The sequence below is a fragment of the Cytobacillus firmus genome, from assembly GCF_023715565.1.
Taxonomy (GTDB): domain Bacteria; phylum Bacillota; class Bacilli; order Bacillales; family Cytobacillaceae; genus Cytobacillus; species Cytobacillus firmus_C.
Genome location: NZ_JAMBOJ010000004.1, coordinates 1 through 56,349, shown reverse-complemented (window position 1 = coordinate 56,349; position 56,349 = coordinate 1). Strand labels below are relative to the sequence as shown.

Sequence of the window (56,349 nt, the reverse complement as noted above, 5' to 3'; positions counted from 1 at the left end):
GTACAACAAACTTGCAAAAACAGACTAAAATAAAAAGGGAGCCCTAAAATTGTTGCAGGCTCCCATTACAATTTTATTTTTCAACTTGGAATTCAACAGCCACTGCTTCAAGCTTGCCAATTTCGTTTCTAACTTCCTGGATGATGTTGTTTGCAGCTGAAGCTGAATGATCTTTTGCCTTAACCGTAATTTGAACCTTCTTGCCGTCAGCACGGACAAGCACATCTTCATAATCCATCGCTCTGATTAATGTTTCAAGCATCGCTTCTTTTTGAGCTATTTCATTTAATTCATCAATTTGATCTTTTGCCTTCATTCTTTCTTCGGCAGAAAGGTCAGTTTGACCAAGGACTTCCTGCAGATCTTCCTTCATGCGGCTGCGCTCGTCATCAAGCTGTAGACGAAGATTTTCAAACATTTCATCACTGGAAGTGTTTGTAATAATTGCTTTGCCGTCTTCACTCTCAACTGAGTCCATTTCACCCTGTGCCTTTTCTTCCATTCCAGCAAGGTCACTGCCTTTTTGCTCCGGTGATGTTACATAATAAACCGATAATACAACCACCAAACTCAGCATTGTTAATAGCCAGACCGTTTGTTTCTTTAAAAGCATCTATTATTCCCCCTTGGTTTTTTTAGGCATTACGGATACTCTATGGCTTGGGACATCCAGAGCTCTGGTTACTGCCTCAATAATCCACTTTTTCACTTGTATATTTTCAGCCCCTTTTGCTACAACCAGCACGCCCCTTATTTCAGGTTTCTTGGTTTCTATGACAATGGGGACCTCTTTTTCTCCATTTCGGACAATCACAAGCTGTTCCTCCTGTGACTGATCCTCAACCTTCCTTTTGCCGCCTTCCCGATCTGTTTCATCGGTTTTCTGTGTTTGGGTTGTTTTGTTTTTTTCAAGGACTTTCTTTTCTGTGGCATCGACATTCACCACAACAGTGGCATCTTCCACCCCTACGATTGCATCAAGCGCCTCTTTTATTTGGGCTTCATATGCCTTTTCATAATTGGCAATGGTGTCATTTCCCCCGGATTTCTGCTGGCCGAAGACTGGCACTTCTTCATCCTGCTTCACTTCTTCCCCATTTGTAGATACGGGCAAATCACCGGTGGAACCGTCTTCTTGAAACAGCATATTGCTGATCAGCATGATCGCTGCTCCAAACAGGAGAACAAGCAGCAAATAGTGGAATTTTCCGGGCTTCTTATCAGATTGTCCATCCTTGGAAATTATCTTCTTTACCCATGTGAAAGGACCTTTTTCATTATCCATCCCTATCCATATTCCCCCCTTCTACCAGAACTTCGATTGAGTTTGCGTCTACATTCCATTTTTGAGCGAGAAGAGAAGCAATTCTTTCTGCATCTTCATGTTCGGGTCCGCTGGATGGAAGAGGTTTCCCGGCATTGATTTCCACTGTTTTAACCACTTCTACAGCTTCAGCTTCTGCATCTTCTGCTTTGAGTTGGATCATGACCTTTTGCAGGTTATCCGGGAAGGCTTGATCACTGCTTTCATCTACTAAAATATCAATATTAGCAATTTCCAGACCGTACTGTTCCATCAACTCCTCTTCTGCGTCCTGTTTCATGTGGACAGCCATTTGTTCTAAAATATATGCATCACTTGAGGCTTGTATTTCTTTTTTCTTCATTTCTATTAAATTTTCCATATTTTTTTCTCCTGATGCCTCAAAAACCGGCACGGAAACAAGAGCTTCTTCAAAATCACTTGATATAATTCTCAAAATCGGTGTTAGAATAATCGCTATTAATAGCAGCCCTGTCACCATTTTTGTATATTTCTGAAGCTTAGAGCTGGGAAGGAGCATATCTATGACAGTGGCAAGCAGAACAAATAATATGATGTTGGTTACCCATTCTTTTATGAAATCCACTTCATTCCCTCCCTACCTGACCATCATGGTCAAATTGCCAGCCGCTATAATAACAGTAATGCTAAGAAAAAACATCAGGGAGACAATGGCCAGAGCTGCAAAAACATAGATGATGCTCTTGCTGATTATATCCAGGCAGGATATGATCGGCCCTCCTCCCAGCGGCTGCAAAATCGCTGCCGCAAATTTATATATAAACGCAATCATTAAAATTTTGATTGCAGGAAAAGCTGCAATGATAAGGAGAATGGCTACTCCTGCTATCCCGACAGTATTCTTCAAAAGCACCGATGCACTGATTACGGTATCTGTGGCATCTGTAAACATCCTCCCAATAACCGGAATAAAATTACCTGTAATAAATTTTGCTGTACGAATGGTAATTCCATCGGTTACCGCGGCAGATGCCCCCTGAACCGAAATAACTCCCAGAAAGACCGTCAGGAACATTCCAAGAAGTCCAATACTCCAGTTCCGGAGCAGATTGGCAAGCTGAGTTACCTTATAGTGTTCTGACAATGTGCTGACAATGCTTAACAGGGCTGATAAAAAAAGAAGCGGAAGAATGACATACTGGATAAATAACCCGCTGACATTCATCAAAAATAGGATAACCGGGTGAAAAAACGCTGCAGATACCACCCCCCCGGAAGAAGCAATCAGCGCAAGCAGCAGCGGTATGAGAGCCATTATGAATGACACCATGGTTGAAATGGTTTCTTCCGTGTATGTGATCGCTACATGGAAGCTATTTAGCGCAATTATAATTAACACCATGAAGACGATTGAATAGGCTGCTTTACTGACAGTGCTTTTTTCAAATGAATTCTGCAGTGACTGCAGGAACATGCTGAATACTGTCAGCAATATCAGAGTCCCCAGCAATTTCCCGTTCACTATAAACTCATGGAATACAAACTTCATCGCCCCGCCAGCCCACTCTTTTAATGAAAATTCCTTATCTCCCTTTATGAATTCATAGAGACTTCCCTTTTGGCTCTCGGGCAAAAAACCTCCATACTCTGTTGTGATTTCTTCCCAAAATCCCTTTAAATCATTAAGATCTAGCTTATCCACCTGGGATTCAATTAGATCCTGCGCAGAAATCGTTTCTTCTGCTTCGCCGGTCTTAGGTGAGGCTTGTACAATTGGTGCCAGGAAAAAGAATAGAAGTAAACTAAACCCTAAAATTTTCTGTATCCTTTGCTTCATTTTTTCACCTCTTTTAAAGGACCCTCTCCAGCAATATGAGCTTGTCCAGTCCTGCTGCCTATGGTTTTAGCAGGCAGCCGGCTAGCTAGGAATCATGCGAATAATGGTTTCAATTAATACAGTGAGGATTGGAATGGCCATGGCAAGAATAAGTATTTTCCCGCCCATTTCTATTTTTGCTGCAATGGCTCCCTGACCTGCATCTTTTGTAATTTGTGCAGCAAATTCAGCAATATAGGCTATTCCGATTATCTTTAAAATGGTTTCTACATAGACGATATTCACCTTTGCATTGATAGCTATCTTTTCAATCATATGGATAATGGCATATATTTGGTCGACCAGAAAGAGAAAGATGGCACAGCCGACAAATACAATCAGCAAAAAGGCAAAATTCGGCTTTTGCTCCTTAACAATCAGCGCCAGGAATGTGGCTACAAGCGAAAATCCGACTATCTGGAGAATTTCAATGGCTGAGCCCCCCTTTTATCCCTGAAACAAGAAGACTGATTTAATTTTTTGAAAAAGGTTATCTACAATGGAAGCAACCATAAATAAAATATAAATAAATCCGAATAGCGTTACCCATTGGGCGTATTCTTTTTTGCCCACCTGATCCAGAATAGTATGCAAAAAGGCTACAACAATTCCCACACCCGCAATCTTAAATATGATATCTACCTCTAGGCCCATCTTTTCTCCCCCTAAGCTCTGATCAGCGTCCGGCAAATCAAGCCGGCGTTTCCTACAATAGTAAAATGATTAAGAGCAATCCGGATAAAAATCCAAGACTTTTGACCATTCTCTCGTATTTCACTTGTCTGTCATGCGCATCAGCTTCTTCACGTTCCAGGTGGGTGAGGGTCAGCATGATCTGCTTTTGCTGAGAAAGACGGTCATGTCTTCCAAGTGTTTCACCAAATTGCTTCATGATTTCGAATTCCCCTTGTTTAAGTGCGGTCATTTTCCATATTTCCTTCAAGCTTTCTTCCCAGGCATCCTTTACTGTCGTCTCGGAATCGGTCAGTTTTTTTGCAAAGGATTCAAAGAACCAGGATAAAGGCTTGGAAAGCTGGTCAGAGAGACGTCTGGCCGCTTCATGAAGAGGTGTATGACCATACATAATTTCAGCCTCTAAGGACTGCAGTGCCGATTTAAGCTGACGAAGCTGGCGCGGCCGTTCAGTCAGATGCCTTGAAGCTTCAAACCCTGCCCATGTTGTTGCAACGATGATCAAAACTGCTCCAATAAGCTTCATCATTTACATCACGCTCGCTTGATGCTGGTATCCTGCACCATCTGTGTTTCGTATGCAGTCAATGCTGCCTGGCCCATCTTTTCTGCTCAATTCAATAAACCGCTGAAAGACATCCATTTCAAGTATGGCCTGTAAAGTTGGGCGCCTCTTGATTTCCTCCAGGGAATTTCCATGTGTAGTCATAATCAGCTTTATTCCGGCATTTACTGCCTCCATTATGGCGTCTGCATCTTCATGCCTGCCAATTTCATCGACAACGAGAACCTCGGGGCTCATGGAACGAATCATCATCATCATGCCCTCAGCTTTGGGACAGGCATCAAGGACATCAATCCTGTTTCCAAAAGTCATTTGGGGGATCCCATTCACACATCCTGCTATTTCGGAGCGTTCATCCACAATCCCAACCTTACTCGCAGGAAGGTCACTGGCTGGATCACCAGAAGAAATGATTCTTGCTATATCGCGCAGTAAAGTGGTTTTACCAGTCTGAGGCGGCCCAATAATCATCGTATGCAGCCACCCACCCCTGTAAATCCTGGGAATAAGCGTTTCGGCAATTCCAACTTTCTCTCTGGCAATTCTAATGTTAAAAGAGGCTATATCCCTGATTGCCTTAACCTTGCCCTGCTCAAGAATAACCTTTCCTGCAAGCCCAACCCGATGGCCGCCCTCAATCGTGATATAACCTCTTTTCAGCTCTTCCTCGAGTGTGTAAATCGAAAAATGGCTTATTTTATTCAGTAAATGCACGGCATCCTCTGAATCAACTATATAAGGGAGAAAGTGCGGCACTCCCCTTGCTGTCAGCTCAATTGGCCTCGAAATACGGACCCTGATTTCCTCCAGATCCTTTAAGATTTTCGGAGGGATTCTCTGTAATTGTTCAGCAATTTTTTTCGGCAAAAAGGCTATAATCGTTTCCAAGTCTGCTCCTCCATTTCTCAATCTGATTTCGGACTAGCTTCTCATTATTTAAAATGTATGCCTGCTGCAAAACAATATGACTTAGATTTGAAAGCTTCACATTTAATTAGTACAAGCTTTTGCCTGAGTAAAAAGATATCTTTCTTCAAAAAATAATTCAAAAGGAACATTAGAGAAAGGCTGGTTCATTTATGAAAGCAAAATGCATTTACATCATGGTTATTTTTTACCTGATTTTTCTTGGTTTCTTACCTGAAGAAGGAATAGCTCATCAGAGAGATACAAACGGACCGAAAAATGTCATTCTGATGATTGGCGATGGAATGGGAATTGGCCAGATTGAGATTGCAAGAAAACTGGAATATGGGAAGGACGGTCGGCTGTTCCTGGAATCACTGCCTCACATCGCATTGGTGCATACCGAATCTGCCAATAATTTTGTGACAGACTCTGCTGCCGGTGGTACGGCACTTGCAACTGGAAAAAAAACGAATAATGGAATGATTGGAGTTACGCCTGATGGGAAGGAAACAGACAGTATCCTGGATCTATTTAAGAAAAACGGTAAAAAGACAGGGGTTATATCCACCAATACAATTACAGATGCAACACCCGCAGCCTTTACATCAAGCGTTTCAAACAGATGGTCCGGACAGGAGGAAATTGCACGCCAGCAGCTGAAATCCAGGGTTGATGTGCTACTGGGAGGCGGCAGAGCATACTTCACACCGGAAAAGCAAAGCGGGAGGGATTTAATAAAAGAGGCAAAGCAAAAAGGATATGCCTATGCAGAGAATCGGGAAGCATTGCTGAGTGCCAAAGGCTCAAAACTGCTCGGTTTGTTCAATGACGGATATATGAGTTTTAAACTGGATCGGCCTTTACTGAACAGCAATGAACCCAGCTTAAAAGAAATGACTGCAAAAGCGATCGATGTACTTGAAAAAGGAGAACAGGGATTTTTCCTCATGGCGGAGGGCGCAAGAATTGACCATGCTTCACATGCTGGTGATTTTACAGGCATCTGGAAAGAAACGATAGAGTTTGATGAAGCTGTCAAATATGCAGTTGAATGGGCAAAAAAGGACAAAGAAACACTGGTGCTGATTGTTGCTGATCATGAAACCATGGGGATATCTGCATCTGAACCGCTGGATATACAGCGTTTAAAGGAAATCAAGGCATCTCCGCAGTATATGGCCAGCCAATTGGAAAAAGATAGGAATAGAGGCATTTATCGTTCAGAAAGTGTAAAGAGTGTTTTAAAAAAGTATGCAAATATTGATTTAACGGAGCAGGAAATAGATTCATTTAATCGGAAGCTGCAGAACACAGACAGCCAGGTTTATTCTCAATACGTAGCAGCATGGGAAATAGGGAGCCTGATTGCTGAGAAATATCATGGCGGTATTTTAACGGATACTGTAAGATCTCTAAGCTCAACCGGCGGTCACACAGGCAATATGATTCCTTTATTTGCTTATGGTAATGGGAGCGAAACTTTTAAGGGAGTGCTGGAGAATACGGATATCCCGAAAATAATTGCCGAACTGATGGATTACAGCTGGCATTAATGTTATACGCATTTTCTCTCTTTCTCCCGCGTAATTCTAGAAAGATACATTAATGAAAGCGGGGAATGATAGTTATGTATTATTACCAGCCATTTGTCCGCAATACCATACAGAGTGGAAACCTCGTCAGATCCAAGCCAAATACTTTAAGGGTTTCAGGTGAAGGAAAGTTAGCTGTACAGCCAGATCAGGCTAATATAAAGCTGGGAGTGATAACAGAAGACCAGGAACTTCAGAAAGCACAGGAGCAGAATGCTGCTGCCATTTCAAATGTCAAAAAGGCTCTTAATGCCATTGGAATAACAGATAAACAGATTCAAACATCTGACTTCTCCATTTTTCCACAGTATGATTTTGTGGATGGCAAGCAAATTTTCCGCGGTTACAAGGTTGAGCATATATTGGACATAACAGTCAATGAAATTGAAAATACAGGACTTGTAGTGGATACAGCAGTAGACAGCGGCGCAAATACTGTTAGAGGAATTACGTTTGAAACAGAAAACAGTCAGGAATTGTATCAGAAGGCACTAGGCTTGGCTGTATTGGATGCTATAAGAAAGGCAGAAACCATCGCGTCATCACTAAGAGTCCAACTAATCAGTACCCCAGTATCCGTTTCTGAAGGAACTTTAGGTCTGGTGCAGCCTGTTTCTTTTGAGTCCTCCACTTTTGTTAAAAGTGCCGTCAGCACACCTATCCAGCCGGGAACAATAGAAATCGAAAGCCACATCACGGCAGAGTTCATATACTACAGCTAGGAAATCTTCAGCTTATAATCGAAGTAAAGAAGCAAATACTATTAAGGTGATATTGAGCAATTTTATAGAAAAGAGGTAATTTGATGAATGAAAATTTAGAAGAATTTTTAAAAAATCAGAAAAAAGGAGACAGGTCCTATCTGGACGGAACCCGCGATAACAGCACTGCTCCCACATCTAATCCTGATTATAATAATCGCAATGACACTGACATATCCCCCGGCGCTGAAGGCAGAAAGTATAAAGGATAAAAAAAATCCCGATTTCTCGGGATTTTTTTAAAACTATGCACGCGATACGTATGAACCATCGGTTGTATTGATGATAAGTTTATCCCCTTCGTTAACAAAGAAAGGAACTTGCACTATCAGGCCGGTTTCAACTGTTGCGGGTTTTGTTCCGCCGGATGCAGTATCCCCTTTAATACCTGGTTCTGTTTCCGTTACTGTAAGCTCAACAGAGTTAGGAAGCTCGATTCCAAGAGACTCTCCCTGATAAAGCATAATAGCAACTTCCATGTTTTCTTTTAAAAACTTTAATTCATACTCAATTGATGATGCAGGCAGCTCGATTTGCTCATAAGACTCATTGTCCATGAAAACATGCTGATCTCCATTTGCATATAGGTACTGCATTTTACGGTTATCGATTTGTGCCTTCCCTACTTTTTCACCTGCACGGAAGGTTTTTTCCTGAATAGCGCCTGTGCGAAGGTTGCGCAATTTGGAACGTACAAAAGCCGCTCCTTTTCCCGGTTTAACGTGCTGGAAATCCAACACGCGCCAAATACCGTTATCAACTTCAATCGTCAAACCCGTACGAAAATCGTTTACTGAAATCATGAGTGTGTCCTCCTATTGTGTACATTTAAAGAATAATTAATTCTTTAGTAGAATGAGTAAGTGTTTCATTATGATCGTTTGTAATGACTGTATCATCCTCAATACGGACACCGCCAAGTCCCGGTATGTAAATGCCCGGCTCCACCGTTACAATCATTCCAGGTTCAAGGATAACATCAGACTTAAAGGACAATGCAGGCCCTTCATGGACTTCCAGGCCAATGCCGTGTCCGGTAGAATGGCCAAAATATTCGCCATAGCCTTTACCGGCAATATAATCACGAGTTAAGGCATCTGCTTCTTTGCCGCTCATGCCAGGTTTGATGCCTTCCATTCCCCGCTCCTGAGCTTCCTGCACAATTGTATAGATTTCTTTCAGCTTATCTCCAGGTTCCCCAACAGCAACTGTGCGGGTAATATCGGAAACATACCCTTTATAATAAGCACCGAAGTCAAGAGTGACAAAATCGCCTTTTTCAATTATTTTATCACTTGCGACTCCATGCGGAAGAGCAGAACGGTACCCGGATGCTACGATAATGTCAAACGATGATGAATCTGCACCCGCTTTTCTCATAAAGAATTCTAATTCATTCGAAACTTCCAGCTCAGTAATACCTGGCCGAATGATATCAAGAATATGTTTAAACGCAGCATCTGCAATGTCTGCGGCCACCTTTATTATCTTAATCTCTGAATCGCCCTTTATCAAGCGTAACTTTTCAATAGTGTCAGAAACAGGGACCAGTTCGGCGTTAACAGCTTCATCATAGGCTTTATAGGAGGCAAAAGTAACATGATTCTCCTCAAAACCAAGCCTTTTGATCCCGAGATGTTCTGCCTGTTTGGCGACTTCTTCCGGAATTGCACCAGTATGCTTCACAACTTCATATCCACTGCATTGTTTAGCAGCCTGTTCCGTGTAGCGGAAATCGGTTATAAAGAGTGCTTTATCCGCACTGATGAGCACTACGCCAGATGAACCGGTAAACCCTGTCATATAACGGCGATTATAGGTGCTGGTAATCAGCATTCCATCTATCCCGGACTGATTAAACTTCTCACGCAATTTTTGTATTTTCTCCATTTTATTCTCTCCCCTTGTCAAAATCCATTAAGGCATAAAACGCCAGTTCATACCCTTTAAAACCAAGTCCGACTATTTGGCCCATTGCAGCGGGGGCAATAACAGAAATATGCCTGAACTCTTCCCTGGCATGAACATTTGAAATATGTACTTCGATCACAGGAACCTGAATTCCTGCAACAGCATCCCTTATTGCGTAACTATAATGGGTGAATGCTCCGGGATTGAAAATTATACCTTGTGTGCCATCCTCATTGGCAAGGTGAAGCCTGTCAATGAGCTCACCTTCATGATTTGACTGAAAACAGATTACTTCGGTCTTATATGAAGCGCTCAATGCCTTCATATTTTGCTCCAACTGACCCAGTGTTTCTTTTCCATAAACACCTGGTTCCCTTTTGCCGAGCAGGTTTAAATTCGGCCCATTTAACAGGAGTATTTTCCCCATATTCAACCCCCTATCCTAACAATTGCTTACAGGCTTCTCCTTCTATTTAACATCCTGATGAAAGTACTGAAAAAGAATGCCCACTAATGAACATTCTATCATAAAGCAAAATTTCATACAGTTCTGATGTATAGCGCTTTTCACATTATTTTCATTCTCAATGCTCGAATATTTATCATTTCTGCTTTGATGAGTATATTCTCCATTAGGTCAAATCCGGATCTGTGCGGGCCTTTTTTTCATCTTCAGTTTTTCCTCTGAGTTCTTGAGCTTCATATGAAATGGAATACCCTACGAATACGCCAAATAAAATATAGAAACAAAGTGATGTAACAATTGTATTTCTCTCAAGGTCCCAAAACGGGCTGATTCCAGGGAAGATTGGATTGAGAACAAAAAACACCAGTAAAAAAAGGGCAACTCCATAGCCAGCCCCCACGAAAATACTTTGAAATTTTCGCAGCACCGCATAATAGATCAGGGCAGCAATAATAGATACTCCCCCTATCAGGAAAATTGAAATCAGTGTTCCAAGCCATCCCTCTTTCCAGGCTCCAATCGTCCAGGGCTCTAGAATGACATTAGGGCGAATTTCCGTAAAATTAAACACATAAGCAAGATAGGCCAGTCCGCTCCAAAGAATGCCCCCAACCAGTCCGGTAATGACCACCATTGCCATAAAAGACATTGGTTTTTCCCTTTGATCCTGTTCCAAGCGCTCTTTTTCTTCTGCCACTTTGCGCCACCTCCTTTTCCTATTATGTCCACACACAATTATTCCATTGCATCCTATTTTAAATAAAAGCGTCCGGATTAATTTCTGCAGCAAAAACTGTTCAGATTTTTTATATATTTTCGTGTTATATAGAGGTTTTATAAGATTTTAAGTCGAATAAAATAATTAAGGATGAAGCTCTTTAATTTTGTGCTTTTCCGGTTATGCGAGTTCCGGGACTGGGGTGCACAGCATAAATTTAAGTATAAGCAATTTTATGATTATCTGGAAAACACTACCATAACTTATTGAAAGTTAATGATCTACTGTTTAAATTGTAAAGAAATAGGAAAATAAAAAAATAAAGACAGCTTTCATAATTATTTCAATAAACTTTTGCTTATAGAGTTTAAAAGCTTATAAAATTGCTCATCATGCTTTTAGGGAGGTGGCTTTCTTGAAAAAACCATTTACATTTTATATTGTCTCCGGTCTTATAATTCTGGCTGTTATCGGAGTTGCCGTCAGTCTGATCTCAAACCCTGCCGGTTTTTTGCAGAGAATAGCTGTCATTGTCATCATTGGAGCTGTTGTATACTTTCTTTTTCAGCGCTTTAACAGATCTAATCCCTCAAAGCGAGAGCAGCGAGCTTTTATAAAGGCAGCCAAAAAATCAAAAAGACGCTTTAATAATAAAGAATCTGGCACTGCTAATGGAAGAAAAGGATCTGTCGGTTCCATTACTTCTATAAAAAAGTCCAAGAAAAAGTCTTATCCACATTTGACAGTAATAGAAGGCAAAAAAGGTAAAAAGAAAAATCGAGCCTCCCTTTAATCCGGGCTCGATTTTTTTGTTGAGTTTTCTAATTAGTAACTCCATGATGAAAAAAACTTTTCAGCACATTGCCTGCCATGCTCCAGAAGATCTTTTTTCTTCTGCTCGGTTATATTAAATTCCGCAGTCAGTACACCGTCGGTCGGAATGAAAATTATATTTTGTGCATGTTTTCTCGAGATGTATCTTGCATCATGCGCATCCTTCATCGTTTCAAAAAGCGCCGCATACATTTGTATGGCGTTATCGATTTGGTTCGGGGGCCGTTCGCTTAAGTTATGACTTAACTTTATCCCGAGCACAGGCCTGGTTTTTTTTACGTTTTCCTTATCAAAAAGCCACATTGGGAAATTACTTAGTACTCCGCCATCCACGATGACACTTGTACTGCTGTAGCTATTCAGCTTGACCGGCTCAAAAAAATAGGGGAGGCTGCAGCTCATCCTGATTGCTTTTGCTACCGGAAATGAATTTGGATCAATGCCATAATCCACAAGATCATCCGGCAGTACAACCAGTCTTCCATTTGTCAGATCTGACGCTATGACTCTGAGCGATTGAGGAGGCAGATCTGAAAATGTTCTGATCCCCCTGTCGCCTAATTTCTCAGTCATCCAGCTTTCCAGCTCAGATCCTTTATATAATCCCAGATGCCAATATAGATTAAGCCATTTTCCGACTGCAAAGGGGATAAATGTTTTTCTTTCATCAAGAAGCTTTTTGACTTCAAATTCATCGACGAGCCGATATATTTCCTCACTTGTATAATTAGCAGCTATTAACGCAGCCACAATTGACCCTGCACTAGTACCAGCAACCCGTTTGAAGCGAAATCCCCTTTTATGAACTGCCTCATATGCGCCGATTAGGGCAAATCCTTTGATGCCTCCCCCTGAAAAAACACCATCTATATACATGTAAGCCACTCCTGTCGATGTACTTGCTCATAGAAGAACCTTTACTTATACATCTTTAATCAGGAGCTTTTTAAATTAGTACGTCGGACAAGCAAAATTTCTGAATTAAGTAAAATATTGCACTTCCGCCTCTGGAAAATAGGAATGAATATACTCCCTGATTGTATGTTCCAGTTCCTTTGCTTCATCTGTAGGGTAAACATACTTGCCTATACCATATCTTCCCCATTTATATTTCCTCTTCTCTTCATCCATTTCAAGCTTTGTTTTTGGGTAGCGTTTTTCAATTACTTTTTTTGCCGGTTTCGTAAATCTATGCTGGATTAATTCAAAAGTTAAGCCATTCAGATTGATTCCATCGAGTGAACTGCTTAACCTTTGAAACAATTCATGATAGCCTTCACGCCAATCATCGTGCATATAAATGGGTGCTACTATAAAACCAAGCGGATAGCCCGCATTAGCTACTTTTCGGGCAGCTTCAAGCCGGTCATCAAAAGAGGAAGTACCCGGCTCAAAGTTTTTTATTACATAGCGGGAATTGACACTAAATCGGAACCGGGTTTTGCCATTATGTTTCGCATCCAGCAAATGATCGACATGATGGTACTTGGTGACAAACCGCAGCTGACCGTATTCAGTATGTCCGATAAATTCAATCGTTTTCTTCAGTGAATTGGTCAGGTGGTCAATCCCTACTATATCGGAAGTACAAGCGGCCTCAAAGCGTGTCAGCTCTGGGCTGCGCTCTTCCATATATTTAGAGGCCTGATCAAAGATTTCATCAAGGTTTACATACGTCCTGATATACGGCTTGCTGCCAAGGGTGGTTTGTAAATAGCAATAATGACAATGACCCATGCAGCCGGTAGCAAGGGGGATGGCGTATTCTGCAGAAGGCTTGGATGTATCGAATTTCAGAGTCCGTCTGATCCCTACCACTAAAGTGGATTTCGCATTGCGGTATTTCTGCAATTCATTATCGCCAGGAATATTCCTCACCTGATTATGTGAAGTTGTTTCCCTGATCTCTATATTCATTTTCTCGAATTTTTCCTTTAGTTCTCTTCCTAATGGATACTCAAGAGCTTGAGGCTCTATATAAACTAACTGCGGGATAAACGGCTTCATTTGATTAACCTCTCCTTGTCAATTTGTCCTGCCATTATATAATCTCGACTGAACCCTATGACTGTAGTATGAGCCAAATAATCAAACAGCAAAAAAAGAAGATGGAACAATTATTTCCATCTTCTCTCACTCAGTTAATTTATTTTTATAAACCGCATTTCAGCTGGGCATTGCAGTTTGTGCAAGTATTGCAGCCGCCGATTTCTTTGATTTTTCCTTTGCGGCATACCGGGCATGTATTGCCTACTTCTGAACCGATTGTTACATCAGTGGAACGCAGGTCACTGATTGTATCAACCAACACAACATGCTGCTTTGACTTTTCTTTTTTGACTGTGTCATTACCATCAAAGCTGTTCTCTTCAGCTTTCAGCGTCAATACTTGAGAATCGCGTGATCCGTCCACATATACTGTTCCGCCCTTTGCACCGCCGCGGTATAAGCGTTCATACACCTTCTCAACCTGCTCAACACTATAACCTTTCGGTGCGTTGACAGTTTTACTGATCGAGCTGTCGATCCAGCGCTGAATCACGCATTGAACATCTGCGTGCGCTTCCGGAGCAAGATCCATCGCTGCGATAAACCATTCAGGCAGATTTTCAGGATTTGCATCCGGATTGCGGTCTAAATATTCCTGAACAATATCTGCCTTCACTTCAATGAACTTGCCTAAGCGGCCGCTTCTGAAGTATGAGAAGGAGAAATATGGTTCAAGGCCTGTAGAAACTCCAACCATGGTCCCTGTGGATCCCGTAGGAGCAACGGTTAGTAGATGTGAATTGCGGATTCCGCTTTCTAAAATAGAAGCACGGATATCCTCCGGCATTTTCTGCATGAAGCCTGTTTCGGTAAAAGCTTTTCGCAGACGATTGGTTTCTTCAGGATTGTCACCTGTTAAGAACGGGAAGCTTCCTTTTTCCTCCGCAAGCTTAACAGAAGCTTTATATGCTGATGTAGCAATAGTCTCAAAGACTTTATCAATCAGCACGTTGCCTTCTTCAGATCCATATTCTGTTTCACAATAGATAAGCAGATCATGAAGTCCCATAACGCCAAGCCCAACTCGCCGCTCGCCTAGTGCCTGCTTTTTGTTCTCTTCAAGGAAGTATGGTGTAGCATCTATTACATTGTCCTGCATACGTACACCTACTTCAACCGTACGCTTCAGCTTTTCAAAATTAACAGTTTTATTTTCTTTATCTGCCATTTCTGCCAGATTTACAGCTGCAAGGTTACATACAGAATTTGGCGCCAGAGGCTGCTCGCCACAAGGATTTGTAGCTACAACCTTTTGTCCGTAAGCCTGTGCATTCGTCATGTCGTTTGCATTATCGATAAAGAAGATGCCAGGTTCAGCTGAGTATGTTGCACAGATGTTAATCAGGTTCCAAAGCTCTTTCGCCTTAATTTTACGGTGAACGCGGACTTTATAACCTAGCTTTGCCCACTCTCTGACATCACCGACTTTGTGCCATTCTTCGTTGTATATTTTCATCGTTTCGGCATCATAGGATTCAACATCCGGGAAACGTAGCTCATATTCTGCATCATTTTCAACCGCATCCATAAATTCTTTCGTAAGGCAGACTGAAATGTTTGCTCCTGTAAGGAACTCAGAGTTATGAACACTATAAGTACCGCCAGCAGCCAGTTTCTCCTCAGCATCTTTTATAATATTTTCGCTGAAGCCGCCATACCCTGGAATACTTTTATAATTAATAATGCCCTGGTACATGGCAAGTTCCTGTTCATTAAATGGAGTAAATTTTAGTTTTTCTTTAGCATATTTTTTTATCGTTTCATCATTTGTATTTTCTAAAAGGAAACGTAAAATTCTCGGGTTTTGCATTTTCGAGATGATAAATTCGATAATGTCCGGATGCCAATCGGATAGCATAATCATCTGAGCACCTCTGCGTGATCCACCCTGCTCCACCAGGTGTGTAAGCTTCGCAATATCATCGAGCCAGGAAACCGAACCGGAAGATTTTCCGTTTACACCTTTGGCCAGTGTATTGCGCGGTCTCAGAGTTGAACCGTTTGTCCCTACTCCGCCTCCGCGGCTCATAATTTCCATTACCTGCTTGCGATGCTCTGAAATCCCTTCACGGGAATCCTGCACGAAAGGCATTACATAGCAGTTGAAATACGTAACATCTGTGTCAGCACCCGCTCCATACAGCACCCGGCCAGCCGGAATGAAATTCAGGTTTTTCAATTCCTGATAGAACTTCTCAAACCATTCTTTTTTCTTTTCTTCAGTATTCTCAACCGATGCAAGGCCTGTTGCGTTACGCTTGGCAATTTGCTCATAGTAAATTTCCAAAGGCTTCTCGATTACATCAAGAGGCTTTGTAATAATGCCTGTTCTCGATTCTTCCGGATCATCCAGCACCCCTCTGTAATCTTCCTCTACTAAAACCTTGGCTTTCTTGTTTTCCCAGTCAATTTCGAGGATGTAACCTAAGCCCCGTGCAGGAAATTTCGGATCTTCCTTTATGGTAAGAACAACGAAGTCACCGTTTGTTAATGTCACTTTCTCGGTGTCTTTGAAGGTATAGCGATCTAGCATAACCAAACGGGAAACACCTTTGTGGGTCATTTTCATATCTGAGGTTACAGGGTGAACCTGAGGAAAGAGACGGATGTCCTTATTTAAACGTTCAATGTTCAATTTCATTTTTTGTCCTAGAGCAACAGACATTGTTACAACTCCTTCTAAATTCAATTATCTAATTAATGTGTGTAAGTATTCTGTCAGATAGAGTAAATCTATCTGTTTTAAAAGAGTACCCTAAAGTTACCATAACTCAAACCCCAAAATCAATATATAGTGTCCTAAATATTTTCGACACCACTACATATTGTGTCTGATTCAACTGAATCTGATTTTGTCAAACTTAAAATATACTAAAATTTAAAGAAAAACAGAGTTAATAGCTGATTTCTGACATTTAACGATAAATTTTAACATATTTTGAAGCTTGCACTTTTCCGAAGCAATAATAGGAAAACTATTCATTAAAAAAAGAGAAAAAGCGACTTAGCCGCTTTTATCTCTTGTAGTTCCAGTCATCACTTTCATATCGTTCTTTTGCAATCTTTTGTACATATGCCATCTCTTCATCTGAAAGCTCGTAAGGTTCCAGTACAATGCCTAGGCCTTCCTCAAACCCCTTCTTGAAAGCTGCCTTAGCCTGTTCAAGAGTAATATTTTCTGCTGTCAGCTCATTTATGGCAACAGCTTTATTTTTAAAAGCCTTTTGCATTCTCTCTTTTACCCGGTCATTAGGATATTTGAACAAGCTGAACAGCTTGTCTTCATCCAAATCAAGCAAAATAGAGCCATGCTGAAGGATTACACCTTTTTGTCTAGTTTGTGCACTCCCTGCTACTTTACGTCCTTCTACAACAAGTTCATACCAGCTTGGAGCATCAAAACAAACAGCAGATCTTGGATTCTTTAGAGAGTCTCTTTCTTCAGGCGTCTTTGGTACGGCAAAATAAGCTTCCATTCCCAGAGCGTGAAAACCTTTTAGAATTCCTTCAGAAATAACTCTGTATGCTTCAGTTACTGTACTCGGCATTTCCGGGTGGACTTCAGGAACGATAACACTGTAAGTGAGTTCATGTTCGTGCAGTACCCCTCTTCCGCCTGTTGGTCTGCGGACGAATCCCAGACCATGCTGCTTTACTGCTTCCATATCTATTTCTTTTTCAACCTTTTGGAAGTATCCAATTGAAAGAGTTGCGGGATTCCAGCCATAAAACCGGATTACAGGTGGCATTTTCCCCTCACTGTTCCAGTCAAGCAAGGCTTCATCCAAAGCCATGTTAAAAGAAGGTGAACCTTCTCCTGAATCGATAAACCGCCAAACTTCTCTAGTCATATGTAACCCTCATTTTCAATTTCTTTAACTGGTCATTTGCGGTTATTAGTCTAACAAAATTCCAATGAAAATTAAAGCAAGTTGAATTTCCATAACAAATTTACGTGATTTCCTTTACTCCAATCAGGAAAGACTTATATAATATTAGGTGGCTTACCTATGCGTGAAAGGAGAAAGACATATTGGAAACACTTTATTTCATTCTTATCATTTTGGGTGCAATCATTACCTATTCTGTCATAACATGGTTTTATCAGCGCCGAATTGTTAAAACGCTTACTGAAGACCAGTTTAGAGAAGGCTATAGAAAAGCCCAATTAATCGATGTTCGTGAACCAAATGAATTTGAAAACGGCCATATTTTAGGTGCACGCAATATACCGCTTTCACAAATGAAAATGCGCATGAAAGAATTGCGTCCGGACAAGCCAGTCTACTTATATTGCCAGAGCGGCATGAGAAGTGCGAGAGCTGCCCAGTTTTTGCACCGTAAAGGTTACAAAGACCTTTCACACCTGCAGGGCGGGTTTAAAAAATGGTCCGGAAAAGTGAAGGCGAAAAAATAATAGTGTTATTAGAAAAGGCCCCGTCATTTTGACGGGGCCTCTTGTTTATTATTGTTTTTGGTAACGGAGAATCGGCTTTCTTGCAGCCATGGTTTCATCCAGACGGCCAATCACTGTTGTATGAGGTGCTTCCTGAACAATTTCAGGGTTTTCCTCAGCCTCTTTTGCAATTTGAATCATCGCGTCGACAAAAGCGTCCAGCGTTTCTTTGGATTCAGTTTCCGTCGGTTCAATCATGATGCACTCTTCCACGTTAAGCGGGAAGTAGATGGTTGGCGGATGATAGCCAAAGTCAAGAAGGCGCTTGGCAATATCCAAAGTACGCACTCCAAGCTTCTTCTGGCGCTTGCCGCTTAAAACGAATTCATGCTTGCAATGTTTGTCAAATGGCAGGTCAAAGAATGGCTCGAGCCTTCTCATCATATAATTTGCGTTTAGTACCGCATTTTCAGTAACAGCCTTCAGGCCATCCGGCCCCATAGTACGAATATAAGTATAAGCCCTGACATTGATGCCGAAGTTTCCGTAATACGGTTTCACACGGCCGATTGATTGCGGGCGGTCATAATCAAATCCATACTGGTCACCATTTTTAACCAATACAGGCTTAGGAAGGTATGGGATCAGATCCGCTTTTACGCCGACAGGGCCAGATCCCGGTCCACCGCCGCCATGCGGTCCTGTAAAGGTCTTATGAAGATTAAGGTGAACAACATCAAATCCCATGTCTCCAGGGCGTGCCTTTGAAAGTACCGCATTCAGGTTAGCTCCATCATAGTAAAGCTTTCCGCCGGCGCTGTGAACAATCTCTGCCATTTCAAGAATGTTTTCTTCAAACAAACCTAAAGTATTCGGGTTAGTCAGCATAAGAGCAGCAGTATCCTCACCAACCACTCTTCTCAGATCTTCTAAATCCACCAGTCCATTTTCATCCGATTTAACTGTTACTGTTTCAAAGCCTGCAACTGTGGCAGATGCCGGATTTGTTCCGTGGGCAGAGTCAGGAACGACTACTTTAGTACGTTTGCTATCGCCATTCGCTTCATGATAAGCACGGATCATCATTAACCCGGTCCATTCTCCGTGTGCTCCTGCAGCCGGCTGAAGTGTAACCTCATCCATTCCTGTAATTTCAATCAGGTGCTCCTGCAGATCATACATCAGTTCCAGTGCACCTTGAACGGAGCTTTCATCCTGCAGCGGGTGCAAGTGGGCAAAACCGTTGAAGCGTGCTACATTCTCATTGATTTTAGGATTATATTTCATTGTGCATGATCCAAGTGGATAAAATCCCGAATCAACACCATGATTTCGATTGGAAAGTGCTGTATAGTGCCGCATGATATCAAGTTCTGACACTTCCGGGAGCTCAGGCTCTTCTTCACGCAGATAGCCTTCAGGAAGAAGCTCGCCCAGGTCAATTTCCGGAATATCCATTTCCGGCAGGCTGTAGCCGATACGGCCTTCTGTGCTTAATTCAAAGATGAGTGGCTGATCTTCCTTATGCATGATAATCCCCCATTTCTTTAACGAATGCATCAATTTCTTCCTTCGTTCTTAATTCCGTTACAGCAACAAGCATATGATTCTTCAGGTCAGCATAATCTCTGCCCAAATCGTAACCGCCAATAATGTCCTTTTCAAGAAGCTTTTGATTAACTTCCTTAACAGGCTTATTAAGCTTGATGACGAATTCATTAAATGAATGGCCTTCGAATGGAACTTCAAAGCCGGCAGCCTTAAATTGCTGTTTTGCATAATGGGCTTTTTGCATATTGGCAGCAGCCATATCTTTTACGCCCTTCTTACCGAGAGCAGTCATCGCTACCGATGCCGCCAGTGCGTTGAGAGCCTGATTGGAACAGATGTTGGACGTTGCCTTATCACGGCGTATATGCTGTTCACGCGCCTGAAGGGTAAGCACGAAACCGCGGCGGCCCTGATCGTCTACCGTTTGTCCGACAAGACGACCCGGCACTTTTCTCATCAGCTTGGAAGTTACAGCAAAATATCCGCAATGAGGGCCGCCAAAAGCAGTAGGAATACCGAAAACCTGAGCATCTCCTGCTACGATGTCTGCCCCGAATTTCCCTGGAGGTGTAAGCGCGCCAAGTGCAAGCGGGTTGCTTGAAACAACAAACATAGACTTGTGGGCATGAATAATTTCCTCAAGCTCTTTTAATGGCTCTACTCTGCCAAAAAAGTTAGGGTACTGTACAATTACACCTGCGATATCATCGCCAATCATTTCATTTAGTGCTTCAAGGTCAGTGGTGCCGTCTTTATGAGGAATTTCAATCACTTCAATATACTGGCCGTTGGCGTATGTTTTAACTACTTCCTTAGATTCAGGGTGAACTGCGCTTGAGATTAATATTTTTTTACGGCGGGTGCTGCCAGCGCTTAGCATGGCTGCTTCAGCAAGAGCTGTTCCGCCATCATACATAGATGAGTTGGCTACATCCATTCCAGTTAATTCACAGATCATAGTCTGAAATTCAAAAATCGCCTGCAGCTCTCCCTGGGAAATTTCCGGCTGGTAAGGAGTATAGGCAGTATAAAACTCTGAACGGGATAATACATGATCAACAATGACCGGCATGTAATGATCATAAACTCCCGCACCAAGGAAAGATGTATTTGTGCGAAGATCAGCATTTTTTTGAGCCAATTTAGTAAGCTCTTTCAGTAAGGCTGTCTCTGATTTCGCCGGCTTGATTTCATATTCTCCCTTAAATCTTACACTCTCGGGAATATCACTGAATAATTCTTCCACAGAACTGACGCCGATTTTCTCAAGCATTGCTTTCTGGTCAGACTCTGTCATCGGTAAATAGCGATGTTTCATCATTTTCTCCCCCCGGTTAGTTCTTTTCTCTTTTGTAAAAAGGTGTTGCTTCAACCTTAGCCTTCAGCCGTTTGCCTCGAATCTCCACTTCCAATTCAGTTCCAAGCTCCGCATGCTCTTTCTTGATAAGAACAAGGCCAATATTCTTTTTCAATGTCGGAGATTGAGTGCCTGTTGTCACTTCCCCGATCAATTCTTCCCCTTTAAATACAGGGTAGCCATGGCGCGGAATGCCGCGGTCAAGCATTTCAATTCCGACGAGCTTACGCGGAACCCCGTTATCCTTTTGATTCTTAAGAACTTCTTTGCCAATAAAGTCGGCTTCTTTATTCACCTTGACAGCAAACCCGATTCCTGCCTCAAGCGGTGTGATATCAGGTGAGAGCTCTTGGCCATATAGTGCCAGATTGGCTTCAAAGCGAAGTGTATCCCTCGCGCCAAGTCCGCACGGGAGAACGCCTTCTTCTTTGCCTGCTTCAAGAATTTCATTCCATAATGCGGCTGCATCCTTGGCATCACAGTAAACTTCAAATCCGTCTTCCCCTGTATATCCAGTTCTGGAGATAAGCGCTTTCTTGCCATTCAAATCAACATCCTGCTGGAATTTAAAAAATCCGATATCTGACAGATTCGTGCCAGCAAGCTTTTGAAGTACTTTTTCTGCAAGCGGCCCCTGAATCGCCAGCTGTGCCATATCTTCTGAAAGGTTTTTCAATTCCACATTGCCTTCAGCATGGTCCTGCAGCCACTTGAAATCCTTTTCGATATTGGAAGCATTCACCACCAACAAATAGTGGTCATCCTCTATTTTATAGACAAGTAAATCATCAACAGTTCCGCCATTTTCATAGCACATGGCTGTATATTGAGCACCTGAGTTCTTTAACTTGGAAATATCGTTCGTCATCATTTTTTGAAGGTATTTAAGACTGTCCGTCCCCTTCACTTCGATTTCACCCATATGGGATACATCAAAAAGGCCAGCTTTTGTACGGACTGCTTCATGTTCTTCTTTAATGCTTGAAAATTGAACAGGAAGGTCCCAGCCGCCGAAGTCGATGGTTTTTGCTCCGTGATCCTTGTACACCTCAAATAAAGGCGTGCGTTTTAACTGTGACATTTACTCGTCCCCCTTAAATCTCTTGAAATTTGTTTTAGGAACATAAAAAGGACAGAGTATCCCCTCAATTATGAGAAGATCTCTGTCCTTGCACCTGAAAGTTTACCGAAACCGGCTGTCCCCTTGGGTGGCTTATTAAAAAGCACTCTCCAGAGCTGCGTCAAACAAGAGTTCTTTTGCCTGAGAGATTCACAAATTTTGCTTGCTCCTTCGGCGCTACTAATGTAGTCTCTCCCCTTGTTATCATTCGCATTTATAAAATTTTCCAAGATGGTCATACTTATACCAAACAGAAAAAATTAAGCATCCATTACTTCGGTTAACTAAATGTAATGTGTTAACTTTCAAAACTTTCAAAGCTATTAACATCGTACCACCTTAACAAGGTTTGGGCAATATCTTTATATAGATAAAAGGAGCTGTTTTTATGACAGTGCAAATTGGCTTTGATTCTGCCTGGCAGGATGAATTCTTAAAAAGGATTGATGACGACGGCCCATGGGGAAACTGGGAGCTTTATAAACTGGCTGTTGAGGTCGAAAACCATACAACTATTCCTGACTTTGAAGGCTTGCAGGCTCCGAAGCATCTGCCTAACCTTACCCCTCTTCCCCATCAGCTGGAAGTGGCCAAGCAGGTAGTCGAAAGAATGAACGGTAAGGCAATCCTGGCTGATGAAGTTGGTCTTGGAAAAACGATTGAAGCTGGACTGATACTAAAGGAATATATGATCAGAGGACTCGTAAAAAAAGTCCTTATACTCGTTCCGGCTTCGCTCGTTTCCCAGTGGGCCCTGGAGCTGAACAGCAAATTTTTCATTCCGGCAGTGGCGCAGCGAAAAAGCTATGTATGGGAACAATGCGATGTTGTGGTATCATCCATCGATACAGCCAAACGCAATCCTCATCGGGACATTATTTACAGCCTTGATTATGACATGATTATTATAGACGAAGCTCACAAGCTAAAAAATAATAAAACGAGAAACTATGAATTTGTACAAAACCTTAAAAAGAAATTTTGCCTCCTATTAACAGCAACACCCATCCAGAATCGAATCAGTGAGATTTTCAATCTGGTGTCCCTGCTTAAACCCGGACATCTTGGCAATGAATCAGCTTTTTATGAGAATTATAAAAAAGACTCAAGATCTTTGAACGATGATGTACATTTAAAGGAACTTGTAAACAAAGTCATGATCCGCAACCGCAGGGCAGATACCGGGATTGAATGGACCAAGAGACATGTGGAAACCATACCGATTGAATTTTCGCAGCCCGAGCGTGAGCTCTATGAAGCGGTAACAGAGCTGCGGAGTGAAGAAAATTGGGTGAGTTCCAGCCAGTTTTCAGTAATGACCTTGCAAAGAGAGGCATGCTCAAGCAGAGAAGCTGTCTATTTTACGCTTCAAAATATGCTGAAAAGACAGGAACAGCCATCGATAGCTTTCCAGGAGCAAATACAATACCTTATTAAAAAGGTTGAAGCGGTCCAGCAAAACTCAAAAGCTCAAAAAGCACTGGAATTAATACAGAAAATAAATGACAAGGTCATAATCTTTACAGAATACAGGGCAACGCAAATGTACCTGCAGTGGTTTTTAAAGCAATATGGGATCACATCGGTTCCGTTCAGGGGAGGATTTAAAAGAGGTAAAAAGGACTGGATGAGGGAGCTTTTCCAAAAGAATGCCCAAGTCCTGATTGCAACTGAAGCGGGAGGAGAAGGAATAAACCTGCAGTTCTGCAATCATATCATTAATTTTGATCTCCCCTGGAATCCAATGAGGCTTGAACAAAGGATTGGGCGCATACATCGTCTCGGCCAGGAAAAGGATGTCATGATTTATAATTTTGCCACAAAAGGAACAGTTGAAGAACACATTATGAAGCTTCTATATGAGAAAATACATCTCTTCGAAAAAGTTATCGGTGATTTAGACGACATTTTAACAAAACTTGAATTCGGCAATATTGACGATCACCTTGTTGATATTTTTGGGAAATCAGCTTCAGAAGGGGAAATGAGAATTAAAATGGAGAACTTGACGAGCATGATTCAATTCGCGGAGGATCTGAAAGAAGGTGAACTGAATGCAGCAACAGGAAATTCATAAATTCCTTGAAAGATATTTTCACGCTAATGGATGTGAAATAATTGATAGTGGTCCGGGGTATATGACTGTACAGCTGACGATTGATTTGGATAAGGAACTGATGAATCGCCCCTTTTATTGGCACTATCTCGAAAAAACAGGCGGAATCCCAAACCCGATGCAGCTAACGCTTATTACAAACCAGCAGCTGGCCCCTCCGCATATTAAGGGGGAAGTCATTCATTTTGGCTCCCCTAGGCTTCATCAGATTTTTGATTCAGCCAGGAACCTGGCCGGCTATATTAGATTATATGAAGATCACCGGCAGGCACAAGGAAAGCAGGTGCCACTAAGACCATGGCTGGGAATGAACATTCGCGTATCTTATCAATGTGACCGAAAACGCGATGTCTTCAAATCCATCGGTCTCCAATTGATAAATGGCCAGATGGTCGAAAGTTTTCATGACAGATTGCTTGGCATGAGTCTTACACCCAAAATCCCCGACTACTCGTTCACACTGTCTCCTCTTATTATGCCGGGAAGCGGAGTATACAGGGTAGCAAATTTTATTAAAGCCGAAATTGAACAAGAAGATCATATATGGGCTGAAGAAGCCCGTCAGCGTTGGCAAAAAGATCTCAGCCTTCTAGAACATTTTTATGAAGAGGCAGAAGAAAAGGGCGAAAGTTATGAAAAAGAAAAAACAGCCCTAAAGGAGCAATATGAACCAAAGGTTAACATATCCATAATAAATGGCGGTCTCTTTTATCTGACAGACAGCGCAGTCTAAAATGCAAAAAACCGGCAATTTAGCCGGTTTTTTGCATAAAAGCTATTTATGTTTCTTTCTTCTCATGCCCAAGTAAAACAGATAAGAAAACATTCCAAACCATCTAAATAAAAACGGCTCTTTCATGTCCTTTTTTTCAATACGATGCCGTTTTCGCTCATCTTTTGGCTGATCAATATATTTTACTACTGTCTGTGTAAGATACTTTACATAATCGTTGGATTTCATGATTCATACCTGCCTTTTCCATCCAGAATTGCAGGAACTGCCTGCTATTTATCATTTACAAGTATGTCCAACGGGTTTTCACTCTAAACAATCTATTATTTCTTGTATAATCTCTGCTTTATCTTTATTAGTTGTATCAATGATCACATGGGCGGTTTCTTTATAGAGCGGCATCCTTTTTTCATAAAGTTCGTGGATCAGCCTCTTTTTATCGCCTTTCAGAAGCGGTCTGGTTTGATCCTTCTCAATCCGTTTAAAAATTTCTTCAGGAGACGCATAAAGAAAGAAAACAATTCCTGTTTCGCTAAGCCTTTTTCTGTTTTCAGGCTTTATAACAATGCCCCCGCCAGTGGTTATAACACCCTCTCTGTCATCCATTTCATTTAATATTTTTGATTCAAGGCTTCTGAAGAATTCCTCTCCATGCTGCGCGAAAATATCATTTATATTTTTATTCTCCCGCTTCACTATTTCTTCATCTGTATCGATTACTTCCTGATTTAAGCAGGCTGCCAGCTCTTTTCCTATCGTAGTTTTGCCGGAACCCATGAATCCGATTAAGTAAATAGGCTTCATTTTTATCCCCATTCAGTTTTTTTCCATCCATTTTATCATTTTTTGCAGGTCTGTGTCATAGTAAGCATACCCGGAAATTTCCTTATCAGAGCCAATTTTTGTTTTGAAGGTAATCTGGATTAAGCTTGTTGCCACCGGAGCAATTTCATAGGATACCGATCCTTCTTTAAACAAATATACTCCTGACACTTCCGGCTCTGCATTTTCACTCAGCATTTTTTCTGTTTTTTTAAATGAACTCAACAAGTAGTATTCCTGCTTTAGGACGGTTTCCGCCTGATTCACAATTCTTTTCTCGGAAATAAACTGGTCTAATTGAATGGTAAGAAGAAAGAGTGCAGCCAGAATAATTGTTAAAGTAAGAGGATAAGAAAATCCTTCCTGATTACGGTGCATCAATATCCTCCAAATCCATTAAGTAATATAGAAGCGCGGAATGCTTCTGATCAAAATGATCCGAAACATTTATTTCAATCCCTCCACTGACAGACGCAAAGGTAATGGTGTTTAGTTTTTGAAGGACAATCTCATGGCCCTTCATATCCACTCTCCTCCGCAAGTTAGATCCATATTTTTCATAAATTACACTTTTCCCATCTATAGTCAAAACAATTGATCCTGCTGTTATATTTGCAGCATCAGCGAGCCTGATTTCTTTTTTCAGCTGGTTGATAAATACATGCCATTCAAGTCTTTGTGTCCTGGCTTCCATTTTCCAGTCCTGAAAAAGGAAATTTAAGCCCACCGTCAAAAAGGAAACAATCAATAAAAATATTGAAAATGAAAAAAGCATTTCTAGCATGGTAAACCCCTTATCACTGAAATACCTCACACTTTTCCTTTGTGTAATCCCGTACATTTTCATACCTTATGCAAACCTCCATAAATCCTTGGTTTTTCTTAAGGAGTATCTGATAGACTGTCTGATTTTTTTTTATGATCTTCCCCTCAGGAAAACTTCTCTCCGATGCAGCCTCCATAAGGCTCTCATAAAGCAGCTGGGTGCTTTCATAATCCTGTTTTACCTCTTCAGAATGCTCAAGTGCCTTTATGACAAGTGGAAACATTATGCTTGCTGCAAGCAGCATCCCTGATAAAGACAGCAGGAGCTCAGCCAGAAAAAAGCCTTCATTCTTTCTCCACATTAAAACGTCCTCTTCCGATAAAAAATGTTATTTTGTATCGCTCCCTGTCTGCTTTTATATAGAAACTTCCAAATTTATTTGTAGTTCCGCCGGGACCGTATTGAAAATACAATGGCATTGTTCCCGGATTAATCTCAATGATTCCGGAATATCCTCTGCTGAAAATAGGATCAGCCGCAAACCTTTCCTTAGCGAAATATCTATTCTCCTCTGGCAGGATCTGAATAACTACCTCTGTCTGATGGGTTATTGCATAGTTTTGGGCATAAAGGAGGTCAGATTTCAATTGGGAAAAGAACATTATCTTTTCAAGATAGAAAAAATGCGGTTTAAGAAGCAGGGCTGTAACGGCAGCAATAATCAGGAAAATACTGAGAACGAATAGAGACTCTATCAATGTAAAGCCTGCTTTGTTTTTCATCATGATCCTTCAGATTTAACCTTCCCGTCTGCAGAAATTGTAAGGGGTTTTCCATTTGGGCAAGTCGTGTTATTTTCATTTAGATAATCTTCAACCACTAAATCCTGTATATTCGAAGGAAGGACTTTTTTATCGATTTCATATGCCTGAACCTGTGCCTGCACCATTTTAACCAACGCTTCACATCCCTTGCTGTTAATTTTTGAATTGTGTTTTGTGACATTGGGTATGGTGATAATTAAGAGCACTGAAATCACCAATAAAACAATCATCATTTCAATAAGCGTGAATCCTCTATTATTGTTTAACATACGCCATTTCACTAAAATCCCTCCAGTAGATGAAACATAGGCAGCAAAACTGCCAAATACATCGAAACTATTAAAAAACCGATAAACGTATATAAAACGGGCTGAATAATTTTAATAAGTTTTTCTGTTTTTTCCTCTATTTTGTGCAGACAATGCCTGCTGAAAAACGTTAATTCCTGGTCCAGCCTGCCATTTTTTTGACCATGACTGATAATATTAGACAGTTCCCTTTCAAAAAATGGAAAATTCACAAGAATGTCTTCCAGCTTATTCCCTTCACGAAGCTTGAGCTTCAGGGTTTTACCGAGGACACTGTAAAAAGGCTGCTTTTCATTTTTCTCAAAAAGACTCAGCGCCTCAGATATAGATAAGCCTCCATTTAAAAGATAACTGAGCTGTATAGCAAAGAAGTGGGTATAGTAAAGGCGAAGAAATTGGCCTGCTCCAGGTACTCTTATCAGGATTTTTTTTTGTTGGATAGGGGAAAAATTTCGGAATCTGACAAAATAGTATATAAGGAAAGTGACCAAGAAGAAGAACAGAATCAGAAGAAAAAACGGGAGAAAATCACCAAACAAATAAACGGCTTTCGTAAAGAAATTAGGCTGAAGCTGCATTGAAACAAATAAGGAAGAGAAACGGGGCAACAGGACTTTATCAACGAAAATAAATAAGAATGCGGTAATGAGCATCAGGAAAACCGGATAGGCCATCAGCTTTTTCAATTTTTCAGTGTCCCTGCCTTTTCGGAGCACCATTTCGCTTCCTTCAAGAAATGCAGAAGCAAGACCTCCGTGCTGTTCAGCAAAAAAAACATAACCAATCAGATTTTTATTAAAGTTCATGTTTGAAAGTATTTGATAAAAAGGAAACCCTTCTCTCAACTGAGAGAGGCACTGCCTGATTTCATGTTTTCGTTTTTGCGGCAGCTGATACACCAGTGACTCGAGCGCTTCGGATAAAGGATAGCCTCTGGACAGCAGTTCCCCTGTATTCTTCAGAAACAAACCCTGTTCTTGAATGGTCCATTTAGGTTTCTCCATCGTCATGCACCCACCTGCTGTACTCCGTTTCCTTTATATATCCCAGAGCAATCCCTTTAGTAATGACTTCCTTCAGTGTTCGATACTTAACATGGCTGCTTTCTCCTCTTGCATTCTTTATGGAGGCATTGAGCGCTCTTCCTGCAAGCAGTTCAAACACACTTGCCCGTTTCCACCTGCCATATCCAAAGCAGAATGGCGAGCATTCCCCTTCACAATATGGACAATTCAATTCGACGAGCCGCTGAGCGGTGACCGCCACCAAAGTCTGCTCAATTTCCAGCATGTTCACCCCAAACTCAGCCAGACGGTACACAGCCCCCTCAGCATCCCGGGTATGCATGGTGCTTAATACAAGGTGACCGGTGAGAGCTGCTCTAACTGCAATCTTCGCCGTTTCCGCATCCCGGATTTCACCCACCATAATGATATCGGGGTCATGGCGTAGGATTGCTTTTAAGCCTGCAGAATAAGACACGCCAGCTTTCTCATTCACTTGTACTTGAAGAACTAAGTCATTCTCTTTTTCAATGGGATCTTCCAGGGTGATGACATTGCGATGGAACATATGGGAGGTTTCATTCAGAAGGGAATACAGTGTTGTGGTTTTACCGCTGCCGGTCGGGCCAGTGAAAATAATCAATCCGTGAGCATGCTTCAGCAGTGCTAGCATTTTTCTTGTCATGTCTGGAAAAAGGCTGATCTGGTAAAAAGGAATTTGTTCCTGCTGGGGAAGAATTCTGATAACAAGGCTTTCGCTGTGGCTTGATGGGAGTGTTGAAAAGCGCAGGCCAATCATTTGTCCGTCTACTTCAAGTGAGTATGCACCACTCTGCGGCCTCCTTTTTTCACCAATATCCATCGATGCTGTAAATTTAAAATGGGAAATCAATCTGTCACACTCTTCTTTGGGGAGATAAAGCCTAGGGGTCAATTGACTGCCGAACCTCAGCTGAATGAGTGTGTCTTTTCTTCGGGGAATGATGTGGATGTCGGAAGCATGGCTTCTGACAGCATCTTTAATAATTCGTTCTGCCATTCTTTCAATTATACTCAACTAATTACGCACCACCTTTTTTAATTATTCTGGATAATAATTCGACTTATCCAATGCATTTCCTTCATGTTTCGGCAAATTTTTTTGACGAATTTGTGAATAGATTATTTTTTTCTTTCCATAATAAAAAAGGATATAGCTAATTAATGGGCTATAGCCAAGCGGTAAGGCACCGGACTTTGACTCCGTCATGCGTAGGTTCGAATCCTGCTAGCCCAGTAGTTGTGGAAGGACACCGGATGTCCTTCCTTTTTTATTTTGGCTTTTTCGTAAAAATTGTTGTTTTTCACTTATCAATGTTGTCCGTTGATTGCAGTGAAAGGATGCTCAGCGAACCACGGGGCGGACCGTGAGCATCCTCGACGCTACGCGTCTGTGGGGTCTCACCTGCCCCGCTACTCCCGCAGGACGTTGAATAGGCTACCTTGAGTAAATACCGCACGAAGAGAATGCGAATGCATTTTCGAGGATCTCGCACCTTCCACTACAATCAACTCCGTAAATATAATTCAAATAGCAACAAACCTTGCAAAAAGAGCCTTCTAAAAAAACTATTTAGCCATATTTTTAAATGCATCAGGATTATAGCCTATGACAATCTTATTTCCGTTTGTCAGAATTGGTCTCCTCAGCAGTTTCGGCTCCTTAATAACCATTTGCACCACTTCTGATAATGATAATTCCTCAAGGTTCTCCCCCAGGTCTTTATAGGTCTGGCTGCGGGTCGCGAGAATTTCATCAAGGCCGCTTGTGGTTAATGAAAGGATTTTTAGTAATTCTCCTGGCGATGGAGTCTCCCTGAAAAGATGCCTTTCTTCAAAATCAATTGAATGGGCTGTCAGCCATTTTTTCGTCTTTCTGCAGGAAGTACAGCTGGGATATGTAAAAAATGTAAATTGGTTCATACCTCTTCACCTCACAAATTGTATTTTACCTATACTTATTGTATATCTTTTGTACAATATATGTATACACATTTGTATAAGCAGTTAAACTTCATTTGTGAACATTTTCTAAACTTATAGTGATTACAGTACTAACCTCAATTGGCTGTATTATAATGGAAGCAGGCCAGGAAGGCGCCAGCTAAGTGCTATAAGTGACAGCTGATGACCTCGGGAATAAATAACCCTTTTGAGGTGACAATAAATGGAGCAAACTTTAAAAATAACAAATGTGTTATCCGATCCAACCCGCTATTATATTTATCAATACATTACTAAACGGCATAAAGAGGTTACTGTCCAGGAGATTGCAGATAATTTCAGCATACATCCCAATGTTGCAAGGTTACATTTATCCAAGCTTGAAGATGTAAATATGCTTGTGTCTGAAACAAAAAAAACGGGCAAAGGCGGCAGGCCCAGCCGTTTATATCGATTGTCTGATGATGTTGTGCAGCTGCATTTCCCTTACAGGGATTATCAGCTGCTTGCCAAAATAGCCATGGAAACAATGCTTGACTTAGGTGAAGAAGGAAGAAAGGCACTGTATGCAACAGGAAAAAAGTTTGGCAGTGAGCTGATCGGCCAAGAGCTTAAAAGGTATCCAAACACAGACCAGCTTACTTTTGAACAGAAATTAAACCTCTTAAAGCATGCTGCCGATTTGTCAGGTTTTCACCCTGAATTTGATGCAAATGAGGAAAAGACCATTATCTATTTCCAAATTTATAATTGCCCATTTAAGGAGGTTGCAGCCCGGCATGCTGAGCCAGTCTGCAATATGCATTATGAATTTTTAAAGGGAATGTTTGAAAATCTGTTTGATTCCATTCAACTGGTGGAAAAGCAGAATATGCTCACAGGCTGTGATTCATGCGCATACAAAGCAATTGTTGGAAATTAAAGTCATCTCAGAAAAATGGCGAAAAAAAGCCAGTGGCAAGCTTTTTTTTCCGCCCTTTTCTCTACTATTTAGAAACCATTATTTACTTTTATTAAGCATTTACTTTATAATATTGTAGTGATGGACTTGTAAGGGTAAAAGGAGGGATACATATGGATCGTATGTACAGAGTATTAGGATTTTGGACGGGAATTTTCGCTGTTATGTTTTACCTTGGCGATATGTATACAACGTCCTTGATTTTCTTCGGTCAAACAGGATTTTTCCTGCTTTTAAGCTACTTAAAGCTTTCCGAACGTATGTATATTTATGTTTTTGGAGCATACTTAACTGTTTTCTTCGTAGGCTTCACTTATTGGTCAACATTTATGATGACACCTGGTGCCGGCGGCCACTAATAGCCAACAAAAAAAGCGATGAGTTCATCGCTTTTTTTATTTTTCCCCTATTTTCTTTCCCTGCAGGACCAGGTAAAATGCTGCACTCATACCTGAAGGTGTTATGAGACTTCTTATTGCCCTGTTTCTTTTGCTGACAGGAGAAAACGGATTAGGATCATAATGATCTTGAAGCTCCTGTAAGATGCCTGCAGACAGCAGAAATTTATCCTGTCTCTTCATAAAATGGAAATCCAGCCCTTCTTTCTGTCCCAATCGGATCAGTGAATCAAAATGAACATGGCTGGTTATATCCATCTCGCCAGGGTGTTCGAGTACATTAGAAATTAAAGAATGCTTGTAATAACCTCTGAGACTGCCATCTCTTCTAATTGGTTCCTTCCATTCCTCATCTGTATAGCCATAATCGGCAGTCAGCACAAACCCTTTATCCAGAGCAGCAGACATATCCTTAATCATCTGCTCCATTTGCAGAGGAATTTCTATTCTTTGGCCATCGCTAAGTGATAAACCGCTTTCTTCAAGGTATAAGGAAATATCTCTATTTGTTAATGGCACAGCATGTTCTGCAAGCTTTCCGTCTTTTACGGTTACCATAATTTCAGTCAATTGATCCTGTACTTTTTCAACCACATGAACAGGTAAAGCATCAAACAGCTCATTTGAAAAAATAAGGCCGCAAAATGGATAAATCTCGTCCCAGCTATCGATTTGTCTGATCTGTTCGGAAAGTACTATCTGCTCCTGCTGCAGCTTCCTGTGATAGGGGCTTGTTTCAAATATATAATAATGTATCTCTTCATCAGCAATAAGATTCCACTCATCAAGGAAAGCTTTTGCAAAGCGTCCATTCCCGCCCCCTATTTCACAGACCTGAAAAGGCAGCTTATATTTCCCTGCCATTTGATGAAACCACCTTGAAATGGTCCTTCCATATATATCAGAAACATTGCTGGTTGTAATAAAATCTCCCCCGGGCCCAATCTTTTCCTTATCTTTCATATAGTAACCATATTCGGAATGATAAAGGGCCAGCTCGATATAGTCAGCATAGCTGATCATTTTTTGAGGAGTATTTTCTATATAATCTGTTAGTAAATTCAGCATATAAACTCCCTTTTCGATTGAAAAATCTTGATTTCTGGAAACAGCCATTCTTACTGTTTTGGACAAAGTTTTCACTATTGACATAGTGTTTTCCCTGTTATATTGTTAATGTAGTAGCTTAACTATATCCCCTCCCATTTTATATGAATAAAACATCCCCCAGAAAAGCCCTTCTCATTGGAGAAGGGCTTTTCTATTTTCCAATCAGAAGCCATTCAGAAATGGATTTGAATCCATTTCCCGGCCAATTGTCGTAACTGGCCCGTGTCCAGGAAGCACTTCTGTTTCTTCCGGCAATGACAAAAGCTTACTATGTATACTTTCAAGGAGCTGCTGATGATTGCCGCCAGGAAGGTCTGTACGTCCTATGCTTCCGCTGAACAGCGCGTCACCGGCCACCACAAGACCAGCATCTCTAAAATACAGAGAAACACTCCCTGGAGAATGACCTGGCGTCTCTAGAATTTTAAAGGTAAATTCACCTATGCTCAACTCTTGTTCAGCTGTTATAATATGGTCGGCAGGCCTTGCTTTTATCAGCTTGCCTATTTTAAATAGTTGAGAACCATTTAAGGCTGGATCTGGAAGCCACGCTGCTTCTTTTTCATGAATGTATACAGGGATAGAAAAGGCATCTCTTATTCCGTCTACAGCGCCAATATGATCAAAATGGGCATGAGTAAGTATGACTGCAAGAGGTTTCAGTCCTTTTTGTTCGATAATGCCGCTCAGTTTTCCGCTCTCTTCTCCCGGATCAAAAATTAAACAATCTTTGTTTTCATTCGAAAGGACATAACAGTTTGTTTGCAATGGGCCAAGAGGGATTTGATTCCATTTCATTGCCTACACCTCCATAGTTGATTTATTTGTCTATTATTTTACACTATATCAGAATGGAATGCCTGATATTTGCAAAAGGAGTATAACATGAAAATCCTATATGGCGTTGAAGCCGGCTATATTATTCAAGATGTGCCTGAATTCATGAACTTAATAAAAAATAATACTGAACTTTTCGATTTTCAGCAGAGTATCTTTCTGTTTGAAGAGAGGGCTCATGCTGAATTTACCAAAAGCGTACTGGTCGATGCCGGACTTTTCGAAGAATTTTTTAAGCTCTGTTACATAAAAACAGGTGTAAAGGGAGAAACTTTTGAAGACTTTGCGATTAAAACAGAAAGCGGAGTTTGCTTGTGCACTGAGCTCCTTAACGCCTTCACAATAACCGGTGGCAATAAAGAAGATATCCAGATGGCTGTCTATCAATTTCAGGAGCATCTGGTCTTTACAGCTAAAGAAGAAAAAATGCCAGCAGTTTACTTTTCAGAACTTCATCTAAAGGATTTAATAATCGGCATTGCTGAAGCATATGACATACAAGTGTCATTTTTAGACCTCGACAAATTGAAGAAAAAAATATAAAATAAAGGACGAATGTATATACTTGGGTTCTACATAATGGGTATATAACCTAAAGAATGTTTTTCATATGGCTTTTGCCTGCTGATTACGAAACAAAGGGGGCTGTTTTAATGGGACTACCTATCATTTTTGCATTAGTCGCAGTTCTTGCAGCTTTTGGTGCATTTAGTGCACTGAAAAACAAGAACTTCCTTGGCATGGTTTTTGCTGTAGGAACACTTGCCGTTTTCGGATGGTTCGCTGTAATGACCTTAATTAACAGTGGATATCCTGCTGTTCACTAAGAAAAGCACAGCGTGCCCGCCAACCCGCGGCGCATTGATGCTTTTCTTTAAGAAATAAAAGGGCTTCCCTCAGTGGGAGCCCTTTTATTTTAACCTTTTAGCCGGCTTTCAACTCTTTGGACCTTTTCTTCCATTTTCCTCTTAACATCTCTTCTGTCATCGATGCGGATATTGGTCGCCACTCTCATTAAGCCTTTTTCAAAAGGGACCTCATGCATTGCCTGAATAACTTCAAATAAATCAGGCAGCTCCCCTTCAATAATGGTATTCATGGGTGTCAGCTGAAATCGGATTGTGCCGCTTTCCTCATATTTTTTTAATACACGCTGAATATCTGCCACATAGCTGCTGACACTTGGTGTTTCCGTTCCAATTGGAATAACTGTAACATCTGCGATTGCCATATTTCTGCTCCTTTGCCTGCTAGATTACTCGTTATAATCGACTAACCGAATGACCTCTTTTCTGTCGGTCATGATCAGTTCCTCAAGATAGAAACCTGTTAAACAGGCTTTCCCGTCGGTTGAACAGCTGATCGGCGCATTTTCCATATCTTCGAATAGCACTTCCTTTTCACCGGTTTCACTGTCCACAGATATAAGCTGAAATCCCCCTGCATACATATCACTCTCAGCACTGTACAATGGCTGAAAAGTAATGATTCCTCGGGGGGTCCAGTCATAATACGGAACCAGCCAATCTGAAAATCTTGTCAAATGAGGTATCGAGAATGAAGAAAGTTTTTTGAAATGATTATCCATAAAAGTATACATTGCCTGGTCTGATTGATTTGCCGGCACAGTAATAGTCATTAGCCTGTCCTTGGCAGCGTCGAATTGAAAAATGTCTTCCTGAACCACGGTTTCATTATGTCCATCGATTGATTGCTTAACAAGCGGTGCGAAAAGTGACGGGCTTTCATTATCCCAATCAAGAAAAAAAAGATGATTTGAATCCCCCCATTTAGCAAAAGGCTCCCTTAAGTTAAATTCTGCATATGTACCTTTTGCGATATCTATATGGTATGGGGTGAATTCCCAGTCTTCAGTAAATGAAGCAATTAATATAGACTCTTCATCATAAGGGTTCCACTCAACAGCAAAATCAAATCCAGAAATATTTTCCTCCCAGACAACTTTTCCACTTGTTTTTATAACCGTTAAGGCTGCTTCATAGGTTCCAGGTGATGATCGAATCAGTATGTATTTTCCGGCTGGACTTACCGTTACAGACGCAATCGGGTGAGAGCTTTCGTAAAGAAGCTCTTGTTCACCTGAAAACAGACTATAAGCATAAACCCTGGAAGTTGCGCCATCTATTACAGTGTAAACAATTTGATCATTGTCAAGCCAGCCATTTGCTCCCTGAAATTCCCCTTCATTAATCCGAATAGTCTTTATAGTCTTGTTTTCAGCTTCAGGTGGTGCGGAAGGCTCAGAGGCTTCTTTTTCTTGATCCTGATTCTGCTCCATCCCGGCTTTCTCAGGCTGTACACAGCCGGCTATCAGAAATAATGAAGCCAGCAGAATAAAAGATAACAATAGAAACTTCCTGCGAATTTCAATGTCTACCAAATCCGCACCTCCTTTCTCCCTAAATATAAGTACGTAAATTGAATGAAAATGTTTCAATAATAATAGAATTAATGAGTTTAATTGGAAAAAGCCGTTTTTCCGTCTTCAGTTTGGAAAAGCGGCTGGTTTCCATAGAACTATTGTCATAGTAAAGATAGTATGATAGTAATTTTAATGTCTGCTTGATTAAAATACAATACAGAATCAATTTTAATGATAATTTTTTCACATATAAAGCGATGCAAGAAAAGTGCCCAGCACCTCTTCATAAATATCATCATACTGTGACAGGGGCAGCGGATTAGTGCCTCTTCCCAATTCAATTGTGAATCCCGGCTTCCGGAAATCCTGTATAAACCAATCCTTATAACCGGCAAAGCTATCAATATACCGGACTGCCCTATATCCGCTGACACGCTCGAACTCTTGCGCAATTACCTCCGACTCCGGCGGCTCCATTCCCTCATACCCCCAATAAAACTCTGCACCTTGTGTATGGAAGGCCAGCATCCGATCGAATTGATTATCTCTTGCCAGTTCCGCCATCGCTATGGCTTCCGGTTCCGTTAACGGGGCTTCGCCAAGATAATCTCTTGGTGCCGGGCCACTTTGTTCACTTCTCTGTTTCTCAAAGTCCCATTTGGCAGGAAACTGCTTATTTAAATCAACCCCTCTAATATTAGCCTTCCAGCCTGAGAAATCCGTGCTGCCCCTATTTATCGAAATAACTTCCTCTCTGACTTCCGCTGGAGGACCATTCAACACCAGGTCAACCCCATCTGGGTTAACCATCGGAACTATGGAAAGGTCAACCGAATTATACAGGGGCATTGTTGAAATTCCTCTTATTGGCCGGGTATTTGTAAGAGATAACAGAAAGGTGTTCAGTAAAGCCATTAATATTGGGGTTGTAATCCATTCATTCGCATGAAAGGATGCATTGATGTGTACTTTCTTATTCCCTTTTCCTAACCGTATTTCCTGAATCGGCTTTCCAAGAACACTGTGGCCAATTGTATTTACTTTTATAAACGGATAAATATCTGACAGCAGGGAGATATCTGCTGTTAATGCTTTATAATCATACTCTCTCCTGCCTGATACAATTGGGGAAATAACCCGCCTGGGCAGTTTAATACTCGTACCAGGGATTAGGCTGTTCGGATTAAGGGATTGATTAACCAGGAGAAGAGCATCCACAGAAAGGTTGCGTGAAGAACTTAGCTTCCAAAAGGTGTCACCTGACTTAACTGTATAATTTAGCAATGTAAAGCCGGGGATGTTAATTTCGCTCCCTATCTTAAGGGATGCAGGATTAACCCCGGGATTAGCATCTGCAATGAGATTGACTGGCATCATAAAGAGCTGACTGTAGTACCATAAGGAATCTCCTGAGCGGACTTTGACTTTCATCTTTTTCCCCCTTTCCATCATTTCAATTTTATGAGAAAAAGAAAAAAAGATGACTATATAACTTGTAAAAATAAGGTGCTATAAAAGAAAAAGCACCTGCACATCAGGTACTTTTCTCTCAGTTTACTTATTTTTTGCCAGCCAGGCTGCACCAATGACTCCGGCATCATTGCCCAATGTCGCAATATCAATCACTGTGGACTCCTTCACTCTTGGAAAAGCAAATTTAATGAAATTTGCAATAACCGGCTTAAGCAGTATATCTCCTGCTCTGGAAACGCCACCGCCCAATACTATTTTCTCGGGATTTAATGTATTTGCAATATTCGCCAAAGCCAATCCAAGGTGCATTGCTGTATGATTGACTGTCAGAAGGGATGTTTCATCCCCATTCCTTGCAGAATCAAAAACGTCTTTTGCAGTAATAAACCCGTTTGCCTTATACAATTGAGATAGAGCCCCTTCGCCACTGGATTCCAGGTTTTCCAGAGCCTGCCGGACAATGCCTGTAGCAGACGCTATTGTTTCAAGGCAGCCCGTTTTGCCGCAATTGCACTGAGCCCCGCCAACAGGAATGGACGTTATGTGCCCTATTTCACCAGCAGCCCCGCTGACTCCCTGCACAATATCTCCGTTAGCAATTACGCCACCGCCAACACCTGTTCCAAGTGTTACACATACCAGATCTTTAGCCCCGTTTCCGGCACCCTTCCACATTTCCCCGAGAGCAGCACAGTTAGCATCATTATCAATGATGACTGGAAGTGATGTTTCCACTTCCAGAAGATCCTTCAGCGGGTAATTATCTTTCCAGCCCAAATTAACTGTGTTATATACAACACCAGTTGCCAGATTTACTGGACCCGGCGCCCCCATGCCAATGCCGATAATTTTATCCTTGCTTAAATCCAATTCTTCTAACTTATGATCGATGGCTTTAGCTATATTTATAGTAATATTTTTTCCTTCTTGATTATTATCCGTGGGAATTTCCCATTTGTGAATTATTTCCCCATAGTAGTTAATAAAAGCAAGCTTTGTTGTTGTTCCGCCTAAATCTACCCCTACCAGCCATTTTTCTGCCAAGCTCCATCACCTTTTCTTTCTATTTCTTCTCTTTAAGATTCTGAATTTCAGTCCTTAGGATTAAGATGCTGCTCTGATAATCTTTTACATCAATAAGCTGGGAATTATATAACTCTGTTAATTCAGCAGCCATAAGCTCCAAATCAGCTTCCCGATCCCCTATATAGATGATAGTCCCATATTTCTTTAGAAACTGCTGTATATCATAAATGGTTTTCATTCTGTACCTCTGCTTTATTGATAAGTTTTTATCACATTAAAGTATAATCTAAAATCCCCCCTTTCTCAAGACAGAGAAACGCCTGGAATATATAAAAAATCCCTCCAAGGCAGGAAGGGATTTAGTTCAGCGGTCTGGATCCTTTGGATGCAAAAAACGCGGCCGCCTGTTCTTCAATGGTATTGGTGACCTTAACAATACATCCCTGAATGCTCTCAAATTGAAAGGGATGAACGGCCATAAATAGGGCACCCCAAAAGACTTCATTCTGGCAAGCATGATGATCATCAGCATGATCCCAACTACATAGCCGTAGGTATGGAAGATACTGGTTGATATCAGCAGACCGATTCTGATCAGCCTGTTTGCCAGGCTCATTTCATAGCTTGGGGTTGAAAATGTTCCAATTGCCGCTATCGCTAAATAAAGAATGACTTCATTAATAAATAATCCCACTTCAACTGCTACCTGACCAATCATCAGGGCCGCCACGAGTCCCAAGGCAGTGGCCAGGGCGGAAGGAGTATGGATTGCAGCCATCCTAAGCATATCAAGACCAAGCTCTATCATCAGGAACTGAACGACTAATGGCAGCTCTCCCGTGTCATTGGGCCCGATATAGGATAATGCATCAGGAAGCAGCTGTGGCTCTATCGCAAATAAATACCATAATGGCAAAAGGAAGATGGAAGCCCAGACAGCTAAAAAACGGACAAATCGCAAATAAGCGCCTACAAGAGGCTTATTCCTGTACTCCTCCGCATGCTGAAGGTGATGCCAAAAGGTTGTCGGTGTTATGATAACACTCGGCGACCCATCGACGATGATGCAGACGTGGCCTTCATAAAGGTGTGTTGCTGCCGTATCAGGCCTTTCGGTATACCTTACCATGGGATAAGGATTCCAATGCCGCCCTGAAATGAATTCCTCTATTGATTTCTCGGCCATCGGCAATCCATCAGTATCAATTTTAGAGATAGACTCCTTTATCTTCTTCACCATATCCGGATCTGCAATGTCTTCAATATAACTGACAACAACATCTGTCTTGGATCGCCTGCCCACCTGCATATATTCCATGCGCAGTGTTCTGTCCCTGATTCTTCTCCTCGTTAAAGCTGTGTTAAAAACGAGTGTTTCTACAAACCCATCCCTCGAGCCGCGCACAACACGTTCAATATCAGGCTCCTGAGGGCCTCTTACCGGATATGTACGTGCATCAATGAGGATGACTTCATCGATTCCATCCACGACTAGAGCAGTCGGCCCTGCCAACACCATATCCACCACTTTATCCAGGTCATCAGTTGTTTCAACTTCAACGTATGGTATATACGTTTTTATCAGTCTGGAAAGTGTATCTCCTTCCAGCTGGGCTGCATCCAGGCCGGCAAGCATCTTCATCAAATAGTGCAGGATGTCATCTTTTACAAAGCCGTCTACCAGATATAAAGCCATTTCCCTTTCAGCATATTCAACATCAAGCTGAATCACATCGAAGCTTTTGTCAACTCCCAGAGCATCTCTAAGATATTCAGTATTATCTTTCAGAGAAACCTTTACAGGCTCTCTTCTCGCTTCCGCCAATATCCCCACCTCAGCATTCTGTTCCATTCTTTTCCTTGCATACTATTCAACATCATTGACATGCAAAAAAAAAATCATACCAATGAATGGCATGATTAGTTAATATTATAGGGAAATGCAGGGATTATTTCCCGGGTAGTAAGCTGAAAATTCTGTCATTATCACTCTATCTGATTTAACAGCTTTTGATACTCTTCCTGATCCGGCTGAAGATTAGCGGCCTTTTGTGCATGATTCCTTGCTTTTTTCGGCTGCTTTTCTTCTAAATAGATTAATGCAAGATTATAATGTGCTTCATGAAAAAAAGCATCTTCCTTAATTACCTGAAGCAGGTGCTCTTCTGCTTCTTTTAATCTCCCCACTTTTATTTCTGTATAGGATAATAAAAAATAGACTTCCGGTGAAGCATTCCTTTCTTCAATAAAATCAGCAAGCATTAAACGGGCCTTTTCAAACTCTTCACCATTGATATGTTCCTCCGCCATTACCATAGCAGTTTGTTCATTTAATAGTCTTCCCGGTTCATTGAATCCATACTTCATCAAGCCGGCTGCCAGACAGAATGATCCAGCTAAAAACAGCAGCTGAAGCAATGGCTTTTTCTTCTTTGGAAAATGTACAATGCCAGTAGCAAGAAATCCGCCAATCAGCCCTCCTATATGTCCGGCATTATCTATTCCGGGGATGGTAAATCCAAATGCAAGGTTGATTCCTAATACAACAAGTATATTAAAACCCATCGTCCGGAAGAAAAGGCCTGGATAAATGAGCCCAAAATATAAAAGTGCCCCAAAGCAGCCAAAAATAGCCCCGCTGGCCCCTGCTGAAAGTGATGGGCTAAAAACAAAACTGGCTAATGTTCCGCCAAATCCAGCCATCAAATAGATAAATAGGAATCTTAAATTTCCATACACACGTTCCACTGCGGATCCAAGATAAAATAAGGCAAGTGTATTCATTAATAAATGCAGCAGTCCAATGTGAAGAACAATCGGGGTCAAAAACCTCCACCATTCCCCGTCGAGAATCAATGGATTAAATTTAGCCCCATACTTAATTAACGTCGAGGTATCTGTACTGCCGCCCATTGCTTCCAAAAGTAAAAAAACAGCAACTTGTATAACCATAAATATATACGTAAAAAAAGGCTTCCCAAAATTGAACATTTCCTTTTCTTTTTTTGCTGTTTTTACAGCTTTAGAAAGGGCAGTATGCTTCAGGGCATCGACATCCATTTCAGTATAATTTCCGGCCGGAAGAGTTAAAGGCTTTTCGAAAATTTCTTCAACCACATGCAGACTTTCAGGTTTACCGGATTCAATGATCATGGTTCGGACAGAGGCTTTTCCGTTTTCAAGCTTAAAGGGGTCTGAGATGCGGAATTCATAGTCATCAACAGGCAGGAACGCAGATACATAGATATTTAAGACCGGCATTTCCCTTTTTCCAAGTTGCTTCCTGACCGATTCAGCTTTTTCGGCAGTTACTTCAATATCCCGCTGCATCCAGTTGCTCCAGTCAAGGTCATATTTTAAGAGCCTGATTGCCTTTATGTTTTTATCCTCCATCCTTTCAAGCCATAATTCATCCTGATCTCCAGATAACTGAATCATTCTGTATCCGTGATCAGATATGAAATAATCCGCAAGTTTCCAAAATACATAATCCTCTTGAACTGCCACTTATTCCCCCACTCTCTATATGTTGCATTAATTACTATACTTTATTTAACTATAGGCAAAAAAGAAACCTTTTGTAAAAGAAAAAGCATCTAAAGATACCGGCAAAATAAAAAGACCTATTACGGTCTTTTTACTTCATGATTGCCGTCCTTCTGATGGCCCAGAAGAGAAGACAGAGCTCATCATCCTATCGCGGACAAGCGGAAAACTCATAACTGAAGTAACCAGCAGCTTCCGCAGAAAGACATTCCCAAACATAACATTAATCAATCGATAACGGTTATGATAGGCAAAATAAGTACCAAGCCCAATCATAAAAATAGATAGTAATCGAGACATTGAATTCCCTCCTCTTCCTTATTGTGAGAAGAGGGAATAATTTTTATCCATTCTCAAAACAAAAATAAATTGATGCACTAGTCCTTCAATACAGGATGCATCGTTTTCTTGAGAACATTTACTGAATGGTTAAACTGATTCTTCTCTTCGGTATTTAGATGAAGTTCAACAATATCACGAATGCCATTTCTATTAACTATAGCAGGTACCCCAATATAAACACCCTCTTGACCATATTCCCCATCTAAATAAGCTGACACCGTAAGGACGGAATTTTCGTTCTGGAGGATGGCTTTCGTCAGTCTGACCAGGCCCATGGCTATTCCATAATAAGTAGCACCTTTTCGCTCGATAATATGATAAGCTGCATCTCTGACATTTAGGAATAACCCATTAAGATCTTCCTGCCTATAGTTCTCTTCTTTCTTCATCCAGTCTTCAATGCTTTTCCCAGCAATATCAGCATGGCTCCATACAGGCAATTCAGTATCTCCGTGTTCGCCTATTATATAAGCATGGACATTTCTCGTATCGACCTTGAAATATTCTCCCAGCAGAAATCTGAATCTGGCCGTATCCAATATCGTTCCGGATCCGATTACTCTTTCTTTTGGAAGCCCGGAGTATTTCCAGACAGCATACGTGAGAATATCCACGGGATTTGTAGCAACCAGAAAAATGCCATCAAAACCGCTTTTCATAACATGATCAACTATTCCTTTAAAGATTTTAGAATTTTTTTCCACAAGGTCCAAGCGAGTCTCACCGGGTTTTTGATTCGCTCCAGCAGTAATAACAACCAAATCAGCATCTTTGCAATCGGAATAATCTCCAAACCAGATTGATGTTGGGGAAGGGGCAAAGGGCATGCCGTGATTTAAGTCCATGGCATCTCCTTCAGATTTATCCTTATTTAAATCAATCAGCACCAGTTCTTCTGTAACACCTTGATTTAATAGTGCAAACGCATAGCTTGATCCAACGAAGCCAGTTCCGATCAGCACCACTCTGTTTACCCGATTATTCATAATAACTCCCCTTTACTTAATTGTAGAGAACAGCAAAGTCCCTTTAAGCCAATAAGATATATAGAAGCATTCCCACCGAGGCAGAAGCTAAACCTGAAAAAAAATTAACAAAATCATTATCTGCAAAATACCAGCCTTTTACCATAGAGGCCGGCTGCCCGCAATGTTCGGCTGTTTCCACGTTTGAACAGCATACATGGCACTTGTATTCAGCTTGGAGAAAAGCACCCAATACAGAATCGATCAAATTCCCTGCAAACCCAAGAACTCCAATCAGTAAAGCCTCATAAATTGAAATGTCAAACAGCACATTTGATAGGAGGGCTATTATAAATGACCCTGACATGGCTGCAAGCGTGCCCAGAGCACTGACAGCACCGGAAGTACCCGTTTCGATTGTCCTCCAGGTTTTCAGAGAAATGGGGGGTTTTTGACTTAATGAGCCAATTTCTGATGCCCATGTATCCGAATTTGCTGCAGCCAGTCCGATAAGAAACATTATCAACCAAACCTGTGATGGATCCAGCAGATAAAAAATGCTGGCAATAGCGGATATGCCTCCATTTGCAGCAACCTGCTGCCAATCCCTTCTTGATCCTTTTGCATGCTTATTCTCAAATTCCATTTTTTTATGGCTTTTAAATTTTGACCAGAAGCTTGAACTTGCAAAAAAGAACCCCAAGACAAGAAGTCCATAATAACCAAATCCCCAGCCTGTTACCGTACCCACAATGAATGCCGCTATACTGCCTGAAAAGGTCAGTAATCGGAAATAATATCCGGCCAGGGATGTAATCAATATAAAAATAATAATAGCAATGGATTCAAGCATCACCGGATTCCCACACCTGCTGATCGGTAATAATCATTTCCACCGGCTTGTCATGTCTTTCCACTGGAAAGCGGGCTATAACCTGCATTTCAAAAGCCAGTGAAACCGTTCTTCCTTTATAATTCTCGAGAAAACGATCATAATATCCTCCACCGAACCCAATCCGGAAGCCGTTTTTCATGTATGCAAGTCCGGGAACGATTAAAGTATCGATTTCTTCACAGCTGACTTCATCTGTTTTTTCCGGATTTGGTTCCCATAATCCATAATATACTGACTCCAAATCCATGAAGTTTTTCAATTCACGAAACTCCATTTGCTTTGATTGAGGTATACACTTCGGGACAACAACCCTTTTCCCTTCACTCCAGGCCCTTCTGATGATCTGCCATGTATCAGCCTCAGGCACCTTTGAAACCGTTATACCTATTGTTTTGGCCTGGCTCCATAAAGGGCTGCTATAAAGACTTGTGGCAATCTGATAGGATAGCTGTTCATATTCAGGCTTGCTCAATTCCTTCATCCGATCCTGCATTTGCTTCCTAAGAACATTTTTATCAATTTCCATATAAAAACCTCCAGTTTTTGCAAAATAATAATTTATCCAGAAAAGGAAAGGATACCCATAAAAAAAGTCAACAAAAAAAGCAGTAGGAATGATCCTACCGCTTATTTTGTTTCGCGATGTGCAGTCGAACGCTTGTCTCTTGGGCAATATTTTTTAAGCTCAAGACGATCTGGATTATTTCGTTTATTTTTTTTAGAAATATAGTTACGATCTCCACATTCTGTGCAAGCTAACGTAATGTTTACACGCATGTAATTTCCCTCCAAACTATGTTCAAACTAGTTCGTTCATACGACTTTTCTATAATATCATTTTTTAAATCGAAATGCTAGTACGTTTTTTTAAAAGTATCCTCTTTACCATTGTCTATCAGCAGGCTGTTATACTGAAGCGTTTCTGATTTGCTGTTTCCGCTGATAATCCATGACTCCGCTTCCGCTGTTCCTCTGCCATTAAACTCTGCATTAAGTGCGAAAATGCTTATTGCATTACCTTGAGCCATAGGGTGATATTTTAATGTTCCCTTCTTTTTACAGTTCCATATTTGGTCACTGAAAATGTTCCAATATGGCTGAATCGTACACTCTTCCATTTTTTTGCCGTTTAGTTGGCCGTTAACTAAAAACAGCTTGGAATCGGCCATATGAAAGATGACATTTTCTGCGGGGGAAATGAAAGAAAGGTGTTCACGGGAAGAAAGCTCATGTCTGTGCTGTAATAAAAGCTTTATGGTTCTAGACTCGTCCGCATGATTCGTAATATAGTATCTATAATAGGAAATTTTAGAGTGGATTTTTTCTGTCTTAATTTGAACAGAAATATTTTCATCAGGAAACATTTCTTTACTGACATTTTCCATCCAGTATGTTTTCCTGTCTATCCATAATCCAGGAATCATCCTCAATTTCCCAATCGGCGCCTTCTCCATTTCTTCATAAACGTCAGATTGAATCCAATTTAATGTATTCATCTTTATGCACCTTTTTCTTTAATATTTTTTTACTTCATTTTAATGGCGGATAAAATAAAATACATCACACCAGATCTTCAAGCTTCCGGCTAATCCGTGTTTCTTGAAATACTCTATTTGTTTCATCAGCAATGCGTCTCCAGCTGAATAGGCTTTCTGCGACCTTTTTACCTTGTTCGCCAATTGTATCGGCGGATTTAGGGTTCTCAAGGAGAGCGGAAACCTGATCTGCAAAGCTGTATGGATCACCAGGGACCATGAACAGCCCGGAATATTCATGCTTAACGATTCCCTTTAATCCTCCTGTATTGGATACGATTGCCGGCTTTCCGGTGATCATTGCTTCAAGGGCTACAATGCCAAATGGCTCATAATAACTTGGAAAAACAGCGATTGCGCATTTCTGGAAGAGAGCTAATCTTTGCATGTCATTTATAAATCCCGGAAAAAATATGACATCATCAACCTTCAGTTCTCTTGCCTTTTTCCTGTGTGCTTCAAGCATAGGGCCCTTGCCGGCAACGATTATATAAGCATCCTGATACTTTTCTTTTATTATAGGCGCTGCCTCGATTAAGGTTTCAAACCCTTTCTCTCTCACCATCCGACCAATGGAGAATATCAGCCTTCCGCCTTTTTTTACCGGAAGCCCTTCTAATATGCTGTCAGGATCATCTAGAAGTGTTTCTTTGCTGATTCCGTTTGGGATAACAGCGATTTTTTCGCTGGCAATTGAAAATTGCTGAAGTACTTCTTCCTTCATATATTCACTGCAGACAATAACCTGATCTGATCCACTGATCAGCTGCCCTTCTTTTGTATGGATAAATTTCTGCAATTCTGTGTGAATTCCATTATTCCTTCCATATTCTGTTGCATGTATAGTTGTAATTAAAGGACAGCGCAAGCTCTCCTTTAAGGACAGGCCGCATGCTCCTACAAGCCAGTCATGTGCATGAATGATTTCAAAGTGGTGGAAGGATGACAGTTCCATGGCTTTTTGCTCCATTGCCAGATTCAATCCCAAAATCCAGTGCAGAAAATTAGGATCTTTTTCATTTAGCGGCTTGACCCGGTGAATATAGATACCGTTTTTATGTTCGCAGCTGGAAAGATTGCCGGGATTAGCAGTCAGAATATGAACCTCATAATCCTGTTTTAATCCTCCTGCGAGTCCATACACATGCCTTGATAAACCGCCTACTACATGGGGAGGATACTCCCAAGTAAGAAGAAGGATTTTAGGTTTAACATTAATGAAACTATTATTATTTAGTTCTGAAGTTACCGGTTCCATCATTCTATACCTTCTCCTTCACTCACTGTTTCATAATAGGTGTATGTACTCACATTTACCGTCCATGCAGGCTGAACCTCAGATTCTTTATTTCCTTGGTAAGAAGCATCCTCAGAAGTATACAGTGCTTCTGAACGCAGCAACGGGATGAAATGATTATCTGTTATTTTAATGCCCAGCTCAACACAATACACTTTGCCGGGTTTGAGCCCCTTAAAGGTCCATTCAGAATGATCGGACAGGATAACTTCATGGTCACAGACCGCATTGGCTCCGTCAAAAATAACCCCGGTAACATCATAGATTCTTAAAGATTTTCTCAAGGAGGATACAGGCTTGTCCAAGTATAGGGATAGCATCTTCACCTTCTGAGCAGACAACTTCCAGGATACTTTTGCCTTATCATCGCTTGAACGTGTTAATGTCAAGTGATCTTTCGATTGATTCTGCACAATATTTTCTTCATAAATTAATTTTTCCCCTAAAGACTCCCCGCTGTCGCGTTTCCCTTTTTTTTGGATAAGTTTGGTCCACTGGTACTGTACTTTTCCTACGGTTGTATCAAGCTTACTGGCGATTTTACGGAATGACAGCCCCCTGCGGCGAAGCTTAATAATTTCATCTATCATGACGGCACCTCTTGCAATTATTTTCATAGAAAAAAGGTTCTATATGACAAAAAGCAAAATTTTAAGACTATTTATATTACTCAATGTTATCACTGATATGGATAGCCTACAATGAACGGAAATTGTCGCTTCTTGCGAATGCAGATGCCTTCCTGATTTCTAATAGGAAAATTTTTTCAAACGTTTGCTAAGCTTCTGATTCGACAGAGCTTCTGCGACAAGAATCTTTAAATTTCACCTGTTTATGGATTATATATCGAAATTTGTCAATTTAGATGGTAAAATATTTCTGTGCAATGAATTAGAGGTGACTATTATTGGAATCAATCTTACTGTCATTATTGATCTTATCTATAGGGCTATTTATTCTTTCAGTGTTTTTGAGAGATCCTTATAAAGAGCTGCGCGATGAAATGGACCAAATGTCCATGCAGCAAATCCAGGAAATGTATCAAATTAAAAAGAAATTAAAAGTATTGGAAGAAGAACTGCTCGTCGGGGAAGAACCCTTTACTCAGCACATTCCTGCAGAAAAAAGGGAAATTCATGAAATAATAAAAAATCAGGTGATGCTGCTGACCAGACAAGGGCTGACAATAGAACAAATTGCAATACAATCTTCACTCTCTCCAGATGAAGTAAGGACCATTCAAACCGAAATGAAATTTAGAGGCCATAGCTATGAATAAAAGAAATACCAGGGCATTTGCATTTGGCATCCTTATTGCTGTCATAGCCTTTTTCACAGCCTACTTCCTTAATAAACCGGAGCAAACTGAAAATAGAACAATCGATGAAAACAGCGCAAAAGATTTCCTGCAGGCAAAGGGCTACACTGTATTATCAAACGAAGAATATACTCTCTTACTGCAGACGGATGCTAAAGACCAAACCGAGAATAAGGAAGTAAAAGAAGAACCTGCTGAGGAAAATACGGAGCAGAAAGTCTATCAGCTAACTATTGAGAGCGGCATGACACCCGGTGAAATCGCGGCAATCCTCGAAAAAGCAAGTGTAATTGACCAGGCAGCAGACTTTGGCAATTACATGGAGGAATACGGGTACAGTAAGAAAATACAGCTGGGTACATTTGAACTGAACCATAATATGAGCTATAAAGAAATTGCTAAGATCATAACAAAAAGCTAAAAGGTTAAGATTCCTTTTAGCTTTTTTTACTTCATAGCTCCTGTGCTGCAAGGCGTTTCCGCTTTTCTGGTTAATTATTTAAATCATACTGGCGTCCTTTAACCAAATAAAAAATATGTTCTGAGATATTCGTAACATGGTCAGCGGCTCTTTCTAAATAACGGCAAATAAATGAAAGCTGGGTGATTTGAGGCAAGTATTTCGGTTTCTGCAGATTAATTTGCAGCAGCTCTTTAATGGTTTCACCATAAAGATCATCCACCTGCTCATCCATATCGCCAACTTTTTTGGCTTTTGCAGTATCTTCTTCAGTGAAAGCTTCCAGTGATAGACGGAGCATTTCAGTTGAAATTTCATACATTTCCTTTATATGTTCAATCGGCTTAATAAGTTGCTCTGACCCAATCCGTATAGTGGACTTTGCAATATTCACCCCAAAGTCTGCTATTCTTTCAATGTCTGTTGCGATTTTTATAGCCACAATGATGCGGCGGAGGTCGATAGCCACCGGCTGCTGTTTTGCAATAAGCAGAATGGCTAAATCATTTATTTCCTCATACAGAATATCAGCCTGATTGTCGTCATCAATGATTTCAAGTGCCAATTCAATGTTTTGAGTTTCAAGTGCTTCAACAGATCTATGCAGGGTCTCTATTGCAAAATTGCCAATTTCAATGAGCATTTTTTGAAGCTCCTGAAGATCATAGTCAAACCTTTCACGTAGTGCCATCATACTGATCCCCCTTCATCCACATATTAATGCTCGTATTCTTTCATAATCATGACGATTAACCGAAACGTCCAGTGATATAATCTTCAGTCCTCTTATCTGAAGGGGTAGAAAATATCTTATCCGTATTGGCAAACTCGATTACTTCACCATTTAAGAAGAAAGCGGTTTTATCAGAAATACGGGCTGCCTGCTGCATGTTATGAGTAACGATGGTAATACTGAACGCTTCCTTAAGCTCCTGCACCAGCTCCTCTATTTTCAAGGTAGAGATAGGGTCAAGTGCAGATGTAGGCTCATCCATTAAGATCACATCCGGTTCAATTGCAAGACAGCGCGCAATGCAAAGTCGCTGTTGCTGCCCGCCGGATAAGCCATACGCATTCTGATTCAGTCGATCTTTAACTTCGTCCCATATGGCGGCACCCCTCAAACTTTTCTCAACAATCTCATCAAGGATTTTTTTATCGCGGATACCATGAATTTTCGGTCCGTATGCTACATTCTCATAAATGGATTTAGGAAATGGATTTGGCTTTTGAAAAACCATCCCCACATTAGTTCTTAAATCCTCCACTTTAAATGATTTATCAAGGATATTACGCTCCCGGTATAAGATTTCACCGGAAATTTTTACTGAAGGCACAAGTTCAACCATGCGGTTCAGCGTTTTAATATATGTGGATTTACCGCAGCCTGAGGGTCCGATAATTGCCGTTATTTCATTTTCATTGATGGCTAGATTTATATTTTTTAACGCATGGCCTTCACCATACCAAAGATTAAGATCTTTGGTATTATAAACAACCTTTTTGTTTTCTGCTGGATTTTGAATTATGCTTTCTTTATTTACATTTGGATTTGTTTTTTCTATCACTACAGGCATCTCAGAAACCCTCCCAGGCTAATATCTTTTTTGGAACTTATTCCGAATTAAGATGGCTATTGAATTCATCACAAACAAAACAATTAATAAGATGACGATGGTCGCAGCTGCCAGGTTGGCATATTCGGCTATTAGTGCAGAGTCGATAGTCCAATAATAAATCTGTACCGGCAAAATCGTAAATTTATCAAAAATTCCATCAGGAACAGGAATTAACAAAGCCGGTATTCCGATAACCACCAATGGCGCTGTTTCCCCGATTGCCCGCGATAGTGCAAGAATAACCCCCGTAAGAATTCCAGGTAATGCTGCAGGAAGTACTACATTTTTAATCGTTTGCCACTTTGTCGCTCCCATTCCGTAAGATGCTTCTCTTAGAAATTGGGGAACAGCACGGATTGCTTCCTGGCTGGCAACTACTACAACAGGAAGAACCAGCAATGCCATCGTGAGTCCTCCTGCGAAAACTACAGAACCCAAATCCAATGCTCTTGCAAAAACAGTTAATCCAAGGATTCCAAAAACAACAGACGGAACACCCGCCAGGTTGGCAATGTTTGTTTTAATAAATGAAGAAACGCGGCCCTTAGCTGCATATTCTTCTAGGTAAATGGCTGTGCCTATTCCAAGAATCATCGTTACAGGAGCAACCACAAGCATCAGCCAAAATGTTCCTGTTATCGCTCCCCAGATTCCAGCCTTTTCAGGATCTGTTGATAAGCGATTCATCAGAAAATCCATATTAATCCAGCTTAATCCATCAGCGAGGACCCGATAGATTAATACAATTAGTACAGCCAGACCGAATAAAGTGGCCAGAAAAAATAGTGTTTTAGCCAGATTATTGGCGATCTGACGGCTACCCATTTTCTTATGCACTTGTTCTGTATCTACATATTTCATTAATATTCCTCCCGGAACTTGCGAGAGATATATTGAGCGAGCAGGTTCATAATCAGCGTAAACACAAACAATGTCATAGCTACAGCATAAAGACTATAATATAAGGTTGTTCCTGCTGCAGCTTCCCCTCCTGTAACTTCTACTATATAAGCAGTCATGGTCTGCATGGATTGAGTTACGTCTAATGTAAAGTTCTTTGAACTTCCGCTTGCTATAGTTACGATCATTGTCTCTCCAATTGCTCTTGATATCCCGAGGACAAATGAAGCAATGATGCCCGAAATAGCTGCCGGAACAACTACTTTCCAGGTTACTTCCAGCTTGGTGGCACCTAGTGCATGAGCACCTTCCCTCATCGCATTTGGCACAGAACTCATTGCATCTTCAGAAAGGGAAGCTACCATTGGGATAATCATGATTCCCATTACTATCCCGGGGCTTAAAATATTTGTTGGTTCAAGAGCAGGAATAAAAGATCTTAGTAAAGGTGTTACAAACGTAAAAGCAAAAAATCCATAAACAATAGTAGGAATACCTGCCAGGATTTCAAGAAGAGGCTTTAATGCCTTTCTTGTTTTTTCTGATGCGTATTCACTTAAAAATATGGCTGTCATCAGTCCTACTGGAATAGCAACCAGCATAGCTATTGAAGTCGAAATAATTGTTCCCGTCAGCAAGGGCAGAACACCAAAGACAGCATTTTCACCCAAAGGCTTTAATTGGGTGCCTGTAAAGAAATCTATAAAAGGAACGTCTTTAAAAAAGGCGATTGTTTCCGTAATTAAGGTGAGTACAATTCCAATAGTAGTAAAAACAGAAATTGCAGCTATTCCAAATAAAATTTTCGGTATTAATTTTTCTGTATAATTATTGACACTACAAGTTTTTTTCTTTTGCTGAATGATTTCCCGTACATTCAGCTTTTTTTTATCGTATTCAACAGCACTTTTAGCCAAGTGTAAAACCCCTTTCAGCACTCTCACCCAAAGAAGAACCCTCTACAAACTTCATTACAAGAAGATGAGAAGGCAAACTTCTCATCTTCCCATGACAATACATCTTCTTACTTCAAACCATTCAAAGCAGTCAGAGAAGCTTGGACATCTTGGTCTGATAAAGGTGCGAATCCAGTTTCTGCTGCGATACCCTGTGCATTTTCCATTGTATAAATTGCATAATCGAGTACCTGCGGCTTTTCTTTAGCCATATTAGTATTCAGGTATGTGAACACAGGGCGAGTAAATGGAGCATAGTCTCCATCTTCCTTGATTGTGTCTAATGATGGTTCAACAGGCCCATTGCCGAAGTCTACCTTTACTGCCGACAATTTATCTGCATTGCTGTCAAAGTATCCATAACCAAAGAAGCCGATGGCATTTTTATCTTTTGAAACAAGATTCACTAACGTTGAGTAGTCCTGCTGTAAGTTGATATTTTCAGTAAGATCCTGCTCTTCAAGAATACGTTCATACATAAATTCATACGTTCCATGGTTTTCATTCGGGCCATAAGTCTTTATTTCTTCGTCCGGGAAGTCAGAGCGAACATCTGACCATTTTTTCTTTCCTGCGTCCTCAAGGAAGATATCTGCAACCTCTTGCTGTGTAAGCTCTTTAGCCCAGTCATTTTCTTTGTTAATTACAATTGTGATTCCGTCTAAAGCAACCTTCATTTCTTGAACATCAATGCCAAGCTCTTCAGCTGAAGCTTTTTCTTCATCTTTGATTTGGCGGGAAGCATTATTAAAATCAGTTCCGTCAGTTGAAAGGAATTTCTTAAAGCCAGCCGAAGTTCCGGAGCGGCTTACTTCTACGGAGACATTTTCCTTTTCCCCCATATAGTTTTCAGCCATGCGTGCCATAAATGGATAGACTGTTCCAGACCCGTCTAAGACCACACTGCCTTCCAGCTCTTCACCGTTATCTCCATTTGCGCTGGTGCCTTCTTCGCCTCCACATGCTGCAGTGAATGCCATTACGGCTGATAGCATTAGTAATAGGCTCATTTTTTTAAGACGTCTCATTCCTGAATTCCCCCTAAGAAATTTGGCTGTTTTGTCCTGCGCATTTAGAATAAGGGTTGACTGTTAAGCCGGTTTTAAAGGATTGTAAAGCTTTTGTAAATGTCAGCAATTCTTGTGTAAATATTTCGAATCAGAAGTATAACGTTAAATTTAGGTATAAAGATACTAAGACAAAAAAACTGTCTCCCGTTTAAATAGGGAGACAGTCCATTAAGCTTATTCATTTTCTTCATCTTCTTTGCGGGCATCTTCCTGCCCTTCAATTACTTCATCAATATTTTCCACTTTTTGAACAGACTCTTTGCTGTCGCCACCTTTCTTGTGACGCTCCTTTTTAAGTTCAAAATAGGCATCCAGCACACGTTCGCCAATCTTTTTATTCGCTCCGTGATCCACGCTTCCCTGATAAGCCCATGGAACTAAAACCGCCATGGCAACCTCGGGATTTTCTGATGGTGCAAAGCTAACAAGGCTAAGATTCATGACCTCAGGAGGCTCTTTTCCGAATTTGCTGCGTTCGGGTCCATCATAAAAGGCCTCTGCTGTACCTGTCTTGCCGGCTGGTTTATAATCCTTGCCCCCAAAATTAGAATAACCTGTACCGCCTTTTTCCTGCATGACTCTGCGGAAGCCTTCCTGGACACGATCCATCCAGCCATCTTCCAGTTCAACCCTATTGAGAACCTTTGGCTCCATTTCCTGAACAATTGGCCCAAGTTCATTATTTTCCATTAATGGTTCACGAATTTCCTTTACCATATGAGGTTCCATCCTATTGCCGCCATTGGCAATAACAGAAACATATTGGGCAAGCTGCATGTTGGAATAGGTATCGTACTGTCCAATCGAAAGGTCAAGCATGAAACCAGGCAAAGTACTCATTCCTTTAAAGCCTGTTTGCTCATTTGGCAAATCAATTCCCGTCCGAACACCAAGGCCGAATTGGGCGAAGGATTCCCTTACCGTACTAAAAGCCTTTTTATCTATCCATAATGGCTTCTCAAATTCATATTTGCCCCCGCCTATCCTGATGGCAGTTTCAAACATGTAAACGTTGGAGGAGAATTTAAGTGCATTAATATCATTTAAAGGGCCGAAATTTCTCCAGGATTTTTTTACAGGCGTTCCTTTAATTTTTAAAGGACGATCATACAAAACGGTTCCGGGATTAATAGCCCCCGTTTTATAGCCGGTAAGTATTGTAGCACCCTTAACAGCTGAGCCGACATTATAAGTAGTAGTAATGTTGCCTAATGCATCATCCTGCATTTCAGATTGGCCTGTATCTTTATCCTTCACAATTTTTTTGCCGGCCATCGAAAGAACCTCTCCGGTATGCGGGTCCATCAGCACTACATAAGCTCTGTCCAATAATGCAGTTCCAGAAGATGCCTTGGCTTTACGTAATTCCTCTTCAATGATTTTCTCAACTTCCTTCTGAAGATCCATATCAATGCTCAGCACAAGGTCCTTGCCTCTTTGACCATCTGTAATAGGAATAGTTTCAAGTACATTCCCGGCTTTGTCCGTAATATTCTTCACTTTTGCTTTTTGGCCGTGAAGCACTTCTTCATACTGCATCTCGATATAACTCTTTCCTACACGGTCATTACGGCTATAGTCACGTGCCATGTAGTATTCAATCTGTTCAGCCGGAAGACCTTCATCAGAGCTTGTTACTTTTCCAAGGACTGATTTTAAAGTATCTCCAAAGGCATAATATCTTTCCCAGTCAGTTGTTGTATCAACACCCGGTAATACCTGCAGATTTTCACTGACAACTGCAAATTCCTCAGGTGTTACTTTTTTGTTCTTAACAATTTGGGGAGTTAAGGCATATCCGCTTGTAAATTCTCTGTATATAGCAAGAACTTCAAGATCGTCTTTTGTCAATTCACTTAATTCCTCTTCAGTAATCCGATCCAAAGTGAGCTGATATATGGCCTTATCCAGCTCCTTTTCATTACCCTCATACTTCTTTTCAAGTTCTTCTTTATCTTTTTTAGTTACCTTTTCTTCTGCCTTTTCAGGATTCTTCATGATCCAGTAATCTTTCTTATCCCGTTCCTGGACCTTTTTGGTATCTTTGTCTATCAGCTTGGCCAGCTTTTCTGACACCTCAAGCATTTCATCCTGCTTATAGCCATTATTAGTAAAAGTGATGGCATTTTGCGGAGTATTATCGACAATCACCTGTCCATTTCTGTCAAACATCTTACCTCTTGGCACCGGGCTGTTGACTGTAACATCCTCCGTTCTTTCAATCTCACGCTTATAATCATCGCCATAAACAATCTGAACCATCCCAAGCCGGAGGATCAGCATAGAAAATAATAAAAACACAGCAAAGAAGAGCATATTCAGACGAAATGGAACATGGGTCTTCTTTTTCTTCCTATTCAAATTACGCACACTTCCTTTAAAAAGTCTCATAGTCCCATTCTAAAAGAAAATAACAATAAATTCTATAAAGAACCCTTTTTCAGCAAAGATAATTTTATTGGTAAAAAAAAGAGAGAGGATATCCTCTCTCACAGACTGTCGACAAACTCGATGAAAATCGTACTTGTCGGGAGTCTTTTTTGATTTAAAATAGAAGTAATACAATGCTTGAGGTGATTAATATGCTTTCTAAACATAATCCAATTCAACGGGATCAAA

The 56,349-nt window shown here is 40.9% G+C and carries 65 protein-coding genes, 1 tRNA gene and 1 riboswitch; of the genes, 14 read left to right on the top strand and 52 right to left on the bottom strand.

Annotated features, from left to right (window positions below; all coding sequences use genetic code 11):
- Window positions 1-73: 73 nt before the first annotated feature.
- The 8 genes from M3205_RS02475 to spoIIIAA form a co-directional block, all read right to left on the bottom strand.
- Window positions 74-613, bottom strand: coding sequence for a SpoIIIAH-like family protein (locus tag M3205_RS02475; RefSeq protein WP_251168476.1), 540 nt, complete (start codon window positions 611-613; stop codon window positions 74-76).
- A 3-nt stretch (window positions 614-616) separates the two neighbouring features.
- Window positions 617-1,285, bottom strand: coding sequence for a stage III sporulation protein AG (spoIIIAG, locus tag M3205_RS02470; protein ID WP_251168475.1), 669 nt, complete (start codon window positions 1,283-1,285; stop codon window positions 617-619).
- The gene (gene spoIIIAF / locus M3205_RS02465) at window positions 1,278-1,910 is read right to left on the bottom strand and encodes a stage III sporulation protein AF (RefSeq protein WP_048008238.1); all 633 of its coding nucleotides are present in this window, start codon (window positions 1,908-1,910) and stop codon (window positions 1,278-1,280) included. The genes spoIIIAG and spoIIIAF overlap by 8 nt, the downstream gene beginning before the upstream one ends.
- Before the next feature lie 12 nt (window positions 1,911-1,922).
- Window positions 1,923-3,122: a stage III sporulation protein AE gene (gene spoIIIAE / locus M3205_RS02460; protein ID WP_251168474.1), complete on the bottom strand. Its 1,200-nt coding sequence runs from the start codon at window positions 3,120-3,122 to the stop codon at window positions 1,923-1,925.
- 81 nt (window positions 3,123-3,203) lie between these two features.
- On the bottom strand, window positions 3,204-3,593 hold the full coding sequence (gene spoIIIAD, locus M3205_RS02455; protein WP_251168540.1) for a stage III sporulation protein AD: 390 nt from the start codon (window positions 3,591-3,593) through the stop codon (window positions 3,204-3,206).
- A 15-nt stretch (window positions 3,594-3,608) separates the two neighbouring features.
- A complete protein-coding gene (gene spoIIIAC / locus M3205_RS02450; protein ID WP_009332905.1) occupies window positions 3,609-3,815 on the bottom strand; it encodes a stage III sporulation protein AC in 207 nt (68 codons plus the stop codon).
- A gap of 52 nt (window positions 3,816-3,867) precedes the next feature.
- Window positions 3,868-4,383 (bottom strand): stage III sporulation protein SpoIIIAB, encoded by a 516-nt coding sequence (spoIIIAB, locus tag M3205_RS02445; RefSeq protein ID WP_251168473.1) that lies wholly within the window; start codon window positions 4,381-4,383, stop codon window positions 3,868-3,870.
- On the bottom strand, window positions 4,384-5,307 hold the full coding sequence (gene spoIIIAA / locus M3205_RS02440) for a stage III sporulation protein AA (RefSeq protein ID WP_251168472.1): 924 nt from the start codon (window positions 5,305-5,307) through the stop codon (window positions 4,384-4,386). It abuts the gene before it with no gap.
- A 191-nt stretch (window positions 5,308-5,498) separates the two neighbouring features.
- On the opposite strand from spoIIIAA, the gene M3205_RS02435 reads away from it, so the two are divergent.
- The 3 genes from M3205_RS02435 to M3205_RS02425 all read left to right on the top strand — a co-directional run bounded on the left by M3205_RS02435 (window position 5,499) and on the right by M3205_RS02425 (window position 7,893).
- On the top strand, window positions 5,499-6,881 hold the full coding sequence (locus tag M3205_RS02435; protein WP_251168471.1) for an alkaline phosphatase: 1,383 nt from the start codon (window positions 5,499-5,501) through the stop codon (window positions 6,879-6,881).
- 74 nt (window positions 6,882-6,955) lie between these two features.
- Window positions 6,956-7,642 (top strand): SIMPL domain-containing protein, encoded by a 687-nt coding sequence (locus tag M3205_RS02430; RefSeq protein ID WP_251168470.1) that lies wholly within the window; start codon window positions 6,956-6,958, stop codon window positions 7,640-7,642.
- 83 nt (window positions 7,643-7,725) lie between these two features.
- The gene (locus M3205_RS02425; protein ID WP_251168469.1) at window positions 7,726-7,893 is read left to right on the top strand and encodes a hypothetical protein; all 168 of its coding nucleotides are present in this window, start codon (window positions 7,726-7,728) and stop codon (window positions 7,891-7,893) included.
- 33 nt (window positions 7,894-7,926) lie between these two features.
- Here the strand turns inward: M3205_RS02425 and efp are convergent, their stop codons facing one another.
- The 4 genes from efp to M3205_RS02405 all read right to left on the bottom strand — a co-directional run bounded on the left by efp (window position 7,927) and on the right by M3205_RS02405 (window position 10,755).
- Window positions 7,927-8,484, bottom strand: a complete 558-nt coding sequence (efp, locus tag M3205_RS02420) for an elongation factor P (protein WP_251168468.1) — start codon at window positions 8,482-8,484, stop codon at window positions 7,927-7,929.
- A 25-nt stretch (window positions 8,485-8,509) separates the two neighbouring features.
- The gene (locus tag M3205_RS02415) at window positions 8,510-9,571 is read right to left on the bottom strand and encodes a M24 family metallopeptidase (protein WP_251168467.1); all 1,062 of its coding nucleotides are present in this window, start codon (window positions 9,569-9,571) and stop codon (window positions 8,510-8,512) included.
- Between the two features lies 1 nt (window position 9,572).
- Window positions 9,573-10,019: a type II 3-dehydroquinate dehydratase gene (gene aroQ / locus M3205_RS02410; RefSeq protein ID WP_251168466.1), complete on the bottom strand. Its 447-nt coding sequence runs from the start codon at window positions 10,017-10,019 to the stop codon at window positions 9,573-9,575.
- Window positions 10,020-10,224: 205 nt separating this feature from the next.
- Window positions 10,225-10,755 (bottom strand): YqhR family membrane protein, encoded by a 531-nt coding sequence (locus M3205_RS02405; RefSeq protein WP_251168465.1) that lies wholly within the window; start codon window positions 10,753-10,755, stop codon window positions 10,225-10,227.
- Between the two features lie 427 nt (window positions 10,756-11,182).
- Between M3205_RS02405 and M3205_RS02400 the strand changes: the two genes are divergently transcribed.
- Window positions 11,183-11,569, top strand: coding sequence for an SA1362 family protein (locus M3205_RS02400; protein WP_311315693.1), 387 nt, complete (start codon window positions 11,183-11,185; stop codon window positions 11,567-11,569).
- A gap of 32 nt (window positions 11,570-11,601) precedes the next feature.
- Here M3205_RS02400 and M3205_RS02395 read toward each other — a convergent pair whose 3' ends face one another.
- From M3205_RS02395 to M3205_RS02380, 4 genes are all read right to left on the bottom strand, one after another.
- Window positions 11,602-12,486 (bottom strand): patatin-like phospholipase family protein, encoded by an 885-nt coding sequence (locus tag M3205_RS02395; protein WP_251168463.1) that lies wholly within the window; start codon window positions 12,484-12,486, stop codon window positions 11,602-11,604.
- Window positions 12,487-12,591: 105 nt separating this feature from the next.
- Window positions 12,592-13,617, bottom strand: a complete 1,026-nt coding sequence (gene splB / locus M3205_RS02390) for a spore photoproduct lyase (RefSeq protein WP_251168462.1) — start codon at window positions 13,615-13,617, stop codon at window positions 12,592-12,594.
- A 145-nt stretch (window positions 13,618-13,762) separates the two neighbouring features.
- On the bottom strand, window positions 13,763-16,324 hold the full coding sequence (locus M3205_RS02385) for a vitamin B12-dependent ribonucleotide reductase (protein WP_251168461.1): 2,562 nt from the start codon (window positions 16,322-16,324) through the stop codon (window positions 13,763-13,765).
- A gap of 349 nt (window positions 16,325-16,673) precedes the next feature.
- Window positions 16,674-17,510, bottom strand: coding sequence for a lipoate--protein ligase family protein (locus M3205_RS02380; protein ID WP_251168460.1), 837 nt, complete (start codon window positions 17,508-17,510; stop codon window positions 16,674-16,676).
- Between the two features lie 182 nt (window positions 17,511-17,692).
- Between M3205_RS02380 and M3205_RS02375 the strand changes: the two genes are divergently transcribed.
- The gene (locus M3205_RS02375; RefSeq protein WP_035329981.1) at window positions 17,693-18,076 is read left to right on the top strand and encodes a rhodanese-like domain-containing protein; all 384 of its coding nucleotides are present in this window, start codon (window positions 17,693-17,695) and stop codon (window positions 18,074-18,076) included.
- 48 nt (window positions 18,077-18,124) lie between these two features.
- On the opposite strand, the gene gcvPB is transcribed toward M3205_RS02375, so the two are convergent.
- Genes gcvPB through gcvT form a run of 3 tightly spaced genes read right to left on the bottom strand, consistent with a single transcriptional unit; the run spans window position 18,125 to window position 22,044 of the window.
- Window positions 18,125-19,585 (bottom strand): aminomethyl-transferring glycine dehydrogenase subunit GcvPB, encoded by a 1,461-nt coding sequence (gene gcvPB, locus M3205_RS02370; RefSeq protein ID WP_251168459.1) that lies wholly within the window; start codon window positions 19,583-19,585, stop codon window positions 18,125-18,127.
- The gene (gene gcvPA, locus M3205_RS02365) at window positions 19,578-20,924 is read right to left on the bottom strand and encodes an aminomethyl-transferring glycine dehydrogenase subunit GcvPA (RefSeq protein ID WP_251168539.1); all 1,347 of its coding nucleotides are present in this window, start codon (window positions 20,922-20,924) and stop codon (window positions 19,578-19,580) included. Before gcvPA ends, gcvPB begins: the two co-directional genes overlap by 8 nt.
- Window positions 20,925-20,940: 16 nt before the next feature.
- Window positions 20,941-22,044: a glycine cleavage system aminomethyltransferase GcvT gene (gene gcvT, locus M3205_RS02360; protein WP_251168458.1), complete on the bottom strand. Its 1,104-nt coding sequence runs from the start codon at window positions 22,042-22,044 to the stop codon at window positions 20,941-20,943.
- 158 nt (window positions 22,045-22,202) lie between these two features.
- A riboswitch (glycine riboswitch) is annotated at window positions 22,203-22,291 on the bottom strand.
- 180 nt (window positions 22,292-22,471) lie between these two features.
- Between gcvT and M3205_RS02355 the strand changes: the two genes are divergently transcribed.
- Window positions 22,472-24,160, top strand: coding sequence for a DEAD/DEAH box helicase (locus tag M3205_RS02355; RefSeq protein WP_251168457.1), 1,689 nt, complete (start codon window positions 22,472-22,474; stop codon window positions 24,158-24,160).
- Complete coding sequence (locus M3205_RS02350; RefSeq protein ID WP_251168456.1) at window positions 24,138-24,932, top strand: YqhG family protein; 795 nt, start codon at window positions 24,138-24,140, stop codon at window positions 24,930-24,932. Before M3205_RS02355 ends, M3205_RS02350 begins: the two co-directional genes overlap by 23 nt.
- A 42-nt stretch (window positions 24,933-24,974) precedes the next feature.
- Here M3205_RS02350 and M3205_RS02345 read toward each other — a convergent pair whose 3' ends face one another.
- From M3205_RS02345 to comGA, 9 genes are all read right to left on the bottom strand, one after another.
- Window positions 24,975-25,160: a YqzE family protein gene (locus tag M3205_RS02345; RefSeq protein WP_095245709.1), complete on the bottom strand. Its 186-nt coding sequence runs from the start codon at window positions 25,158-25,160 to the stop codon at window positions 24,975-24,977.
- A 78-nt stretch (window positions 25,161-25,238) separates the two neighbouring features.
- A complete protein-coding gene (locus tag M3205_RS02340; RefSeq protein ID WP_251168455.1) occupies window positions 25,239-25,736 on the bottom strand; it encodes a shikimate kinase in 498 nt (165 codons plus the stop codon).
- A gap of 12 nt (window positions 25,737-25,748) precedes the next feature.
- Window positions 25,749-26,132 (bottom strand): competence type IV pilus minor pilin ComGG, encoded by a 384-nt coding sequence (gene comGG, locus M3205_RS02335; RefSeq protein ID WP_251168454.1) that lies wholly within the window; start codon window positions 26,130-26,132, stop codon window positions 25,749-25,751.
- Window positions 26,122-26,538: a competence type IV pilus minor pilin ComGF gene (gene comGF, locus M3205_RS02330; protein ID WP_251168453.1), complete on the bottom strand. Its 417-nt coding sequence runs from the start codon at window positions 26,536-26,538 to the stop codon at window positions 26,122-26,124. The genes comGG and comGF overlap by 11 nt, the downstream gene beginning before the upstream one ends.
- 13 nt (window positions 26,539-26,551) lie before the next feature.
- A complete protein-coding gene (locus M3205_RS02325; protein WP_251168452.1) occupies window positions 26,552-26,881 on the bottom strand; it encodes a phosphatase in 330 nt (109 codons plus the stop codon).
- Window positions 26,865-27,305 (bottom strand): competence type IV pilus minor pilin ComGD, encoded by a 441-nt coding sequence (comGD, locus tag M3205_RS02320; protein WP_251168451.1) that lies wholly within the window; start codon window positions 27,303-27,305, stop codon window positions 26,865-26,867. The genes M3205_RS02325 and comGD overlap by 17 nt, the downstream gene beginning before the upstream one ends.
- A complete protein-coding gene (gene comGC, locus M3205_RS02315) occupies window positions 27,302-27,625 on the bottom strand; it encodes a competence type IV pilus major pilin ComGC (protein WP_311315692.1) in 324 nt (107 codons plus the stop codon). The genes comGD and comGC overlap by 4 nt, the downstream gene beginning before the upstream one ends.
- The gene (comGB, locus tag M3205_RS02310; protein WP_251168450.1) at window positions 27,625-28,656 is read right to left on the bottom strand and encodes a competence type IV pilus assembly protein ComGB; all 1,032 of its coding nucleotides are present in this window, start codon (window positions 28,654-28,656) and stop codon (window positions 27,625-27,627) included. The genes comGC and comGB overlap by 1 nt, the downstream gene beginning before the upstream one ends.
- On the bottom strand, window positions 28,643-29,713 hold the full coding sequence (gene comGA / locus M3205_RS02305) for a competence type IV pilus ATPase ComGA (protein WP_251168449.1): 1,071 nt from the start codon (window positions 29,711-29,713) through the stop codon (window positions 28,643-28,645). Before comGA ends, comGB begins: the two co-directional genes overlap by 14 nt.
- A gap of 147 nt (window positions 29,714-29,860) precedes the next feature.
- Between comGA and M3205_RS02300 the strand changes: the two genes are divergently transcribed.
- Window positions 29,861-29,932, top strand: a tRNA-Gln gene (locus M3205_RS02300).
- A gap of 332 nt (window positions 29,933-30,264) precedes the next feature.
- On the opposite strand, the gene M3205_RS02295 is transcribed toward M3205_RS02300, so the two are convergent.
- Window positions 30,265-30,618: a Spx/MgsR family RNA polymerase-binding regulatory protein gene (locus tag M3205_RS02295; RefSeq protein WP_251168448.1), complete on the bottom strand. Its 354-nt coding sequence runs from the start codon at window positions 30,616-30,618 to the stop codon at window positions 30,265-30,267.
- Window positions 30,619-30,862: 244 nt separating this feature from the next.
- Here M3205_RS02295 and M3205_RS02290 point away from each other — a divergent pair, with 244 nt between their 5' ends.
- Together M3205_RS02290 and M3205_RS02285 are read left to right on the top strand one after the other, a co-directional pair.
- Entirely contained in the window at window positions 30,863-31,561 is a 699-nt protein-coding gene (locus M3205_RS02290; RefSeq protein ID WP_251168447.1) for a helix-turn-helix transcriptional regulator, read from the top strand.
- Window positions 31,562-31,713: 152 nt separating this feature from the next.
- On the top strand, window positions 31,714-31,959 hold the full coding sequence (locus M3205_RS02285; RefSeq protein ID WP_009332938.1) for a DUF2626 domain-containing protein: 246 nt from the start codon (window positions 31,714-31,716) through the stop codon (window positions 31,957-31,959).
- Between the two features lie 36 nt (window positions 31,960-31,995).
- Here M3205_RS02285 and M3205_RS02280 read toward each other — a convergent pair whose 3' ends face one another.
- On the bottom strand, window positions 31,996-33,066 hold the full coding sequence (locus tag M3205_RS02280) for a class I SAM-dependent methyltransferase (protein WP_251168537.1): 1,071 nt from the start codon (window positions 33,064-33,066) through the stop codon (window positions 31,996-31,998).
- Window positions 33,067-33,270: 204 nt separating this feature from the next.
- On the bottom strand, window positions 33,271-33,906 hold the full coding sequence (locus tag M3205_RS02275; protein WP_251168446.1) for an MBL fold metallo-hydrolase: 636 nt from the start codon (window positions 33,904-33,906) through the stop codon (window positions 33,271-33,273).
- Window positions 33,907-33,993: 87 nt separating this feature from the next.
- On the opposite strand from M3205_RS02275, the gene M3205_RS02270 reads away from it, so the two are divergent.
- Both M3205_RS02270 and M3205_RS02265 read left to right on the top strand, forming a co-directional pair.
- Entirely contained in the window at window positions 33,994-34,488 is a 495-nt protein-coding gene (locus M3205_RS02270; RefSeq protein ID WP_251168445.1) for a hypothetical protein, read from the top strand.
- Window positions 34,489-34,598: 110 nt separating this feature from the next.
- Window positions 34,599-34,772, top strand: a complete 174-nt coding sequence (locus tag M3205_RS02265; protein WP_251168444.1) for a DUF2759 domain-containing protein — start codon at window positions 34,599-34,601, stop codon at window positions 34,770-34,772.
- An 89-nt stretch (window positions 34,773-34,861) separates the two neighbouring features.
- Here the strand turns inward: M3205_RS02265 and M3205_RS02260 are convergent, their stop codons facing one another.
- The 15 genes from M3205_RS02260 to M3205_RS02190 form a co-directional block, all read right to left on the bottom strand.
- A complete protein-coding gene (locus M3205_RS02260) occupies window positions 34,862-35,176 on the bottom strand; it encodes an MTH1187 family thiamine-binding protein (RefSeq protein ID WP_251168443.1) in 315 nt (104 codons plus the stop codon).
- A 24-nt stretch (window positions 35,177-35,200) separates the two neighbouring features.
- On the bottom strand, window positions 35,201-36,346 hold the full coding sequence (locus tag M3205_RS02255; protein ID WP_251168442.1) for a YqgU-like beta propeller domain-containing protein: 1,146 nt from the start codon (window positions 36,344-36,346) through the stop codon (window positions 35,201-35,203).
- Window positions 36,347-36,571: 225 nt separating this feature from the next.
- Window positions 36,572-37,759, bottom strand: coding sequence for a M14 family metallopeptidase (locus tag M3205_RS02250; protein ID WP_251168441.1), 1,188 nt, complete (start codon window positions 37,757-37,759; stop codon window positions 36,572-36,574).
- Window positions 37,760-37,882: 123 nt separating this feature from the next.
- Window positions 37,883-38,845, bottom strand: coding sequence for an ROK family glucokinase (locus M3205_RS02245; RefSeq protein ID WP_251168440.1), 963 nt, complete (start codon window positions 38,843-38,845; stop codon window positions 37,883-37,885).
- Between the two features lie 19 nt (window positions 38,846-38,864).
- Window positions 38,865-39,065 (bottom strand): YqgQ family protein, encoded by a 201-nt coding sequence (locus M3205_RS02240; RefSeq protein ID WP_251168439.1) that lies wholly within the window; start codon window positions 39,063-39,065, stop codon window positions 38,865-38,867.
- A 126-nt stretch (window positions 39,066-39,191) separates the two neighbouring features.
- A complete protein-coding gene (locus M3205_RS02235; RefSeq protein WP_251168438.1) occupies window positions 39,192-40,679 on the bottom strand; it encodes a spore germination protein in 1,488 nt (495 codons plus the stop codon).
- Between the two features lie 134 nt (window positions 40,680-40,813).
- Window positions 40,814-42,334, bottom strand: coding sequence for a rhomboid family intramembrane serine protease (locus M3205_RS02230; protein WP_251168437.1), 1,521 nt, complete (start codon window positions 42,332-42,334; stop codon window positions 40,814-40,816).
- 135 nt (window positions 42,335-42,469) lie between these two features.
- Window positions 42,470-42,673, bottom strand: a complete 204-nt coding sequence (locus M3205_RS02225; RefSeq protein WP_048008275.1) for a hypothetical protein — start codon at window positions 42,671-42,673, stop codon at window positions 42,470-42,472.
- Between the two features lie 77 nt (window positions 42,674-42,750).
- Window positions 42,751-43,701 (bottom strand): L-lactate dehydrogenase, encoded by a 951-nt coding sequence (locus M3205_RS02220; protein WP_251168436.1) that lies wholly within the window; start codon window positions 43,699-43,701, stop codon window positions 42,751-42,753.
- Between the two features lie 43 nt (window positions 43,702-43,744).
- Entirely contained in the window at window positions 43,745-44,533 is a 789-nt protein-coding gene (locus M3205_RS02215) for a DUF92 domain-containing protein (RefSeq protein ID WP_251168536.1), read from the bottom strand.
- Entirely contained in the window at window positions 44,526-45,101 is a 576-nt protein-coding gene (locus M3205_RS02210) for a 5-formyltetrahydrofolate cyclo-ligase (protein ID WP_251168435.1), read from the bottom strand. Before M3205_RS02210 ends, M3205_RS02215 begins: the two co-directional genes overlap by 8 nt.
- Window positions 45,102-45,202: 101 nt before the next feature.
- Entirely contained in the window at window positions 45,203-45,352 is a 150-nt protein-coding gene (gene rpmG / locus M3205_RS02205) for a 50S ribosomal protein L33 (protein ID WP_053434400.1), read from the bottom strand.
- Between the two features lie 77 nt (window positions 45,353-45,429).
- Window positions 45,430-46,071, bottom strand: a complete 642-nt coding sequence (locus M3205_RS02200; protein ID WP_251168434.1) for a hypothetical protein — start codon at window positions 46,069-46,071, stop codon at window positions 45,430-45,432.
- A 64-nt stretch (window positions 46,072-46,135) separates the two neighbouring features.
- Complete coding sequence (locus tag M3205_RS02195; RefSeq protein WP_251168433.1) at window positions 46,136-47,371, bottom strand: glycosyltransferase family 4 protein; 1,236 nt, start codon at window positions 47,369-47,371, stop codon at window positions 46,136-46,138.
- Window positions 47,368-48,024 carry a DUF4912 domain-containing protein gene (locus M3205_RS02190; RefSeq protein ID WP_251168432.1) on the bottom strand — a complete coding sequence of 219 codons (657 nt, stop codon included), beginning with the start codon at window positions 48,022-48,024 and terminating at the stop codon, window positions 47,368-47,370. Before M3205_RS02190 ends, M3205_RS02195 begins: the two co-directional genes overlap by 4 nt.
- 290 nt (window positions 48,025-48,314) lie before the next feature.
- On the opposite strand from M3205_RS02190, the gene M3205_RS02185 reads away from it, so the two are divergent.
- On the top strand, window positions 48,315-48,686 hold the full coding sequence (locus M3205_RS02185) for a hypothetical protein (RefSeq protein WP_251168431.1): 372 nt from the start codon (window positions 48,315-48,317) through the stop codon (window positions 48,684-48,686).
- A complete protein-coding gene (locus M3205_RS02180; RefSeq protein WP_251168430.1) occupies window positions 48,679-49,146 on the top strand; it encodes an MltG/YceG/YrrL family protein in 468 nt (155 codons plus the stop codon). The genes M3205_RS02185 and M3205_RS02180 overlap by 8 nt, the downstream gene beginning before the upstream one ends.
- A gap of 70 nt (window positions 49,147-49,216) precedes the next feature.
- On the opposite strand, the gene phoU is transcribed toward M3205_RS02180, so the two are convergent.
- The 6 genes from phoU to M3205_RS02150 form a co-directional block, all read right to left on the bottom strand.
- Window positions 49,217-49,876 carry a phosphate signaling complex protein PhoU gene (phoU, locus tag M3205_RS02175; RefSeq protein ID WP_251168535.1) on the bottom strand — a complete coding sequence of 220 codons (660 nt, stop codon included), beginning with the start codon at window positions 49,874-49,876 and terminating at the stop codon, window positions 49,217-49,219.
- 58 nt (window positions 49,877-49,934) lie between these two features.
- The gene (gene pstB, locus M3205_RS02170) at window positions 49,935-50,762 is read right to left on the bottom strand and encodes a phosphate ABC transporter ATP-binding protein PstB (protein ID WP_251168429.1); all 828 of its coding nucleotides are present in this window, start codon (window positions 50,760-50,762) and stop codon (window positions 49,935-49,937) included.
- Window positions 50,763-50,780: 18 nt separating this feature from the next.
- A complete protein-coding gene (gene pstA, locus M3205_RS02165; RefSeq protein WP_251168428.1) occupies window positions 50,781-51,665 on the bottom strand; it encodes a phosphate ABC transporter permease PstA in 885 nt (294 codons plus the stop codon).
- Window positions 51,665-52,621 (bottom strand): phosphate ABC transporter permease subunit PstC, encoded by a 957-nt coding sequence (gene pstC, locus M3205_RS02160; RefSeq protein ID WP_251168427.1) that lies wholly within the window; start codon window positions 52,619-52,621, stop codon window positions 51,665-51,667. The genes pstA and pstC overlap by 1 nt, the downstream gene beginning before the upstream one ends.
- 107 nt (window positions 52,622-52,728) lie before the next feature.
- On the bottom strand, window positions 52,729-53,688 hold the full coding sequence (locus M3205_RS02155; protein ID WP_251168426.1) for a PstS family phosphate ABC transporter substrate-binding protein: 960 nt from the start codon (window positions 53,686-53,688) through the stop codon (window positions 52,729-52,731).
- Window positions 53,689-53,904: 216 nt separating this feature from the next.
- The gene (locus tag M3205_RS02150) at window positions 53,905-56,091 is read right to left on the bottom strand and encodes a peptidoglycan D,D-transpeptidase FtsI family protein (RefSeq protein WP_251168425.1); all 2,187 of its coding nucleotides are present in this window, start codon (window positions 56,089-56,091) and stop codon (window positions 53,905-53,907) included.
- Between the last annotated feature and the right edge of the window lie 258 nt (window positions 56,092-56,349).

What these genes read in the sequence shown, in the direction of transcription:
- spoIIIAC (WP_009332905.1), bottom strand. Translation starts at nt 3,815, where the DNA reads ATGGGCCTAGAGGTAGATATCATATTTAAGATTGCGGGTGTGGGAATT.
- comGG (WP_251168454.1), bottom strand. Translation starts at nt 26,132, where the DNA reads ATGCACCGTAATCAGGAAGGATTTTCTTATCCTCTTACTTTAACAATT.
- M3205_RS02425 (WP_251168469.1), top strand. Translation starts at nt 7,726, where the DNA reads ATGAATGAAAATTTAGAAGAATTTTTAAAAAATCAGAAAAAAGGAGAC.
- M3205_RS02385 (WP_251168461.1), bottom strand. Translation starts at nt 16,324, where the DNA reads ATGTCTGTTGCTCTAGGACAAAAAATGAAATTGAACATTGAACGTTTA.
- spoIIIAG (WP_251168475.1), bottom strand. Translation starts at nt 1,285, where the DNA reads ATGGATAATGAAAAAGGTCCTTTCACATGGGTAAAGAAGATAATTTCC.
- M3205_RS02225 (WP_048008275.1), bottom strand. Translation starts at nt 42,673, where the DNA reads ATGTCTCGATTACTATCTATTTTTATGATTGGGCTTGGTACTTATTTT.
- aroQ (WP_251168466.1), bottom strand. Translation starts at nt 10,019, where the DNA reads ATGGGGAAAATACTCCTGTTAAATGGGCCGAATTTAAACCTGCTCGGC.
- M3205_RS02265 (WP_251168444.1), top strand. Translation starts at nt 34,599, where the DNA reads ATGGGACTACCTATCATTTTTGCATTAGTCGCAGTTCTTGCAGCTTTT.
- M3205_RS02215 (WP_251168536.1), bottom strand. Translation starts at nt 44,533, where the DNA reads ATGCTTGAATCCATTGCTATTATTATTTTTATATTGATTACATCCCTG.
- M3205_RS02200 (WP_251168434.1), bottom strand. Translation starts at nt 46,071, where the DNA reads ATGAATACATTAAATTGGATTCAATCTGACGTTTATGAAGAAATGGAG.
- M3205_RS02395 (WP_251168463.1), bottom strand. Translation starts at nt 12,486, where the DNA reads ATGTATATAGATGGTGTTTTTTCAGGGGGAGGCATCAAAGGATTTGCC.
- spoIIIAB (WP_251168473.1), bottom strand. Translation starts at nt 4,383, where the DNA reads ATGATGAAGCTTATTGGAGCAGTTTTGATCATCGTTGCAACAACATGG.
- M3205_RS02240 (WP_251168439.1), bottom strand. Translation starts at nt 39,065, where the DNA reads ATGAAAACCATTTATGATATACAGCAGTTTCTAAAGAAATATGGGACT.
- M3205_RS02475 (WP_251168476.1), bottom strand. Translation starts at nt 613, where the DNA reads ATGCTTTTAAAGAAACAAACGGTCTGGCTATTAACAATGCTGAGTTTG.
- comGB (WP_251168450.1), bottom strand. Translation starts at nt 28,656, where the DNA reads ATGGAGAAACCTAAATGGACCATTCAAGAACAGGGTTTGTTTCTGAAG.
- M3205_RS02355 (WP_251168457.1), top strand. Translation starts at nt 22,472, where the DNA reads ATGACAGTGCAAATTGGCTTTGATTCTGCCTGGCAGGATGAATTCTTA.
- rpmG (WP_053434400.1), bottom strand. Translation starts at nt 45,352, where the DNA reads ATGCGTGTAAACATTACGTTAGCTTGCACAGAATGTGGAGATCGTAAC.
- M3205_RS02380 (WP_251168460.1), bottom strand. Translation starts at nt 17,510, where the DNA reads ATGACTAGAGAAGTTTGGCGGTTTATCGATTCAGGAGAAGGTTCACCT.
- M3205_RS02210 (WP_251168435.1), bottom strand. Translation starts at nt 45,101, where the DNA reads ATGGAAATTGATAAAAATGTTCTTAGGAAGCAAATGCAGGATCGGATG.
- M3205_RS02345 (WP_095245709.1), bottom strand. Translation starts at nt 25,160, where the DNA reads ATGAAATCCAACGATTATGTAAAGTATCTTACACAGACAGTAGTAAAA.
- M3205_RS02285 (WP_009332938.1), top strand. Translation starts at nt 31,714, where the DNA reads ATGGATCGTATGTACAGAGTATTAGGATTTTGGACGGGAATTTTCGCT.
- M3205_RS02190 (WP_251168432.1), bottom strand. Translation starts at nt 48,024, where the DNA reads ATGAAAATAATTGCAAGAGGTGCCGTCATGATAGATGAAATTATTAAG.
- efp (WP_251168468.1), bottom strand. Translation starts at nt 8,484, where the DNA reads ATGATTTCAGTAAACGATTTTCGTACGGGTTTGACGATTGAAGTTGAT.
- M3205_RS02435 (WP_251168471.1), top strand. Translation starts at nt 5,499, where the DNA reads ATGAAAGCAAAATGCATTTACATCATGGTTATTTTTTACCTGATTTTT.
- spoIIIAE (WP_251168474.1), bottom strand. Translation starts at nt 3,122, where the DNA reads ATGAAGCAAAGGATACAGAAAATTTTAGGGTTTAGTTTACTTCTATTC.
- pstB (WP_251168429.1), bottom strand. Translation starts at nt 50,762, where the DNA reads ATGCCTGTAGTGATAGAAAAAACAAATCCAAATGTAAATAAAGAAAGC.
- M3205_RS02180 (WP_251168430.1), top strand. Translation starts at nt 48,679, where the DNA reads ATGAATAAAAGAAATACCAGGGCATTTGCATTTGGCATCCTTATTGCT.
- phoU (WP_251168535.1), bottom strand. Translation starts at nt 49,876, where the DNA reads ATGGCACTACGTGAAAGGTTTGACTATGATCTTCAGGAGCTTCAAAAA.
- M3205_RS02290 (WP_251168447.1), top strand. Translation starts at nt 30,863, where the DNA reads ATGGAGCAAACTTTAAAAATAACAAATGTGTTATCCGATCCAACCCGC.
- M3205_RS02270 (WP_251168445.1), top strand. Translation starts at nt 33,994, where the DNA reads ATGAAAATCCTATATGGCGTTGAAGCCGGCTATATTATTCAAGATGTG.
- gcvPB (WP_251168459.1), bottom strand. Translation starts at nt 19,585, where the DNA reads ATGCATAAGGAAGATCAGCCACTCATCTTTGAATTAAGCACAGAAGGC.
- M3205_RS02295 (WP_251168448.1), bottom strand. Translation starts at nt 30,618, where the DNA reads ATGAACCAATTTACATTTTTTACATATCCCAGCTGTACTTCCTGCAGA.
- M3205_RS02430 (WP_251168470.1), top strand. Translation starts at nt 6,956, where the DNA reads ATGTATTATTACCAGCCATTTGTCCGCAATACCATACAGAGTGGAAAC.
- M3205_RS02220 (WP_251168436.1), bottom strand. Translation starts at nt 43,701, where the DNA reads ATGAATAATCGGGTAAACAGAGTGGTGCTGATCGGAACTGGCTTCGTT.
- M3205_RS02260 (WP_251168443.1), bottom strand. Translation starts at nt 35,176, where the DNA reads ATGGCAATCGCAGATGTTACAGTTATTCCAATTGGAACGGAAACACCA.
- gcvPA (WP_251168539.1), bottom strand. Translation starts at nt 20,924, where the DNA reads ATGAAACATCGCTATTTACCGATGACAGAGTCTGACCAGAAAGCAATG.
- M3205_RS02235 (WP_251168438.1), bottom strand. Translation starts at nt 40,679, where the DNA reads ATGGAACAGAATGCTGAGGTGGGGATATTGGCGGAAGCGAGAAGAGAG.
- pstA (WP_251168428.1), bottom strand. Translation starts at nt 51,665, where the DNA reads ATGAAATATGTAGATACAGAACAAGTGCATAAGAAAATGGGTAGCCGT.
- comGD (WP_251168451.1), bottom strand. Translation starts at nt 27,305, where the DNA reads ATGATGAAAAACAAAGCAGGCTTTACATTGATAGAGTCTCTATTCGTT.
- M3205_RS02350 (WP_251168456.1), top strand. Translation starts at nt 24,138, where the DNA reads ATGCAGCAACAGGAAATTCATAAATTCCTTGAAAGATATTTTCACGCT.
- comGF (WP_251168453.1), bottom strand. Translation starts at nt 26,538, where the DNA reads ATGCTAGAAATGCTTTTTTCATTTTCAATATTTTTATTGATTGTTTCC.
- M3205_RS02325 (WP_251168452.1), bottom strand. Translation starts at nt 26,881, where the DNA reads ATGTGGAGAAAGAATGAAGGCTTTTTTCTGGCTGAGCTCCTGCTGTCT.
- M3205_RS02155 (WP_251168426.1), bottom strand. Translation starts at nt 53,688, where the DNA reads ATGAGACGTCTTAAAAAAATGAGCCTATTACTAATGCTATCAGCCGTA.
- splB (WP_251168462.1), bottom strand. Translation starts at nt 13,617, where the DNA reads ATGAAGCCGTTTATCCCGCAGTTAGTTTATATAGAGCCTCAAGCTCTT.
- M3205_RS02250 (WP_251168441.1), bottom strand. Translation starts at nt 37,759, where the DNA reads ATGAAAGTCAAAGTCCGCTCAGGAGATTCCTTATGGTACTACAGTCAG.
- M3205_RS02340 (WP_251168455.1), bottom strand. Translation starts at nt 25,736, where the DNA reads ATGAAGCCTATTTACTTAATCGGATTCATGGGTTCCGGCAAAACTACG.
- M3205_RS02280 (WP_251168537.1), bottom strand. Translation starts at nt 33,066, where the DNA reads ATGCTGAATTTACTAACAGATTATATAGAAAATACTCCTCAAAAAATG.
- gcvT (WP_251168458.1), bottom strand. Translation starts at nt 22,044, where the DNA reads ATGTCACAGTTAAAACGCACGCCTTTATTTGAGGTGTACAAGGATCAC.
- M3205_RS02415 (WP_251168467.1), bottom strand. Translation starts at nt 9,571, where the DNA reads ATGGAGAAAATACAAAAATTGCGTGAGAAGTTTAATCAGTCCGGGATA.
- M3205_RS02195 (WP_251168433.1), bottom strand. Translation starts at nt 47,371, where the DNA reads ATGATGGAACCGGTAACTTCAGAACTAAATAATAATAGTTTCATTAAT.
- M3205_RS02275 (WP_251168446.1), bottom strand. Translation starts at nt 33,906, where the DNA reads ATGAAATGGAATCAAATCCCTCTTGGCCCATTGCAAACAAACTGTTAT.